The 57,671-nt window shown below is 39.5% G+C and carries 55 protein-coding genes and 1 pseudogene (1 of these 56 running past the window's edge); 16 read left to right on the top strand and 40 right to left on the bottom strand.

Annotation, left to right across the window (positions count from 1 at the left end; translation table 11 throughout):
* Positions 1-107 precede the first annotated feature (107 nt).
* Positions 108-623: a VanZ family protein gene (locus tag J416_RS11240; RefSeq protein WP_003471903.1), complete on the bottom strand. Its 516-nt coding sequence runs from the start codon at positions 621-623 to the stop codon at positions 108-110.
* A 262-nt stretch (positions 624-885) separates the two neighbouring features.
* Complete coding sequence (locus tag J416_RS11245) at positions 886-1,851, bottom strand: alpha/beta fold hydrolase (RefSeq protein WP_003471905.1); 966 nt, start codon at positions 1,849-1,851, stop codon at positions 886-888.
* 670 nt (positions 1,852-2,521) lie between these two features.
* On the opposite strand from J416_RS11245, the gene J416_RS16735 reads away from it, so the two are divergent.
* From J416_RS16735 to trhA, 4 genes are all read left to right on the top strand, one after another.
* The gene (locus J416_RS16735) at positions 2,522-2,815 is read left to right on the top strand and encodes an ATP-binding cassette domain-containing protein (protein WP_420805443.1); all 294 of its coding nucleotides are present in this window, start codon (positions 2,522-2,524) and stop codon (positions 2,813-2,815) included.
* Positions 2,816-2,949: 134 nt separating this feature from the next.
* The gene (locus tag J416_RS11250; protein WP_003471908.1) at positions 2,950-3,363 is read left to right on the top strand and encodes a hypothetical protein; all 414 of its coding nucleotides are present in this window, start codon (positions 2,950-2,952) and stop codon (positions 3,361-3,363) included.
* 163 nt (positions 3,364-3,526) lie between these two features.
* The gene (locus J416_RS11255; protein WP_003471915.1) at positions 3,527-5,209 is read left to right on the top strand and encodes a MutS-related protein; all 1,683 of its coding nucleotides are present in this window, start codon (positions 3,527-3,529) and stop codon (positions 5,207-5,209) included.
* Between the two features lie 89 nt (positions 5,210-5,298).
* Positions 5,299-5,934, top strand: a complete 636-nt coding sequence (gene trhA / locus J416_RS11260; RefSeq protein ID WP_003471918.1) for a PAQR family membrane homeostasis protein TrhA — start codon at positions 5,299-5,301, stop codon at positions 5,932-5,934.
* Positions 5,935-5,961: 27 nt separating this feature from the next.
* Here the strand turns inward: trhA and J416_RS11265 are convergent, their stop codons facing one another.
* From J416_RS11265 to J416_RS11295, 8 genes are all read right to left on the bottom strand, one after another.
* Complete coding sequence (locus J416_RS11265) at positions 5,962-6,696, bottom strand: NAD-dependent protein deacylase (protein ID WP_003471935.1); 735 nt, start codon at positions 6,694-6,696, stop codon at positions 5,962-5,964.
* A gap of 375 nt (positions 6,697-7,071) precedes the next feature.
* On the bottom strand, positions 7,072-7,443 hold the full coding sequence (locus J416_RS11270) for a hypothetical protein (RefSeq protein WP_003471938.1): 372 nt from the start codon (positions 7,441-7,443) through the stop codon (positions 7,072-7,074).
* A 286-nt stretch (positions 7,444-7,729) separates the two neighbouring features.
* Positions 7,730-7,879 (bottom strand): hypothetical protein, encoded by a 150-nt coding sequence (locus J416_RS15810; protein WP_156809582.1) that lies wholly within the window; start codon positions 7,877-7,879, stop codon positions 7,730-7,732.
* 108 nt (positions 7,880-7,987) lie between these two features.
* The gene (locus tag J416_RS11275) at positions 7,988-8,830 is read right to left on the bottom strand and encodes an ABC transporter ATP-binding protein (protein ID WP_003471940.1); all 843 of its coding nucleotides are present in this window, start codon (positions 8,828-8,830) and stop codon (positions 7,988-7,990) included.
* A complete protein-coding gene (locus tag J416_RS11280) occupies positions 8,827-9,861 on the bottom strand; it encodes a FecCD family ABC transporter permease (protein WP_003471942.1) in 1,035 nt (344 codons plus the stop codon). Before J416_RS11280 ends, J416_RS11275 begins: the two co-directional genes overlap by 4 nt.
* Complete coding sequence (locus tag J416_RS11285) at positions 9,858-10,898, bottom strand: FecCD family ABC transporter permease (protein ID WP_003471943.1); 1,041 nt, start codon at positions 10,896-10,898, stop codon at positions 9,858-9,860. The genes J416_RS11280 and J416_RS11285 overlap by 4 nt, the downstream gene beginning before the upstream one ends.
* Positions 10,891-11,967 carry an iron-siderophore ABC transporter substrate-binding protein gene (locus J416_RS11290; RefSeq protein WP_003471945.1) on the bottom strand — a complete coding sequence of 359 codons (1,077 nt, stop codon included), beginning with the start codon at positions 11,965-11,967 and terminating at the stop codon, positions 10,891-10,893. The genes J416_RS11285 and J416_RS11290 overlap by 8 nt, the downstream gene beginning before the upstream one ends.
* Before the next feature lie 325 nt (positions 11,968-12,292).
* Positions 12,293-13,654 (bottom strand): ABC transporter substrate-binding protein, encoded by a 1,362-nt coding sequence (locus tag J416_RS11295; protein WP_003471948.1) that lies wholly within the window; start codon positions 13,652-13,654, stop codon positions 12,293-12,295.
* Between the two features lie 113 nt (positions 13,655-13,767).
* On the opposite strand from J416_RS11295, the gene J416_RS16460 reads away from it, so the two are divergent.
* Together J416_RS16460 and J416_RS11300 are read left to right on the top strand one after the other, a co-directional pair.
* Positions 13,768-13,896 (top strand): hypothetical protein, encoded by a 129-nt coding sequence (locus J416_RS16460; protein ID WP_276116602.1) that lies wholly within the window; start codon positions 13,768-13,770, stop codon positions 13,894-13,896.
* Between the two features lie 17 nt (positions 13,897-13,913).
* Positions 13,914-14,339, top strand: a complete 426-nt coding sequence (locus tag J416_RS11300) for a DUF2512 family protein (protein ID WP_003471950.1) — start codon at positions 13,914-13,916, stop codon at positions 14,337-14,339.
* 14 nt (positions 14,340-14,353) lie between these two features.
* Here the strand turns inward: J416_RS11300 and dat are convergent, their stop codons facing one another.
* Positions 14,354-15,226: a D-amino-acid transaminase gene (gene dat / locus J416_RS11305; protein ID WP_040513470.1), complete on the bottom strand. Its 873-nt coding sequence runs from the start codon at positions 15,224-15,226 to the stop codon at positions 14,354-14,356.
* Positions 15,210-16,205 carry an NAD(P)H-quinone oxidoreductase gene (locus J416_RS11310; RefSeq protein ID WP_040513490.1) on the bottom strand — a complete coding sequence of 332 codons (996 nt, stop codon included), beginning with the start codon at positions 16,203-16,205 and terminating at the stop codon, positions 15,210-15,212. Before J416_RS11310 ends, dat begins: the two co-directional genes overlap by 17 nt.
* Positions 16,206-16,555: 350 nt before the next feature.
* Here J416_RS11310 and J416_RS11315 point away from each other — a divergent pair, with 350 nt between their 5' ends.
* The gene (locus tag J416_RS11315) at positions 16,556-16,867 is read left to right on the top strand and encodes a hypothetical protein (RefSeq protein ID WP_003471957.1); all 312 of its coding nucleotides are present in this window, start codon (positions 16,556-16,558) and stop codon (positions 16,865-16,867) included.
* A gap of 80 nt (positions 16,868-16,947) precedes the next feature.
* On the opposite strand, the gene J416_RS15960 is transcribed toward J416_RS11315, so the two are convergent.
* From J416_RS15960 to J416_RS11340, 7 genes are all read right to left on the bottom strand, one after another.
* Positions 16,948-17,109 (bottom strand): hypothetical protein, encoded by a 162-nt coding sequence (locus J416_RS15960; RefSeq protein WP_003471960.1) that lies wholly within the window; start codon positions 17,107-17,109, stop codon positions 16,948-16,950.
* A 70-nt stretch (positions 17,110-17,179) separates the two neighbouring features.
* Entirely contained in the window at positions 17,180-17,968 is a 789-nt protein-coding gene (cysQ, locus tag J416_RS11320; protein WP_003471962.1) for a 3'(2'),5'-bisphosphate nucleotidase CysQ, read from the bottom strand.
* Positions 17,969-17,992: 24 nt separating this feature from the next.
* A complete protein-coding gene (locus J416_RS11325) occupies positions 17,993-19,771 on the bottom strand; it encodes an SLC13 family permease (protein WP_003471964.1) in 1,779 nt (592 codons plus the stop codon).
* A 232-nt stretch (positions 19,772-20,003) separates the two neighbouring features.
* Positions 20,004-21,533: an adenylyl-sulfate kinase gene (cysC, locus tag J416_RS16465; RefSeq protein WP_003471966.1), complete on the bottom strand. Its 1,530-nt coding sequence runs from the start codon at positions 21,531-21,533 to the stop codon at positions 20,004-20,006.
* Positions 21,503-21,829: a GTP-binding protein gene (locus J416_RS16470; RefSeq protein ID WP_003471969.1), complete on the bottom strand. Its 327-nt coding sequence runs from the start codon at positions 21,827-21,829 to the stop codon at positions 21,503-21,505. Before J416_RS16470 ends, cysC begins: the two co-directional genes overlap by 31 nt.
* 1 nt (position 21,830) lies before the next feature.
* Entirely contained in the window at positions 21,831-22,730 is a 900-nt protein-coding gene (gene cysD / locus J416_RS11335; protein WP_003471972.1) for a sulfate adenylyltransferase subunit CysD, read from the bottom strand.
* Between the two features lie 246 nt (positions 22,731-22,976).
* A complete protein-coding gene (locus J416_RS11340; RefSeq protein ID WP_003471974.1) occupies positions 22,977-23,345 on the bottom strand; it encodes a PilZ domain-containing protein in 369 nt (122 codons plus the stop codon).
* 339 nt (positions 23,346-23,684) lie between these two features.
* Here J416_RS11340 and J416_RS11345 point away from each other — a divergent pair, with 339 nt between their 5' ends.
* From J416_RS11345 to J416_RS11355, 3 genes are read left to right on the top strand one after another with little or no spacing between them, the layout of a single operon-like run.
* Entirely contained in the window at positions 23,685-24,554 is an 870-nt protein-coding gene (locus tag J416_RS11345; RefSeq protein WP_040513472.1) for a glycoside hydrolase family 16 protein, read from the top strand.
* Complete coding sequence (locus J416_RS11350; protein WP_003471979.1) at positions 24,554-25,930, top strand: glycosyltransferase family 2 protein; 1,377 nt, start codon at positions 24,554-24,556, stop codon at positions 25,928-25,930. Before J416_RS11345 ends, J416_RS11350 begins: the two co-directional genes overlap by 1 nt.
* Positions 25,931-25,942: 12 nt before the next feature.
* A complete protein-coding gene (locus tag J416_RS11355; protein ID WP_003471982.1) occupies positions 25,943-26,884 on the top strand; it encodes a polysaccharide deacetylase family protein in 942 nt (313 codons plus the stop codon).
* 8 nt (positions 26,885-26,892) lie between these two features.
* Here the strand turns inward: J416_RS11355 and J416_RS11360 are convergent, their stop codons facing one another.
* The 5 genes from J416_RS11360 to J416_RS11380 form a co-directional block, all read right to left on the bottom strand.
* Positions 26,893-28,140: a purine/pyrimidine permease gene (locus tag J416_RS11360; protein WP_003471983.1), complete on the bottom strand. Its 1,248-nt coding sequence runs from the start codon at positions 28,138-28,140 to the stop codon at positions 26,893-26,895.
* Between the two features lie 69 nt (positions 28,141-28,209).
* Complete coding sequence (locus tag J416_RS11365; RefSeq protein ID WP_003471985.1) at positions 28,210-28,860, bottom strand: ABC transporter ATP-binding protein; 651 nt, start codon at positions 28,858-28,860, stop codon at positions 28,210-28,212.
* Positions 28,847-29,950, bottom strand: coding sequence for an ABC transporter permease (locus J416_RS11370; protein ID WP_003471988.1), 1,104 nt, complete (start codon positions 29,948-29,950; stop codon positions 28,847-28,849). The genes J416_RS11365 and J416_RS11370 overlap by 14 nt, the downstream gene beginning before the upstream one ends.
* Complete coding sequence (locus J416_RS11375; RefSeq protein ID WP_040513476.1) at positions 29,947-31,167, bottom strand: ABC transporter permease; 1,221 nt, start codon at positions 31,165-31,167, stop codon at positions 29,947-29,949. The genes J416_RS11370 and J416_RS11375 overlap by 4 nt, the downstream gene beginning before the upstream one ends.
* A 15-nt stretch (positions 31,168-31,182) precedes the next feature.
* Positions 31,183-32,778, bottom strand: coding sequence for a DUF6583 family protein (locus tag J416_RS11380; RefSeq protein WP_003471994.1), 1,596 nt, complete (start codon positions 32,776-32,778; stop codon positions 31,183-31,185).
* Positions 32,779-33,002: 224 nt separating this feature from the next.
* On the opposite strand from J416_RS11380, the pseudogene J416_RS11385 reads away from it, so the two are divergent.
* A pseudogene (locus J416_RS11385) lies at positions 33,003-34,513 on the top strand (BCCT family transporter).
* 127 nt (positions 34,514-34,640) lie between these two features.
* On the opposite strand, the gene J416_RS11390 reads toward J416_RS11385, so the two are convergent.
* Positions 34,641-34,964 (bottom strand): YbjQ family protein, encoded by a 324-nt coding sequence (locus tag J416_RS11390; RefSeq protein ID WP_003471999.1) that lies wholly within the window; start codon positions 34,962-34,964, stop codon positions 34,641-34,643.
* Positions 34,945-35,154: a hypothetical protein gene (locus J416_RS11395; protein WP_003472001.1), complete on the bottom strand. Its 210-nt coding sequence runs from the start codon at positions 35,152-35,154 to the stop codon at positions 34,945-34,947. Before J416_RS11395 ends, J416_RS11390 begins: the two co-directional genes overlap by 20 nt.
* A 159-nt stretch (positions 35,155-35,313) precedes the next feature.
* On the opposite strand from J416_RS11395, the gene J416_RS11400 reads away from it, so the two are divergent.
* The 3 genes from J416_RS11400 to J416_RS11410 all read left to right on the top strand — a co-directional run bounded on the left by J416_RS11400 (position 35,314) and on the right by J416_RS11410 (position 38,480).
* Positions 35,314-36,210, top strand: a complete 897-nt coding sequence (locus J416_RS11400; protein ID WP_003472003.1) for a 3-hydroxyacyl-CoA dehydrogenase — start codon at positions 35,314-35,316, stop codon at positions 36,208-36,210.
* Between the two features lie 120 nt (positions 36,211-36,330).
* Entirely contained in the window at positions 36,331-36,606 is a 276-nt protein-coding gene (locus J416_RS11405) for a hypothetical protein (protein WP_003472005.1), read from the top strand.
* 158 nt (positions 36,607-36,764) lie between these two features.
* Positions 36,765-38,480 (top strand): methyl-accepting chemotaxis protein, encoded by a 1,716-nt coding sequence (locus tag J416_RS11410; RefSeq protein ID WP_003472008.1) that lies wholly within the window; start codon positions 36,765-36,767, stop codon positions 38,478-38,480.
* Positions 38,481-38,540: 60 nt separating this feature from the next.
* Here J416_RS11410 and J416_RS15140 read toward each other — a convergent pair whose 3' ends face one another.
* The 11 genes from J416_RS15140 to J416_RS11465 all read right to left on the bottom strand — a co-directional run bounded on the left by J416_RS15140 (position 38,541) and on the right by J416_RS11465 (position 50,266).
* A complete protein-coding gene (locus J416_RS15140) occupies positions 38,541-39,929 on the bottom strand; it encodes a glycerophosphodiester phosphodiesterase family protein (protein WP_003472010.1) in 1,389 nt (462 codons plus the stop codon).
* A gap of 159 nt (positions 39,930-40,088) precedes the next feature.
* Positions 40,089-41,006, bottom strand: coding sequence for a nucleoside hydrolase (locus tag J416_RS11420; protein WP_003472013.1), 918 nt, complete (start codon positions 41,004-41,006; stop codon positions 40,089-40,091).
* Positions 41,007-41,094: 88 nt separating this feature from the next.
* Positions 41,095-42,045 (bottom strand): LCP family glycopolymer transferase, encoded by a 951-nt coding sequence (locus J416_RS11425; RefSeq protein ID WP_003472016.1) that lies wholly within the window; start codon positions 42,043-42,045, stop codon positions 41,095-41,097.
* Between the two features lie 89 nt (positions 42,046-42,134).
* A complete protein-coding gene (locus J416_RS11430; RefSeq protein WP_003472024.1) occupies positions 42,135-43,322 on the bottom strand; it encodes a NupC/NupG family nucleoside CNT transporter in 1,188 nt (395 codons plus the stop codon).
* 408 nt (positions 43,323-43,730) lie between these two features.
* Positions 43,731-44,450 carry a GntR family transcriptional regulator gene (locus J416_RS11435; protein WP_003472026.1) on the bottom strand — a complete coding sequence of 240 codons (720 nt, stop codon included), beginning with the start codon at positions 44,448-44,450 and terminating at the stop codon, positions 43,731-43,733.
* Between the two features lie 15 nt (positions 44,451-44,465).
* Positions 44,466-45,761: an NCS2 family permease gene (locus J416_RS11440; protein WP_003472028.1), complete on the bottom strand. Its 1,296-nt coding sequence runs from the start codon at positions 45,759-45,761 to the stop codon at positions 44,466-44,468.
* Between the two features lie 73 nt (positions 45,762-45,834).
* Positions 45,835-46,506 (bottom strand): deoxyribose-phosphate aldolase, encoded by a 672-nt coding sequence (deoC, locus tag J416_RS11445; protein ID WP_003472030.1) that lies wholly within the window; start codon positions 46,504-46,506, stop codon positions 45,835-45,837.
* 20 nt (positions 46,507-46,526) lie between these two features.
* Positions 46,527-46,922: a cytidine deaminase gene (locus J416_RS11450; protein WP_003472031.1), complete on the bottom strand. Its 396-nt coding sequence runs from the start codon at positions 46,920-46,922 to the stop codon at positions 46,527-46,529.
* A gap of 18 nt (positions 46,923-46,940) precedes the next feature.
* Positions 46,941-47,762, bottom strand: a complete 822-nt coding sequence (locus J416_RS11455) for a purine-nucleoside phosphorylase (RefSeq protein WP_003472033.1) — start codon at positions 47,760-47,762, stop codon at positions 46,941-46,943.
* Between the two features lie 9 nt (positions 47,763-47,771).
* Positions 47,772-48,947, bottom strand: a complete 1,176-nt coding sequence (gene deoB / locus J416_RS11460) for a phosphopentomutase (RefSeq protein ID WP_003472034.1) — start codon at positions 48,945-48,947, stop codon at positions 47,772-47,774.
* Positions 48,948-48,961: 14 nt separating this feature from the next.
* Positions 48,962-50,266, bottom strand: coding sequence for a pyrimidine-nucleoside phosphorylase (locus J416_RS11465; protein WP_003472036.1), 1,305 nt, complete (start codon positions 50,264-50,266; stop codon positions 48,962-48,964).
* Between the two features lie 176 nt (positions 50,267-50,442).
* Here J416_RS11465 and J416_RS11470 point away from each other — a divergent pair, with 176 nt between their 5' ends.
* The gene (locus tag J416_RS11470; protein ID WP_003472045.1) at positions 50,443-51,021 is read left to right on the top strand and encodes a thioredoxin family protein; all 579 of its coding nucleotides are present in this window, start codon (positions 50,443-50,445) and stop codon (positions 51,019-51,021) included.
* Between the two features lie 152 nt (positions 51,022-51,173).
* Here J416_RS11470 and J416_RS11475 read toward each other — a convergent pair whose 3' ends face one another.
* Together J416_RS11475 and J416_RS11480 are read right to left on the bottom strand one after the other, a co-directional pair.
* The gene (locus J416_RS11475; protein WP_040513479.1) at positions 51,174-51,947 is read right to left on the bottom strand and encodes a zinc ribbon domain-containing protein; all 774 of its coding nucleotides are present in this window, start codon (positions 51,945-51,947) and stop codon (positions 51,174-51,176) included.
* A gap of 13 nt (positions 51,948-51,960) precedes the next feature.
* The gene (locus J416_RS11480) at positions 51,961-53,358 is read right to left on the bottom strand and encodes a zinc ribbon domain-containing protein (RefSeq protein WP_003472049.1); all 1,398 of its coding nucleotides are present in this window, start codon (positions 53,356-53,358) and stop codon (positions 51,961-51,963) included.
* 316 nt (positions 53,359-53,674) lie between these two features.
* Here J416_RS11480 and J416_RS11485 point away from each other — a divergent pair, with 316 nt between their 5' ends.
* Positions 53,675-54,817, top strand: coding sequence for a response regulator (locus tag J416_RS11485; protein ID WP_003472050.1), 1,143 nt, complete (start codon positions 53,675-53,677; stop codon positions 54,815-54,817).
* Positions 54,818-54,844: 27 nt separating this feature from the next.
* Here the strand turns inward: J416_RS11485 and J416_RS11490 are convergent, their stop codons facing one another.
* Positions 54,845-57,671, bottom strand: the 3' portion of a protein-coding gene (locus tag J416_RS11490) for a hybrid sensor histidine kinase/response regulator (RefSeq protein WP_040513481.1). Its footprint extends 197 nt past the window's final position; the window shows 2,827 of its 3,024 coding nt (coding positions 198-3,024); its start codon lies off the right edge, out of view — the gene reads right to left on this strand; the stop codon is at positions 54,845-54,847.

Consider the following 57,671-nt stretch of genomic DNA (forward strand, 5'->3'; position numbering starts at 1 on the left):
AAAAAATAAATCCATAGTGCACAAGAAGAATTAATTTATGAGGAATGATTTTTTCCCTTTTCGTTCTAAGAATATAGGTGTGAGATTAAGTAAGATAGAAACAATTGTCAAAAATCATAATGCCTTTCTGGTCTTACAGCTACAAAAATAAGATAACCAATCATCCCCCCAAATGTGTTTGTAATCAAGTCAGTCACATCAAAAGTTCGCTGATTCAGTCCACCCCACCACACAGTTAATAATTGAGAGCACTCAATGGCTAAACTAAAAAGAAAGGCGAGAGCAACTGTACGAAAAATACTTTTCTTTCCCTTTTTTATGATTGGATATAAAAAACCAAAAGGCACCATCATTATGATATTTAAAAATATCCCTTTAAGTGCGCCATCATAATGCAACAATAAATCTCTAAAAGGAATGAAGTTAGCCGTTTCCATAAACAGATGATTTGTTGCTCCAAGCGGTATAGTAAATGGCATTAGCGTAACAAATAAAACCATTACAATATAAATATACATAATGGTATTCATTAACAATTCCCTTTTCGGCTCTTTTTTCCATTTTCTATAAAAGAAAAAGACATAAATCAATGCTAATAAAATAAAATCAATAAGATAGTCCAATGTAAATTCTCCTCATTTCTTTCTATGGACAAGTGCACTCACGTATCGTGATGCTTACCTTCTTTTCCTTGTACAACCATTTACATTTTAACATAAATATCCAAAAGAGTTGAGAACAATTACCTTATGTGAACGTATTTTCCAAAAGTACATAACGTCGCTTCAAATAGTATTTATGCTAGAGAGACCACAATCATTCATTTTTTCTAGTAACCTTTGACCCTCATTGGTGATGTTAAAATAATAACTTGTTTATCTTTTTTCAACTGTTCGAACATAAAACCTCAGTTTTTAAAATCTTCATGAATGTATCTTGATCTTCTAAAAAAGGAGAATGTGCACAATTATCAAAAGTAAATATTTTTTTAGAAGGGGCTTCTATTTTTTCATAAAAACGTTTTGCTTCTTTGTAACTCGTTGAATAGTCATTCATTCCATGTATGATAAAAACTGGCACTTCAAATCTTGGTGCTAATAAAACAGAATCTGACTTGGCCATTGTTTCAGAAAGAGCATCGTAACTTGTGAAAATCCCCTTTGGTATATTCAGTCGTTCTTTCCAGGTATAGCGATGACAAGTGAATAAATCTTTGACACCTTGCCAGTTTGAATATCCTGCTTTCTTCGTACCTCCGCCGAATTTATTTAAATATCGACCTAATATTCTTCGATACCCTTTATTTTTGTAAAATTCCTTATCAAATGTCACAGAACGTATATCTTTTTCAGCTTTTTTATCCCCTCTTTTTATCGCTGTTTCCAACAAGAACTCATAGGTGTCTCTATTTGATTCCGTATGCCTTCCCATTTGTCCTATACCAATGTAAGCGTGATAATTTTGTGGCTGTCGATGTGCGATGATGCTCCCCAAGAGAGTTCCCCAGGAGTGTCCGCATAAGTAAATTTTTTCTTTATGAAACTTTTTCTTTAAATATTCAGTTATCATAAATACATCGGAAATCAGTCTTTCTAAGGTAATCTCTCCTTGCGTTATAGAGTTGTAAGACATCCCTGTACCTCTTTGCTCCCAATAACAAACTGTAAAATGTTCCTCCCATTTGAGTTCCGATTGTTTAATAATAGGATATTGTGGGAATCCAGGTCCTCCATGCAAAAATAAGAGAATAGGATTTGCAAAATCGACTGTTTCAATAAAAATTCCATTTTTATGACCATCAATCTCTATAAACTCTTTCAAGAAGTGAACGTTTCTTTCTTCTACACTCACATGAATCCCCCTTTTTCTCAGAACTGAGGTGGCATGCTAATTCGGAAACCTTCCCCGTTCGTTTACATACATTTCCGCAAAACTTATTTATATGTTAACATAAATATCCAATAGGTAGTATGTGATTATTTTACAATGCGGACAAAAAACAATCCATATCAATCAAGGATCTTTGTTAGAATTTTTTATGCTTTGTCTTCAAAGGAATTGTCTCTCTTACTAAGATTAAAACAGCACTCCGAAACATAGTTCAAAAAAGCAAATCATCTAGCTCCCTGGCTATAAAGGGAGGCTAGATGATTACCTAATCTGGACGAACTTCAAGTAAAATATTTTCATTTGCCGTTTGGGACACTAACTCTTTCCCTTTTGATGAAGAAGCCCCTCTAGTTGCCAATTCATATGATACTGGTTCGGTGTACACAATATCTTTAATTACACCTGACCTTAAAAGATTGCATTTTTCATTAGAAAAACTAAATGCATTTTAATGTGTTATGTAACGAATTCAGGTTTTGAATAAATTGGAAAAATTACCTAAAAGATGATAGTATAGACTACAAGATTAAAGACATTTTAAATACTGTTATTGTTTTTCAAGACTATATTTTAATTGAAAATGCATCAGCGTTTGATAATATAGTAGTACCCTTGTATTACTCGAGTAAATATAAACGAAGTGAACGAAAAAAAACGTATAAAAGAAATTTCAGATGAATTAAGCATTACAAATATATTAGATAAGAAAGTTAGCATTTTATCAGGTGGCCAAAGACAGCGGGTAGCAATCGCAAGGTCTATAATTAATGATCCGCATATTATACTAATGGACGAGATGGTATCCTCGTTGAATCCAAGTCTAGCAAAAGATATAATAAATTTTATTGTAGAATTTGCTCGAGAAAGGACTAAGACAATTGTCTTAGTCACCCATAACACACAAAACTTATCAAACACCTTTTAATAAGAAATATGAATTGAAAAATCAAAAACTAATCTTACAAGATTAATTGTTGTAGTGTCCTTATTTGAATTTCACACTACTCTAATTCTTGTGATTCCACTGACTAGTTTGGTGGATTTTGGGGGAGAGAGACAATGTATAAATTTGTTGCAAGCATGTTAGGAATTTATGACTTATTTTTGGCAACAGGGGCAATTGTGCTCGGAGTCCAGATGGTCACATTGAAAAATGGAACGATTTTTTCCGGGCCGTTCCCCGATAGTTGGTCGGCTAATCTTCCTTTTGATGGATGGATTATACCAGGGGTTTGGGCAATTGCCATTTTTGGATTTGGTAATATTAGTGCTGCGATATTAAGCTTTAGAGGGAAACACAATAGTTCTTGGTATGCATCTAGTCTTATGGGCGCAGTTTTCCTTTTTGGTTTGGCTTATCAGTATATTGCTGTAGGTGAATGGTATATAGTAACCAGTCCATTTATAATTCTTGGTGTTATTCAGCTGTGTCTTAGTGGGTTTGTTTTACTGCTTAAATATAAAAGAAAATAATTAATGATCATTCAAGGATAACGCGAAATGACAAAAATATAATCGTTTGCAGCTTCCAAAAATATAGTAGTTCATCAGCAGCTAAACTGTTCGGTATAATAGAAGTATTGCAATCGTATTCTCTTTGATATTAACCATTTGCTGAAAAACAGGGGATGTTTAAATGAACTTACAATTAGTTTTTATGTTGATTATTTTAGTTCTGAGTCTTTATTTGATATACAGAAGTATAAAAAAACAAAAGAATAAAATACTGTTACAAATAAAAAAAGAATGGACTAAAAAAAGTTTTAGTAGGAAATTCGAGCCCCTAAATTCTGTTAAAAGTTATTGGAATCAACAAAGTAAAAAAAACACTTTTGTTATTGATGACATAACTTGGAATGATTTATCAATGGACCAACTATTCACCGAAATAAACTTTACGCATACAAGTCCTGGAGCTGAGAAATTATATAGTTTATTAAGAAACATTCAATTTCAGAATAACAATGTGAAAAATGAAGAAGAGTTTATACAATTGCTAAAGAATGACAATACTTTAAGAGAAAATATTCAATTATGTCTAGGTCAAATGGGTAAAAAAAATTATTCTGAGACTTTTAGATTTTTTTATAGTGTTAACGATAAATATATGAAACACACCTATCTTTATGTATTCTTAAGTTTATTGCCGATACTTTCCTCTTTTCTTTTTTTAATTTCTTCTAAATTAGCTATTATTATTTTTGTACTTTGCATGATGTTAAACGGATTTATATATCATATACATAAGAGAGAATATGAGTATAATTTTGATGCATTATCATACGTTACTACCTTAATAAATTGTTCTAAAAAACTAATGAAAATAGAACACCCTTCGTTCGTTACGAAAAGAAAAATTATAAAAAGGAACTTAAGAAAACTTGGTAATATATCTTTACTAGGAAGTTTTATTTCTTCAAATAGTGGTAATAATTCTGAATTAATCATGGATTATATTAGAATTTTCTTTTTAATAGATTTTATAGCCTATAATCGAATATTAAAAAAAATTGAAAATAACCGTAAAGAATACAGTTGTTTATGGCATGTAGTTAGTGATATAGACTCATTTCTAGCCATTGCCTATTTCAGACATAAATATAATAATTATTGTATTCCAGAATTTGTAGAGGATATGGTATTTATTGCAGAAGACCTTTATCACCCATTAGTTGAGAAACCCGTGCCAAATAATATAACCATACGTAATAATGTACTTATTACAGGTTCAAATGCATCTGGTAAATCAACATTCATAAAATCTGTTGCTATTAATAGCATATTAGCACAGACTATGAATACAGCATTAGCGACGAAGTTAACTCTCAAGCCTTCTAATGTTCTTACGTCGATGGCAATTAACGATGATATTATATCGGGCGATAGTTACTTTATTGCAGAAATAAAGTCTCTGAAAAGAATAATAGATGCTATAAATGAAGGAGAGGCATGTTTAACTTTTATTGATGAAATATTAAGAGGTACTAATACAATTGAGCGTATATCTGCTTCTTCATCAATTTTAAAATGGATATTTTACAAAAAAAATAATTTAAGTATTGTTGCATCACATGATATAGAACTTACTGAAATTATAGACAATTTCTTTGATAGTTACCATTTTTCTGAAAGTGTTAATAGTAATTCTATTTGGTTTGATTATAAAATAAAGAGTGGCCCATCTTATACAAAGAATGCGATAAAATTACTTAGAAACGTAAATTTTCCTGATGATATTGTTAGAACTTCAGCAGATTTAGCAGAATCATTTGTACAAAATAGGGATTGGCCTACTTTTAAACAATTAGACATTTTCTAAACGATAAATAAAAACTTGCATTCGATGTAGACTGGGTACATAATAGTGAGAGAGATGATAATTATCGGAAAGGAAGTTTTTTTACCGACATGGGAACGACTCATGAATTTTCTAAAAAAGAAGAAATTGCCAATTCAGTTACACATGGCATCGGAATGGCATTAAGTATAGCAGCTCTTGTGATCTTAATTGTTGCTGCTTCGCTACAAGGTTCCGTCTGGCATATTGTTAGTTTTACGTTATTTGGCACAACCATGGTGTTACTTTATACCTCATCAACATTACTGCATAGTCTACCAAAAGGAAAAGCGAAAGACGTCTTTGAAATACTCGATCATTCATCGATTTATTTTTTTATCGCGGGTTCATATACACCCTTTTTATTCGTGATTATTCGTGGTTGGGAAGGCTGGACATTATTCGGGATTGTTTGGGCACTAGCAATTGGCGGAACGATATTCAAAGCCTTTTTCGTCAAAAGATTTCTATTTGTCTCCACACTTCTCTATGTCCTGATGGGTTGGCTCATCGTGTTTAGCTGGGGGCCGCTCGTCAACAACTTACACACAAATGGTGTCATCTTACTCGTCGTTGGTGGCATTTTATATACAGTCGGTGCGGTCTTTTATGTATGGCGGGGATTCAACTATCATCACGCGCTATGGCACGTGTTTGTTTTAGCCGGTAGTATTTCACATTTTTTCTGTATTTTACTTTATGTATAAACAAGAAGAAGTCCCGCTCCTTCTTGTTTATCCAGATGAACCATTCATTACATCTCGCACCACTCGAACTAAATCATCATGAATCACATCATCAAATACATCATCTTTTTCCGTTGGCTCTTTATTTATCATCACTTTTGGCACCGATCTATTTTCAACGAGCAAGCTGAACGGCATGACTTGTAATGACGTACCCATCACAATCAACAAATCACTTTCGGCCACCGCTTGTTCTGCTTCCGTATGTTTTGTAATCGGATCACCAAATAAAACAATATCCGGTTTTAAAATGTCCCCACACCCTGACTCCGAACAATACGGTACATCATGATTCATGACATATTCCAAGTCATACTGCGTGCCACAAGAAGGGCAACTTGACGTCGCTAAATTCCCATGATATTCAATGACATGCTGGCTTCCAGCTTGTTGATGCAATCCGTCTACATTTTGCGTGACAACAGTAACCTCTTTTCCGTCATCTTCTAAACTTTTTATAAATTGATGAACGTCATTCGGTTCATACTGCTGTAATAATTTAATTTGAAAAATATCTTTGTATTTCTTCCAAAAATCTTCCGGATCTTGATGAAAATAGTGGCGAGACATATAATACTCCCTGCTATGATCATACGTCCAAACTCCTTGCGATGAGCGAAAGTCAGGAATTCCACTAGCAGTAGATACGCCTGCACCCGTCAATACAGTTATCGTTTGTGCTTGTTCAATCATTTGTTTCCACACCGTTTTTTGATCACCCACTTGATCACCACCTATTATCCTTTTAACTACATATTACCATACCGATGATGCTTATGAATATTACTGGAAAATCTCATGCTTGATCTACATAGATTTCCGGGTAAATCGCATATTACTGGGAAATCTCATGCTCGATCTACTTAGATTTCCGGGTAATCGAAAAATTACTGGGAACTCTCATGCTCGATCTACTTAGATTTCCCGGTAAATCGCATATTACTAGGAAATCTCATGCTTGATCTACATAGATTTCCGGGTAATCGAAAAATTACTGGGAAATCTCTTGCTTGATCTACTTAGATTTCCGGCTAATCGAAAAATTACTGGGAACTCTCCTACAATGATCATGAGATTTCCCAGTAATATATCATTAATCTATGCTTCTTTTTTCAATACACCCATTCCCACTAGTACGACTTTTGCGTCATTGGTAAGATTTTGAGCAGCTTCTGGTTTCATAAATAAATTTGGTTTTTGTTTTACAATCATTTTCACGCCACGTACATCGAATTGTTCTGCATACATATTTACCGCTTGTACACTCGCTAATTCTTGTTTGTCCAATGGTTGATGACCGGCTTCTAATCGTTTCACCATAAATTCTAATAATTCACGCGCATTTTGATTGAGCAAATGCTTTTTTTCTTTAAGCAATTCCATATTTTCTTCAATGTATTTTCTCGCGGTCACAAAATCCAAATCATCTGTCGCTTGATTAATATTTTTCAATAACTCCTTAAAACGCATTGAGATCCCTCCTGATGAATAATAGGTAATAAATACTAATTAATTCGACATTATATAAAACTATTATACTACAAAATAGATAATTTTCACACAACTTACGTCGAATTAAATCATATATTTGATAAATTTCGACATAACGATTAGTTCTTAGGTAACGAACTGACCATTATAAAAAATATCAGCCCTTCTGAAAGGCATGACTGATATGTAACATTTTGGATTTTATTGAGACAATTCTATATAAAAGGAAATGAATGCGAGGATTTCTAAGAAAATGCGCAACCCTTTATTTTTCTATGCAAACAGCTGCTTCTCTTTTCTCTGTTTGACGCATATCTGCTTTTTCGAGGCTAATAGCTACTTCCACTTCCTCTGTTCGACCCATATCCACTTTTTCGAGGCTAATAGCTACTTCCACTTCCTCCGTTTGACGCATATCTGCTTTTTCGAGGCTAACAACTGCCTACACTTCCTCTGTTCGACGCATATCCTACCCAATAAAACGAAAAAGAGCTACTATTCACTAACAGTAGCTCTTTCACAATTAAGAGGTGACAGACTTCCCTTTATTCAAAGAAAAGATGTCGTCATATACATGATGTCGACCGATAGGCACAATAGAAGGCGAGCCTGAAATCGGATCTTTAATTACGGTACAGTCAAGCCCGAAAATTTCTTTGATCAGTGCGCTTGTCATCACTTTTGACGGTTCTCCCTCTGCCAAAAGCTGGCCTTGTTTAAGTGCAAAGATATGATCGGCATAACGTGCTGACAAATTAATATCGTGTAGAACCATAACGATTGTCGTACCGTATTTCTGATTTAAATCGGTCAACAAATCAAGAATCTCGACCTGGTATGTGATATCTAAAAAAGTGGTTGGCTCATCTAAAAATAAAATATCAGTCTGTTGTGCCAATGCCATCGCAATCCAAACACGCTGTCTTTGCCCACCAGAAAGTTCATCAATGTGATTATCACTAAGCGCAGTAACATTCATAATATCCATTGCTTCTGCCACCGCTTCATAATCCTTTTTCGACCAGCCACCGAAAAACGATTGGTGAGGAAATCTTCCTCTTCCCACCAAATCCGATACAGTGATTCCTTCTGGGACGATAGGAGATTGAGGCAACATCCCTAGCACACGAGCCAGTTGTTTGGCTGGAATCTTATCAATCGATTGTCCATCGAGTGTGATTTGCCCGGACGACGGTTTGATGAGTCTTGCCATTGTTTTCAAAAGCGTTGATTTGCCACATGCATTGGCGCCTATCATCACACTGATTTTATTACTTGGAATCGATAAATTGACGCCATGAATAATTGTTTCGTTATCATAGCCTGCAACGGTCTCTTCTGCTTCAAACACATGTGCCGATTTCATGATACATTCCCCTTTCGATTCATTCGAGTGAGCAAAAAGATCAAATACGGTGCGCCAAGAATCCCCGTAATCACACCGACTGGATATCGAACTTCAAAAGCAAATTGACCGATCAGATCTGCTCCTAGCACTAAATTCACACCAACAAGGCCAGCTGGAATCGCATTCGATAAGCCCACACCGACTAACCTTTTGGCGATCGGTCCGGAAAGAAATGCGACAAAAGCAATCGGGCCCGTTGTCGCCGTCGCAAGCGCCAGCAAACTGACTGCACCTACAATCAGCATCATTCTCGTTCGATCTGTATGTAAACCGAGCGTTGTAGCCGCTTCTTCCCCAAGCTCTAAGATACTGACATGTTTTCCTAATGCGATAACGATCGGGGCAACGAAAAGCACCGTGATCATAAGCGGTGGCAGCTCATCCATTTGCGAACCATTTAAACTGCCATTCAACCACCGGAGTGCAGAAGGAATATCTTGTTGTGCACCGACTAATAATAGATAAGACACCAAGGCGTTAAGCATCGCCTGCATGCCAATACCGACTAAAATTAATCGACCGATCGAAAATGTCTTCCCCTTGGAAAAAATATATATCAGTAAAACGGTAATTAATCCACTAATGACCGATGCGATCGACACGACGGTTCCACTTGCATGAAGAATCAGAATACAAAAGACTGCTGCTGCACTCGAACCAGCGGTAATACCAATCACATCTGGACTTGCAAGGGGATTTCGTAACATCGTCTGAAACGTATGTCCACTAATGCCAAAAGCAAACCCTGCAAAAAGCCCTGCCAGCATTCTCGGTAGACGTATCGTTTCAACGGCAAACGATACACCGCTGATGTCCTCTCCCATAAGTACATGAAATACATCTTGCGCTGGATACATCGTACTTCCTAACAAAAGCATGCCACAGCTTAAGAGACACGCCAGCGCCAAAAGCAATCCAGTCACAAGAATCCATCGATAGCGTCTTTGCCGTCTTCCTTTTACAATATAAGTAACTGATTGATTCATCATAATGATCGCACTCTCAATTTCATCGCTAATAAAATAAGTATGGGTGCACCGGTGAATGCGGTCACGACACCAACTTCAAGTTCTCCTGTACCGCCCAAAAGCCTCCCGATACAATCTGAAATCGTCAAAATAATCGCTCCTGATAGCGCAGATAACGGAATAATATAACGGAGATTGGGACCAAGGATCAGTCGAATAACGTGAGCCGATAATAGTCCGACAAAACCAATCGGACCTGCTAAAGCAGTCGTGGCACCACACAAAAGTACAGCTGCAACAGCGGCCATCAGACGTAATATCCCTGTTCGAATCCCCATAACAGAAGCCACCTCATCACCAAGCGCCAAAGCATTTAAGGCAGGAGCCGTAAGAAAACCAATGAGAATCCCGACGATCAGAAACGGAATAAAGAGCATAATCCCATCCCAGTTTGCTGACCCAACACTCCCCACTTGCCAAAAACGAAATTGATCCATCACATAAGAACGCGGAAGCATAATGGCGGTAACTAAGGATGAAAGGGCAGCACTGGTCGCCGCCCCAGCTAATACAAGTTTTAGCGGGGTCGCACCACCACGCCCCATCGAACCAATCGAAAATACGAAAACCGCTGTAATCATCGCACCGACTAATGCTAGCCAGATATATTGATTAGCCGTCGTTATTTGTAAAAACGTGATGCCACATACGACAAATAATGAAGCGCCCATGTTTACACCTAATATACTCGGATCGGCTATCGGATTGCGGGTGACGGCTTGCATAAGTGCGCCAGAAACACCAAGCGCCGCACCGCAAAACAAACTAAACACCGTTCGTGGCACTCTTTTGCGAACGACATTTCCCCCGTAGGAGTCTGTGTTCTGATAAAATAAACCTTCCATCAGTTCATGGACGCTCACCCAACGCGAACCAAAGGCGAGTGATGCCACCACGCTGATGCCAAGCAAAACAAGACCAATAAATAAAACGACCTTAAAGTTCTTCGGAATGGTTGAAAGCTTTTGGTGTTCCTGACGATCTGACAAACTACTCATTGACCTTTTCTGCTGCTCCTCCGATGATTTCTAATAGTTCATCAATTGTATAAGGAATGGAAAGCGGCGTAGGGTTGACAGATGCCGCCAACGGTGTAGCATCGCCAACAAATGCCACAGAACCCCTTTCGATTGCTGAAATTTCACCAAGGACAGGGTCTGCTTTTACCTCTTCATATAAACTCTCATCACCATATCCAACGATGATGTCCACGTCATTCAAAATATCTGCATTTTCAGCACTTAATTGTAAAGCAAATTTATTGGGATCATCGATTTCATTCATAATACTTTCAGGATACGCCATGCCCAATTCTTCTAAGTATGCACCGCGAGGATCAGCAGGTGTGTAAATATGCAATTCAGACAGATCATTGGCTGAAAAATTCACCCAAGCCACTGTTTTTCCTTCGATTTCAGGATATTCGCTCAGTTTTTCCTCAATTAGATTCTCAGTATCTTCAATCAGTTGCTCTCCTTCTTCTTGCATGCCCATACCTTTTGCATTTAACCTCACTTGTTCACGCCATGTCGTTAGCCACGCACCTTCTTTGAAAGCGACGACTGGTGCGATTTCACTGAGCAACTCATAATCTTCTTGTGTAATGCCCGAATAGGCAGCAAGAATCACATCTGGATTTGATGCAGATATCGCTTCAAAATCAAGTCCGTCTGTATCTTGGTATACATTCGGTTCTTCTACACCTAGTTCCTCAAGTTTTTCAGCTGTCCAAGGCAAAATCCCGCTTTCATCTTGCACACCGTAATTGGCAGCTGAAAATCCAACTGGCGTAACACCTAGTGCGAGCGCTACATCATGATTTCCCCATTGTATCGTAGCCACACGCTCAGGTTTACTTTCGATCACAGTTTCCCCGAAAGCGTGCTCAATAGTGATAGGGAATTCAGCATTCTCTTCATCAGAAGCAGATGATTCCTCCTCTGAATTTTGCGAACCCTCCTCATCTGAAGACGATTCCGCTTGTGTATCTGATGATTGCGAAGCACAACCGAATAATAGAACTACGCTAAACAACATGAATAACATCAATAGTAATGTTTTCTTCATTAGATTTATCATTCCTTCCATTAAGTTTTCAAATGAAAATGATTCTCAATATCATTATATACTTTTTCTTCTATCTGTCAACCAAAACTTGTTTATTCCGTTGTGATCGGTTTGAAATTCTATGTGAATGATGGGAAAAATGGAGATGGTAGGATGGAATTTTCAAGGGGAAAAAGGTGAATGAGCATATAGAGTTAACTTATCCTGCAAACAGCTTGATCGAAGCCAATGATTTGCAGGATAACTGAAGTTTTGATGCAAACAGATTCTCGCTTATGCCGTGTTTGACGCATTTAGCCATTTTTAATGCAAACAGCAATTTCCACTACTCCTGTTTGACGCATATATCCATTTTCGATGCAAATAGGCGGTCGCTCATGCCGTGTTTGACGCATACTAATTCATTTGAAGAACGATCAGTGGTGGTGTTTAGATGTTTTAATTGTTCCGCTAATTGATGTAACGCTTTTTCCGCCGTCAATTGACCTGTTAATGCTTGATGAATATAGTATTGCGTTTGATCAGATAACAAGGAATATTTTGGATGAACAGGACGAACCGCTGCGTGTTCAAAGGCTTTAAGATATTCTTCTAACTGCGGATTTTGTTCTACAATTTTTTGATCCTTATATAAAACAAGGCGTGTCCCCACTGGCCCATTATTTAAAATCATCTGTTTTTGCGTCTCAAATGAAGTAAACCATTTAATCACTTGCCAAGCAGCATCCTTATGTTCTGAATCCGATACAATGGCAAAGTTCCAACCACCGACAGTATTCGTTTTCTTACCATGTTTCATCGCAGGATTGCTAGCTACCCACGTCTGATCTTGCACCAATGAGTCATTTGATTGATTGGCCATATAGGTATAGCTCCAATTCGGATGGAACAAAGTCTCATTTTTAGCAAAAGGTTGGCGCGCATCTTCTGGTATCTGATTCTCAAGCGAAGCTCGCGTCACAACATTGTATTCATTTTTCATATCGATCATGAACTGTAAGGCTTCAATCGCCTGAGGTCGATCAATCGTCACATGACCATCGTCATCAAAAAATGCGCCACCATTCGCATGTAAAAATTCGGTGAAGCTAACCATTAGTTGTTCCGATTGTCCCCAGTTCATGCTAAAGCCTTTCATCTCTTCATTTTCTTGGATGAATCTCGCTACATGCACCGCTTCTTCATACGTAGTTGGTACTTCCAGCCCATATTTATCGAGTAAATCACGTCTATACCACATCGTATGTAAATCATTCAACCAAGGAACTGCCCAAACTTCGCCATCATAAGTCACCGCATCGACTTGCCTACCGACAAATTTCGCTTGCATGTCATCGTTAAAACGCATGGCTAATGGCTCAATCCAACCGGCTTCAGCAAATTCGGCCGTCCAAATCACATCTAGATTGACAATATCTAAATCAGATTCACCTGATTGTAATTGTGAAGCGGTTTGATCGTGCATATGAGTGGCGTCATTCGACATTTTGATAAATTCGACTTGAATCGTATCATGTTGCTGATTAAAGCGTTGACGGGCTTCTTCCAACGTGCCATTTGGATCAAACTCAAATATCGACATATGAATCGTGGTCACATTTTCCTTATCTTGATTCTCCCCACTACACGATGTCAAAAGAATAATGCACAATATCATAAATAAAATCTTATTCATTTTCACTAGCATAACGAACCTCCCCTCACTATATACCATCCCTCCATGTACAAAACATGGCCAGAATTACCAGAATAATCGCTCTCACATTGTTTCACACTATTCTTAGAAAAGGAGGAAAGGCAATGTCAAAACGCACGTTTAAATTAAAAAACCGAAATGTTCGAGATAATACGGAACAAAACTTTCAACCGACAGATGAAACAAAAGCAGCTGACCGAGCAAAAATGCAAACCAATCGAAGAAAACAATAATTGCGGAGGGACAAACCATGAAGCATGTAAAGGCATTTAGTCTCAAATTATTAATCGCGACCATTGCGATTAGTCAAATTTTTGGAACCATTTATGGTGCAAGCCTTGGTGACTTAATCATCATTATCGGAATCACAACCGTCGCCTCATACCTAATTGGCGATCTCATCATTTTACGATTCACGAGCAACAGCATCGCGAGCATATTGGATTTCGGATTATCCATGTTTTTATTATGGATACTCGGCATCTCCTTTTTTGGCGGTGATATTCCGATCGTTCGACTCTCTGCCTTTACTGCTTTTTTCATCGCATTAACGGAGCCATTGATTCATCGGATTTTGATTATGTATGATAACCCAAATGATAAAATTCGGCCGGGAGCAGAACTCACAACCGAATTATCAGAAGAAATTAAACCTAATCAAGAGAATAAAAAATAATATGACTCGAAGCGTTATACCGAAAATAAATCTTCAGGAATTTTTTCTTGATAATATCGAAATAATTTCTTTGTTATCGGCCCGAACGCCCCACCATTCATCTTCTTCTCGTCAATTTGGGTGATAGGAACAATTTCTAATGGTGTCGCTGTTAAAAAGCATTCATGCGCTTTCTCTAATTCATTAAGGTCGATTTCTCGTTCGTAAACCGGAATCCCTAATTCTTTCGCTAATCGAATGACTTGTTTTCTCGTAATACCACCTAAAATATGATGATCCGTTGGGTGAGTCACGAGCGCTTGATCCTTCACGAGAAAAAAGTTCGAGGCGCCACATTCACGCACGATGCCATCCCGATAAAACAATGGTTCATCATACCCATTTTTCTGAGCAGTCGTTCGCGCCATCACGTTCGGCAATAAGTTTAACGATTTAATATCACAACGCAACCAACGAATATCTTCTTGGAGCATGACTGTCACGCCGTTTTCCCACATGTCAACTGGCTTTTCAAATGGGGTCACGATCGCATAATAGACCGCTTGTAAATTCGGCTCATACAAGTGATCTCGCGGCTGCTCACCTCTCGTCACTTGAATATACAGTTTACCATCCGCTTGAAACTGATTCGCTTTAATGACATCCCTCAATTGTTCAATCAGTTGTTCTCTCGTAAATGGAGGTACGATATCAATTTCTTTCATCGAATAAAACAATCGGTCCAAATGCCAATCCAATAAATGAATCGCACCTTGATAAATACGAATGACTTCATACACACCATCGCCAAATTGATAGCCTCGGTCCTCGTAAGAAACACTCACTTCTTTGTCATCTTGATCAAGTATCTTACCATTCCACAGTACATACTTATTCATCCGTTCCATCCCCTTTCACACGCAAAACAATTTTGCCGATGTTTTGATTCGCTTCCATATGTTCATGCGCTTGTTGCACCTCTTCAATCGGAAAAACGGTATCTATAATTGGATGAATTTGTGCTGCTTCAATGAAAGGACCTACCTGTTCCATAAATTCTTTGGACAAGGCTGCTTTATAGGCATCACTTCGAGGCGTAAGCAATGTCCCCGTTACTTGCACACGTTTCATCATCAGCTGCATCAAATTCACATGTTTTACAGTACTACCGCCAAGTACACCAATCACAACCCAACGTCCATCTGTAGTGATGCTTGCTAGGTTCTTTTCCCAATAACTAGCACCGACAAAGTCCAAAATAACGTCTGCACCTTGGTCGTCAGTCGCTTGTAATACTTCTTCGTCAAATGCTTGCTCTTTATAATTGATCGTGACATCAGCTCCCAATTCGCGACAAAAATCTAACTTCCGTTCCGATCCCGCAGTTGCGATTACTGTTGCCTGACTGAATTGCTTTGCTAACTGAATCGCTGCTGTGCCAACACCACTTGCACCAGCATGAATAAGAATCGTTTCATGTTCAGCTAAATGCCCGATCCAATACATGGTTTGATACGCTGTTAAAAAAACTTCAGGAATCGCTGTAGCTTGCTCAAAAGTGACCTGCTGTGGAATGCGCATCGCTCGATCTTCGGGCAACGCTACATACTCGGCATAAGCGCCTCCATTGACTAATCCCATCACTCTGTCTCCGATTTGAAAATCCGCATGTTGATTGGCATCCACTACAACGCCAGCGACTTCAACGCCAATAATTGGATTTTCCACATATCCCATTTTTCCTTCTCGATTCAAAATATCCGTTCGATTCACCGCCGCAGCATGCACTTCAATCAGTAAATCGTCAGCCGTTAGTTGCGGTTTCGGCATCTCTGTATACGTTAACTGTTCAGCACTTCCAGGATTTTTCGCAATGACACCTTTCATTTTTGTGTACATAATATCAATTTTCATCTCCTTATTATTTATAGATCATACATCTACTTTAATCCTAGTTCTATATATTACTGAAAGAATATCATAATTATGAAAATGAGAAAAAAGAACAACTTTGAGAGCGTAGCTACGATGATTTTATTCATTCTGAAATCTGCTTGTGGATTGGCACTAATTACAACACTATCACACATTCCCCCAATAAAAGTCCTTTCATTATTAATGGTATTTTATTACTGGATAAAATGACCTATAAATTATAAAATTTTGCTGACAGTATATAAGAAAAATGATATAATGCAACTTGCATGTTAAGTATATTTTAAAAGGGGGTTAAATAAATGTCACCATCACGAATTTTAAAATGGGTAACAGGCGGGCTAGAAGCATTATTAGGCATCCCAGTATTAGGGGGATCAATAATTATTGGGCTTCTATGGACTCCATTAGCAGTTATGTTGATTTTACATATCGTTACTTTGGTACTAACTAAAAAGGATGGCGGTACAACAACCGGCAGTATTTTAGGGATTGTCACCTCATGCGTTGGTATGATCCCATTTGTTGGAATGATACTACACATTTTATCAGCTATTTTCTTAATGATAAATGCTTCACAACCAGATAACCAAGAAACAATAGTAACTGAATAACTTCTATTGAATCATTCATTTTATATCTGTGTAATAAAAAAAGCTGGATCTGTTTTAACAGCATCCAGCTTTTTTATGCTTTATACTTTTCGAAAGGCACGTCTTTCTGCATAAGTGACGCATGTAAAGCAAACAGGTACTTTTTCTCCATTATCGTTATAATAATAAGTTGGATCAACGGGCTTATTGTTACATACGGCACATTTTTGCGTCGTAAACAATCGCTTGATAAAGTCTAGCATGACAGCTCCTCCTTATGCACGATGACTACTTCTATGATAACATGCTCGTTCAGCCGCGAGAAATGCCAGTTTATCTTTTCGCTAAAAACCAGCCGTTTAATAAATCCTCTCGATTATAATCGAAGCGCTCATCATCTTCATAACGTGTCACTTGTCCGCCAGCTGCTTCTACTATCGCTTGTCCAGCTCCCGTATCCCATTCCATCGTTGGTGCATAACGCGGGTAATAATCCGCCTTCCCTTCTGCAACGAGACAGAATTTTAACGAACTACCTGAAGAGACAACATCGACGGGACCTTCTAACGATTGAATAAAATCTTCCGTTTCCTCTGACATATGTGACCGACTAGCAACGACATGTGTGACGTCCGGATTGTCGACAAATGGAAGCTGTGTACTTTGCGCAATCAAGTCGTCAACATCTTGAATCGATCGTTCAGAAGCTTTTTCGAGTTTATATGCCCCTTGATCTTTACTGCCGAAATAAAAAGTGTCCAGTGCTGGTGCATAAATGACACCACTAACTGGATAATGGCCCTCAATTAAGGCGATATTCACGGTAAACTCGCCATTCTTTTTAATAAACTCTTTCGTCCCATCTAATGGATCAACCAGCCAAAATTGCTCCCATTGTTTGCGTGTGTCATAATCTTTTTCCTTACCCTCTTCACTTAAAACAGGAATCGAGGAATCGAATCTTTGTAGGCCACGAACAATCGTGTCATGAGCACGTTGGTCTGCGATCGTTAACGGTGAATCATCCGATTTATATTCGACGTCAATTTCTTCATGATAAACCTTTAAAATCTCCTCCCCTGCTTCCAAACAAATACGATACAACTGATACATTGCTTCCATAACCAACCACCTTTTTATAAAAAATTAAAACCATACCATATGAACGACTGTGACCGTGACGAACATAACTAAGATGCTTAGCGGCGTACCTACCTTAATATAGTCACGAAACTTATATCCGCCTGGACCATAAACAATTAAATTCGTCTGATAACCAATCGGTGTAATGAAACTCGCTGAAGCTGCAATCGCAATAATGACAGCAATCCCCATATAGTGAACGTCAAGACCTGTTGCAATTTCTAGACCAATGGGAAGCATCAGTACAGCCGCTGCACTATTGGTAATTAATTCAGTAAATATATTTGTTAATAGATAAACAATCACTAAAATCGCGAGCATGCCGAGGGGTTCGACGACGGCCAATAATTGTTCGGCTATCCAGCGAGCGAGCCCTGTTTTCGTCATCGCCGCCCCCACACCAATCGCACTAGCAATTAACAACAATACATGAAATTGCAAATAATTTTTTGCTTCATCTACGCGTATGACCTTTGTCAGTAAGAAAATAAAGACAGCGAGTAACATCGCTTTAAACATGCTAAATACACCAGCCGTAACGAGTGTAATCAATGAAATCAATGTACCTAGCGCAAACCAGCCTTTTCGTCGGTTATCCTTGAGATTTGAAGGTGCATCTAAGGACGAAACGACGTAAAAGTCACTCGATTGTTGATACTTGCGAATGAAATCAGTCCCCGTAAGCAACAGCAAAATATCTCCAGGTCGTAACACAATGTCACCGACCTTACTCTGAATTCGCTCATTGTCGCGATGAACCGCCAAGACGCCCGCATCAAAACGAGAACGAAATTGTGATTCTTTGATCGACTTCGATAGTAACGATGATTGATGTGATACAACAGCCTCAACTAATTGCGTATCACCATTTTTTAAATCTTCTAATGCCAAGTGTGAACCTGTTTCTAGCGTTAATCCTTTCATGTTTTGTAAATCGGCAATAGTAGAAATGAGTCCTGTGAAAATTAATCGATCGCCTTCTTGGATGACAGTAGTTGAGCGTACCGGCGACACTCGTTCCTCTTGACGAATAATTTCCACTAAGTATAGTCCTGTTAACTCACGTAAACCTGCTTTTTGTACCGATTGATCAACGTAAGGAAAATCGGATTGAACCGTCATCTCGGCAATATATTCCCGTGAATCCGCTTGAACCTTCTCGGTAAAACCTAAATGGTTCGGTAACATTTTCAAACCGACGGTAAATAGGTAAATAAAACCAATGATTGTGATAGGGAAACCGACAACCGCTAATTGAAATAAATGAAATCCTTCTAACTCACGATCCAGCAACATACCATGGATCACTAAGTTCGTAGACGTCCCCATTAACGTAATCGTTCCACCCAAAATCGTGACATAAGATAACGGAAGAAGAAATTTCGACGGAGCAATGCCTCGATCCTCACACCATTTTTTAATCATTGGGGTGAAAGTCACGACAATGGGGGTATTATTCAAAAAAGCAGAGGAAATGGATGTCGGCATAAAAAAGCGTATCATAGAACTTTTAACACTCTTGCTTTTATCAAGCCACTTTGTCATCATTTCTTCGATTAATCCATGTTTTTGCACCGCACCAGCAACGATAAATAATAGAGCGATCGTTAACATCCCTTGATTAGAAAATCCACTCAACGCCTCTTCTGGTGTTAAAATACCCGTCAGTAAAAATACGACCAATGCCGAAAATACAATTAAATCAGGTCGCGCTATTTCAAGCACAAGTGCAACAAACATGGCAATAATGACAATAAGAACAAAAATCATATGAAATGTCATGGGGAAAAATACCTCCAATATGTATGAAACTTCGATAACCTCAAAATACTTCCTCCCCATCTATCACGCTAGAAAAATCTCACTCACGCCAGAATTCCATTCGTCACGCTAGAAAAACCTCGCCCACGCTAGAATTCCATTCGTCACGCCAGAAAAATCTCACTCAAATATATATTTGCAAAAAAAGCTACTACCTAAGCTGACAGATAGTAGCTTTTTTCTCATGTATCGATTAATCAAGATATTTCATGACTTGTTTCACAACATAATCTGTTGCTTCTTCTAGCGAGTATTGACTCGTATCGATCTCGATATCAGGATTTTCTGGTGCTTCATAAGGGCTAGAAACACCCGTAAAGTTAGGAATTTCACCGTTACGCGCTTTTTCATAAAGTCCTTTCACATCACGTTTTTCACATTCTTCTAGCGGTGTGCTTACGTAAATTTCAACAAAATCGTCACCGATAATCTCACGTGCTTGCTGACGATCATTTTCATACGGTGAAATAAAGGATGTCATCGTAAGTAAACCGGCATCATTCATCAGTTTCGCCACTTCAGCAATACGACGAATGTTTTCGATACGATCTTGTTCTTTAAAACCAAGATTTTTATTCAATCCATGGCGAACGTTATCTCCATCAAGTAACATCGTATGATGCCCTGTAGACACGAGACGTTTTTCTACTTCATTCGCCAATGTCGATTTCCCAGAGCCAGATAAACCTGTAAACCATAGTGTGACAGGTTTTTGTCCTTTTTGTTGGGCACGAATTTCCCGGGAAATATCGGTGTCTTGCCATACCACATTTGTCGAACGACGAAGTTCATGCTCAACGACACCACTACCAGAGGTCATATTGGTGACACGGTCAATTAAGATGAATCCGCCAAGTCCTTCGTTATGATCAAACTTATCGAATACCATATCTTCCGCTAGTGAAATATCACACTTCACTAGTTCATTTTTATAGACTTTATCTGCAGGGACTTCTTGTCCCGTGTTAATATCAATTTTATGTTTAATGTTCATAACTGTTCCTGGAAGCATTTGGGTTCCCAGTTTCACAAGATAGTTACGACCTTCAACTAGTTCTGTATCGTCCATCCATAACAATGTCGCATTAAACATGTCCGTGACACTAATGCTTTCAGATGTTGTTAATACACAACCACGAGAAACGTCGACTTCTCGATCCAATTGTACGGTGACCGGTTGACCGACAAAAACTTCATCTTCTTCTTGATCCGTAACGAGCAAGCTTTTGACGGTAGCCTTTTCTTTACTAGGCAATGTTATGACTTCGTCGCCTACTTTTAACGCGCCAGCTTCCACTTGACCTTGGAATCCGCGGAACGTATGATTCGGACGACTGACACGTTGAACAGGCATTACGAAATGCTCCATATCAACATCATCGGTTACAACAATGTTCTCTAAATATGGTAACAACGCAGATTCTTGATACCACGGTGTATTGTCGGAGTTTTTCGTAATATTATCTCCTTCTGTTGCTGATACCGGAATCACCTGTACACTGTCAAGATTAAAACTATCCGTCAGTTGTAAGAATTCTTGTTTAATGTCTTCATATTTCTGTTGGTCATAGTCTACTAAGTCCATTTTGTTTACTGCGAGCACGAGATGTTTGATCCCCATTAATGCACAAATACGCGCATGACGTTTCGTTTGAGTCACAACACCTTGGGTCGCATCAACTAAGATGACAGCTAAGTCGGCAAAAGATGCACCGACGGCCATGTTACGCGTATATTCCTCATGGCCTGGCGTGTCAGCACGATAAACGAACGATGGTCAGTATTAAAATAACGATAAGCCACATCAATCGTAATCCCTTGTTCACGTTCAGCCATTAAACCATCAAGTAATAGCGAATAATCGATTTCGCCGCCACGGCTTCCAACTTTACTATCAAGCTCTAATGCTTTTTCTTGGTCAGCGAATAAAAGTTTCGCATCATACAACATGTGACCAATTAACGTTGATTTCCCATCATCGACACTTCCGCATGTAATAAACTTTAATAAACCCTTCATTTTAGAAATACCCCTCTCTCTTACGACGTTCCATACTACCAGCAGCTTCTTGGTCGATCACACGGCTGGTTCGTTCAGATGATACAGCACCTAATGTTTCTTCAATGATTTCATCTAACGTATCCGCATCTGACTCAATACCACCAGTAAGAGGGTAACAACCCAGTGTTCGGAAGCGGACTTTCTTATGTTGCACTTCCTCACCCGGTTCTAGCTTCATTCGGTCATCATCTACCATAATGATGTTGTCATCACGGTAAATCACGGGACGCTCTTTTGCATAATACAATGGAACAATTTCAATGTCCTCTTTTTTAATATACTGCCAAATATCTTTTTCCGTCCAATTGGAAAGTGGGAAAACACGCATACTTTCGCCTTTATTAATGCGCGTATTATAAAGCTTCCACATTTCTGGCTTTTGGTTTTTTGGATCCCAGGCATGATTTTGATTACGGAAAGAAAAGACTCTTTCTTTGGCACGTGATTTTTCTTCATCACGACGACCACCACCAAAGGCCGCGTCAAAGCCATGCTTGTCCAAACCTTGCTTTAATGCCTGTGTTTTCATAATATCCGTATAGTTGGCACCATGATCAAACGGATTAATCCCTTGTTTGGCGGCTTCTTCGTTTGTCTGTACAAGCATTTCAATACCAAGTTCTTTTGCTTTACGATCACGGAATTCAATCATTTCGCGGAACTTCCACGTCGTGTCCACGTGCATGAACGGGAACGGTGGCTTTTCCGGATAAAATGCTTTGAGTGCAAGATGCAACATGACCGAGCTATCTTTTCCGATCGAATATAACATCACTGGGTTTTCACATTCTGCGGCTACTTCGCGAATGATATAAATCGCCTCAGCCTCTAATTGATCGAGGTGCGATAAAGTTTTCATTATGTATCCCCCTTAAAATAAAACTATGAAACTAGCACATTAGTAGATCAAATAAATCCAATCGTCATTATACCACCATTTTCTACTACATTCCACCCTCTTTTTAACCATTATATGCTATTTTTCCTATAATTCCAATTAGTTTGATCGGAATTTAGTTATTTTAATAAATATTATACAATCTTTTCTTTTCAAGAACAACCATTTAGCTAAAAAAAGCCAAGCATTCACTTCGCTTGACTGAAGTTACATCGTATTTCCTTTTTCTCGCAACTGTTTAATCGCCTCAATAATTTGCTTTTGTTCGTGTTCATCATGATCGAACGAAACGCCATAGTAATATTGATCAGCAAAATGTTTTTTCCAAACGATTTCACCTTGCAAATAATGTTCTTGATCATTTAACAAAAAACGAAATGTAGAGAACACTGGCTGATCACTGATGAGCGTAATTTCAAGCGACGTGCGAAATTGTAAACCGTTAGGACTCAAGTTGACGATTTCTCCTTCCCCTTCAGGTATACTGACCATTTGTTCTCCTACTTGTTTTATCGCAAAAGATGTCGATATCGGTTCGTCGAATGCAAAACGAAAAGCTTCATCTCTTTTATACATAGCTTTTCCTACTCCTTTTCTTTGGTACTTCCTTCACATCAAATAAATACCCGAGCAATGACATATATAAACTGAGAACATCGAAGATTCTTTCAACAGAATTATTAGTTTAAATGCACTACAAAGTAATGATTTATAAAGATAATCGAAGAAATGATTACATATTATAAGCAAAAGCATATCATATTTGTTAAATAACTGTATACGATATCTGAAAGCAATATTTGTTACTTTACACCGATTGTTCTTTATATAAAACAAACGTATAATTTCACTTAGTTCATTATATAGAACAAATAATAATTATATATAGAACAAAACTTATTGGATGTGAATATCATGCGCTTCACCTTTTTTGTTGTTTGTGCATTTTTGTTGATTTCATTACCTAGACTCGAATCTTATAGCGAGGAGCAGAAAATTATGCAAATTCATACGGCACAATCGTTCGTTAAAACGAATAAAGATGTACAAGCGAGTTTACATATGATCAAGCAACGAAAGATTCAAACAGCCTATCAAGAAGAAGATTGGTCACTCGTTTGGCATGATGAATTTAGTCAAGATGCCCTCAATCCGAATCATTGGAACACAGAACAGTGGGCTTCCGAAAAAAATCAAGAGCTACAATACTACCATCCCAAAAATGTAGCAGTCACTGACGGCAAGTTACAAATCATCAGTAAGAAAGAAAATGACAATGGCCGAAAATACACTTCTGGTGCGATTCATTCCAAAGATCTCGTTCATTTTCAATACGGGAAAGTGGAAATGCGCGCAAAATTGCCAACTGGAAAAGGGGTATTTCCCGCCTTTTGGATGATGCCTAATAAAGAGGATACGTGGTTACCCGAAATCGATATCGTTGAAATGTTAGGCGATGAACCGGAAAAAGTCTGGATGACACAACACTGGTTAGATGAAGAGGAAACGTTACGGAGTCGTTCTGACACTTACGTTGGCGACAACTTTTCAAAAGACTATCACACGTTCGGCATCGAGTGGACACCCCATGAAATCAAATGGTTCATCGACGGTGAAGAACAATTTTACAGCCATACATCGGTTCCGTCTGAATCGATGTATCTCTATATCAACACAGCGATTGGCGGCGAATGGCCAGGACGTCCTGATGCAACGACCCGTTTTCCACAAACTTTTTCCGTCGACTATGTCCGCATATATCAGAAAACAGAGGTGAATCCATAATGCTAGAAGTCACGATCTTTTTATTTTGTTTTTATGTTGTCATCCAACTCATGTATATCTTTTATCCATTATACACCGCAACGAAATCCAACCCAGCCAACTCAGAGAAAAAAGAAAAAGGGATTAGCGTCGTCATCCCTGCTTATAATGAAGAGAAAATTATCTTAAATTGTCTCAAAGGCATTGAAAACTTAAACTATAAAAACTATGAAATTATCTTTGTCAACGACGGCTCGACCGATCATACACTCAATCTATTAATCAATCAGCTCGATTTTCGGCCTGATTGGTATAAGCTCCCAGCACTGAAAATTCCTCATGAAGACGTTATCGAAGTGTATCGATCGAGGCGATTTCCGAAACTATACTTAATTGATAAGAAAAACGGTGGCAAAGCTGATGCCTTAAATGCTGGCGCTGAATATGCAGCCAAAGAAATTGTTGTCACATTAGATGCCGATAGTATTCTCGATCCAGCGTCACTCCAAGCGATGAATCACGCGTTTGACGACCCTGCACTGATCGCAGGTGGTGGTATGGTTCAAATTAAACAAGGATTCGACAATCATATTGGTACACCTAAAAAACCAAATCCGATGTTTCAACTGCCTGGCATTGTTCGTTATCAAATCTTACAATACATGACCGCTTTTTATTTACACAAATTCACACAGTCCAGACTGCAATCCATCTTTGTCATTGCCGGTGCATTCGGTGCCTTTCGTAAACAAGCATTGTATGATGCCAATGGCTACCGACGTACAGTGGGCGAAGATATGGACGTCACGTTGAAAATTCATAAATTAATTAAAACCAATCCGAAATATAAACACAAGAAATTGACATTCATTCCTGAAGCCTTATGTTATACCGAATGCCCAGAAACATTTTCCGACTTATTAAAACAACGCATTCGCTGGCAAAAAGGATTCGTTGACTGTGTGTTATTTTTTAAAAAAGCATTTTTCTCACAGCTCGGTTTTCGACTGTCATTTTTGTTTTTGTTTGAATTTTTATTACTTGGAACGATTAATGCATTCCCGACTGCGCTCATTCCAGTCTTTCTATTATTTAACCTGGATAACTATATGGTGGCTGTGGCATTATTCTCGACGAATTGCTTTCTAGCCATCACGCAAAGTTTGACAACTGTATTTGTTAGTGAACGATTCGGTTTGATCTATCCAAATCGACATTTTCGCAAGTTTTTGTTCTTTATACCGATCGAAACCATTACTTACCGTTTACTAGGTCTTGTGTTCGTCATTACAGGAACCATTTCTTATTTTAAAAATAAAGACGGTTGGTATGTATCCAAACGTATCGGGAACGCACAAGATCGAGCACCACTTGAGGAACAGAAAGAAGCAGCATAAGGAGGACAAACCATGTCTCGCAAACATGTATTTAATATAGGGTTCACTCTCGTTTTTCTCGTTTGTTTTGCATGTATTATTATGTTTTTTAAAGATGATATTTTACATGCATTATTTCGAGATGGCTTGTTCCCGATTGATGAAACGATTGAGATGGAAGCTTGTCAAAACTGGACCGATGACGTGCGTGATTTTGAACTAACTGATCGGGAAAAGGCAGAGAGCGTATCTGTACTCATGTATCACAGAGTCGTAGAAGAAAAGCACCTCAATCAATATCTAACAGAAGACGACGGTTCCATTGTCTCTACCGTTATCTTGAAATCCAATTTTATTAAGCAAATGGACCTATTACGCGACGAAGGATATACGACACTAACGTTAAAAGAATTGGAATTATTCATTAAAGGAGAGATCGACGTCCCGAAGAAAAGCATTGTCCTAACCTTTGATGATGGATTTAAAGATAATGCAAAAGAAGTATATCCAATTTTAAAAGAACGCGGACTAAAAGGAGTGAGTTTCGTCATCACTGGTGCTATCAGTAAATTCGATGCCAAGTATCAACCGGGTGAGTATCAATATTTCAGCGCGTCAGACATCATAAGCAGTTGTGATGTATTTGACTTTCAAAGCCATACGTATAATTACCATCAACGAATGGAAGACGATACACCTTTTTTGATTGGGAAAGAAGATGAACAGGTGACACAAGACCTCGAGCGGAGTCTCGTAAACTTAAATGGACGCAACCAAGCCTTCGCTTCCCCTTATGGCGGATACGATGAAGGAAACATCGAAACCTTTCAAGAACTCGGATTTGATATGGCCTTCACCGTCATACCGAATGATGTCACAAGAGAAACATCCGTGTATGAAATCCCGAGAAAGGAAGTCTTCCCTGACGATTCCCTTGAAGACTTTAAAGAAAAAATCGGGTTGAATGTGCCATAAGCATCTTCTTACGATTCGCTTTTCCATAATTGTTCAATCACAATCACTAGTCCTGTACCTACTAATAACCCATTACTTAATAAATTTTGTAAAAATGATGGGAACTCGGCAAACACTTCCGCAGGCAAAAACATCGTTCCCATCCCGATTAAATAAGCGACACCAACAATAGTGACTTTTCTCGAATCCAGTTCTGTCATCGTTACATTTCGGATAGCGAGCCCAACCAGTTGGACAAACGTCGCCATGAGTGCAGCATTCGCAATCGGTGCTGGAATAGCAGAAATAAAGGTAACAACAGGTGGAAAAAAAGCGACCGCCATTAAAATGATCGACGCATAAACAAACGGCCATTTCTGTTTTTGCCCGGTTAGCCCGATGAAACCAGCTGATGTAGCTAGTGGAACATTGGCAATTGAAGAAAATACACCGGCTAATCCGTGATTCACACCTGACGTGAATGTCCCGCGATTCACTTGCGTTCCGCTGCCGCCATTAGTATCGCCAACTGTTTGACTCACCGCAATCACCGAAGCCACAACATTTGAAATTAAAATAATCGCTGTCACAAACGCGATCGGTACGACACTCCAGTCAAGTACTGGCATGCCAAATGCAAATACGTCAGGAACAGCAAACAAACGCAAATCCTCTCCAACTGGTTGTCCCCCGGCAATCGGCGCATACATCAGCCAGCCTAGCATAATACCGATAAACACGCCATAACTTTTCAGCCACCCTTTGGCAAACGTCGATAACCCTAACACAATCGCAAACGTGACAAACGCAATCGACGCATCAGCTAACTGAATCGTCGATGAACCTTGCAAGCCCAGCATGCCCTCTAAAAATGTACCGCTCAATTGAACCGTTAATAAGAAGAAAAAAGTCCCCGTGACAAGCGGTGTAAAGATCGGCAAAATCTTTGACGAAATTTTAAAGACTCCAATCAGCATTAAAAATATGCCCGTTAGGATCATCGTCGTTTCCAGTTGCATGAGAGATCCGCCTGTTGCAGCCATCACAGTAAAAATACTGACCCAAATACCAGCCGGCCCTTCCATAATCGGCAGTCGATGACCAAATACCGCCTGCAGCATTGAAGCCAGTCCGACAACAAAGAAAGTTCGCTGCATTAAGCCAGACACTTCTGCAAAATTCATCTCATAGACAGAACCAATGACGATCGGCATAGCAACCGCACTCGCCAATAAAAAGATAAACCACTGAATGGTTTCCATTGTTGTTCGTTGCATGAAAAAACACCTTTTTTGATTCATTATATAATATCTCATTTTGCTCACGCCAGAATCTCACGCGTCACGCTAGAAAAACTTCACGCTATCTCGATAAAACGGATCATTACCGATCAGCAACACTCGATCACATAGTCTCTGAATTTCATCCAAATCATGTGACGTATAAAGAATCATCGTCTGTTCTTCTTTAGCCCGTCGTCGTAAATACTGACCAATTTCAATACGCGATTTTAAATCAATGCCAACGGTTGGCTCATCCAATAGCAATAAATTGGGCTGATGAATCAAACTAATAGCAAGGTTTAACTTTCGTTTCATCCCACCTGACAATGTTGACACACGTTGCTTCCATTGAAAAAGATTCATATCCTGACAAAGGTTATGTAGCTCTTCTTTTGAACGATGATTCCACGCTAATTTTTCAAAAAAGATCATATTTTCTTCGACAGTGAATGTGTCCCAAACCGCAATATCCTGTGGTACAAACCCGATCTGCTTGCGAACTTTCTTCAAATCGTTTTGATAAGATAAGCCGTGCAACGCAATCGACCCAGACGTTGGCTTAGAAATCGTAGCTAATAATTGAAGTAATGTGGACTTTCCTGCCCCATTTTCACCAACGAGCCCAACGATTTCGCCTGGTTCGATGGAAAACGACAACTGATCAATAATATTCGTTTGGCCAAAATGTTTGGTGAGATGTTCAACTTGCAGCATTCTCTCGCCTCCTTCTGCCATACCAAAACAAGATCACGCCCGCACTACATAACAACCAGCCAATAGTGATTTGATTGTCCAAAAATGCTGCCATCGGATGTAGCCAGTTGATCACATGCATGTCACGAACCGGCAGTAATAAACCGCACATGCAAGCCATCAAAAAACTGACCGCATAAAACACGTACAGCCGCTTCCATACGAGCGCAACACAAAAGGACAAAAGCGTCAGCATGCATCGGTAACTAAGCAATGTTACAACACCCATCGTCTCATCAAATCCAACGCTAAAAATAACATACGTGACAAGATCAATCACGAGCCAAATCACAAAATAAAGGAAACCATTTAATAATAAATAATCATGCCAACTTAGTTTGGTAAAATAAAACCTTTGCGTCACGAATGATTGTTTTTCTTTTATTAGCCAATCCATCGTCAATAAACTACTTAAAATTGCTAGAAGCGCCCAAATGTGCCATATCTCCCATCGAGACCCTTCATCATCCTTTTTCTCCGCTTGCGAGGCATATTGAAAGCTCGCATGTATTAACTGTTCTTCCGCTTGAATCTGTTTACTCGTTTGAATAACGTCTTCAGCCGACCATAATGATTCCCCGCGATACCTTTCTGATAGCTGATTTATCACTTGAACTGCCTGATAACGTCCGCCCTGTTCTTGTATATGGGAGACAATCATTTCTTTCACAGCTGTATAAGCATACGACCGATTCGTCTGATAACTCGTGATCAAATTCGTTCGTTGTTGGGTTTGAATTCCCTCTTGATAGCCTTGATGGATGACAAACACACTGTCTAATTCATGTTGCTGAAGTTGACGAATCGCTTCATCATGTTCCGTTTCTCGAATCGCCACAAAATCAGATGTCTCCATTTCTTGATACAAATCATTGGCCAATTCCGTCTCTTCCTCAACAATAACACCAATCGGAACATAACTATCATCTTCAACCACATCGACAAATGCAAAAAGCAATAATGCGCCAACCAAAGGCAACAACAGCCAAAAGAAGAACGATAACATACTTCGTTTGATGAATAACCAACGTGTTATGATAACAGCTTTCATGATGCCGCACGCCCTTTCCATATCGCAAGCACCCATACAACGACGCCACCAATCGCGCTCATACCAATCAGCGGGATATAATCTGCATAATATCTTTGATTTAAGACGAGCTCCTCACACCATACAAATACATGATAAGAAAAGATCAAATTCAATAGATCTTGTATATATGATGGGAAATAGATGGTGGGGATTACCGCACCACTGGCTACAAACAATACAGCCATCATGACAAACTGCAGGAACAATCGCAGTTTCGTTGAGCGCACAACGAGTTCAATCAATAGAAGGAATTGAATCAGTAAGATGACATAAAAACCAATAAGAATCATCACTCGTCGGATATTCTCCCCTGCTAAATCCCATGCCCACCACTCGTGAAAACCGAAGAACGATCCAATCGCGAGTAACATCATGATGAAAAACATCATCATGAATCGAGCGATGAATTGCTGTAGCGGTGTTACACCATACAGCATCATCCGTTGTTGAATAGCAGGTGAATATTCCTTATAAAAGAAATGGTACATCAAAAACAACCAAACCGTAACCAGTCCAAACCATGCAGAAAGCCCGTAATAATTGACAGGAGAAGCTGTCGCTTGATTTTTGATGTCTTCTTGTGTCAGCACTTGATCTTTGCCGAGCGTTTCCATTAAGTAAGACTGAAATTGTTCCATCATGAAATCATCTCGCGCTTGTTCACTCATCCCCAATTGCTTGGCATATTGCTGAATCGTTAAAATATTCGCTTGTGACACGCTAATATGTCGAACCGCACTATTGGCGAGCTCATGAACCAGTTGGCTAGACACGGATTGTTTGCGGTTCCCCACTACGGACAATTCAACCGATTCCCCTCGGTATAAATCATCTATAAACGCATCAGGAAAAAGCAAATAAGCCGCTAATTCATTCTCAGCGATCGCTTGCTTTGCTTCTGTCTCATCCATTCTTTCGATATCCAGCACGGACGAAATCGAGGATGATTCCTCCAATAATTGCATAATAAAACGAGTTTCCTCAGATTGGTCACGATCCACTAAGCCGACAGCCACCACATCATCTTTATTTCCCATCGAGAAAAATGAAGCGATCAATACCATCATGACGCCTATGATAAAAATTGGAAAAAGCAAAAGAAGAGGAAGTGACCACCACTTCCTCTTGATCTGTAGCAAATGATTTTGTAAAAACAACCCTACATGTTTGATCATGATTCAATCGTTCCTTTAATACATGGGTCCGAGCAGTTGTGAGGCCCACTGTTGAAATTGTGGGATTACGTCGTTTTCCATATATTGTATAAAACCCTCTTGACTCATACTTCCTAAGTCAATCACTTGCTCACCAGTCGGCTCCTCTACTTGATCAATAGTGCTTGCATCTTTGTTGATATTGAGCGCAACATTTCCTTGATTCACTTGGGGAGCATCTACAGATAATTGATGTGATGAACTCATTTGATCCGCTTCATAAGATGCCTCACCTGACCAAATTACAGTTGTGCTTGCCATCGTAGGATCTTCAAATGATAACGTCCGTTCAAAGGTTTTACCATCTTCTTCAATGGTTTCATTTGTTTCAAGTGTCATAGTGGCTTGATCCGCTGTTATTGTGATGACATCATTCGCCGTTTCCCCATCAAAAGACAAATCACCATTCACTTGTAACACAGCTTCTTCATCCGCTAATACTTGGTATTGGAACACAGATTCATCCTCTTTTGGCAGCCAAGTGCCTTCAACAGCCAAACTAGTTACGGCGTCTTCATGGGGACCACCTTCAAACTGGAAATCTCGTTTTACTATCATATCTTCATTCACCCAAATGGTTGACGTCATACCATTTGGACTTGATAATTGCTTGACATTTTCACTAGCTTCTTGCATCGCTGTCTGAAACTCTTCAATGATTTGATCCGCTTCTTCAGCAATAGCTGGTGATTGTGTGCCACTCATCCCGCCGAAGGTTTGAAGTTGATACTGCTCTTTGATGATTTCTTTCAATCTTTCATCTTCAGCCATCGTGGCAAATAAGTCAGAAAAAATCGTTTGCAGTTGTTCTTCGGTTAAATGAAATTCAAATTTTTCAGCGTTGATCGTTTCTCCTTCGACATCAACGTCTTCACTAGAAGTACTGAATCCATCCTCTGGCAATGCATCGTATAATTGCTTCCCGTATTCTTCCTTGATATAATTTACATCTTCTTCAGGTAACGTTGAGTTTTCAAAAAACATGCCAAAATCAATTTCTTCTTCACCAGTAAATGTGGCTGGGTCCAAATGATTCAGTATAGTCCCAATATTTGCGCCCTTCACTTGCCACATATCTTCGATGAATGGTAAACCTAGGATCGCTTTCTCTTCATCGATATACGCTTCTACACCTGTTAATTGAATATCTGCAACGCCAGCTTCTATTGCTGTATGCGCTTGTTTGTTTTGTTTATCTTGCGCAGTTGTAATCGTTAAAGATGCGTTATTGACGATTTGTGGAACATCCATACCTGCACTCATGCCCGTACTCATACCTGCTGGTTCATTCATGTCAGCAGATAATTCAATCACTGATTCAATCGCATGTTCCTCCGTATACGCCAACCAATCAAGCTCATTTTGATAACGATCTTCTACTTCCGTCATCACTTGTTCGAAGCTGTTTTTCTCAGCTAAAAAATATTGTTCTTTCGGCGATTTGTTTAACACAAATGCAAAAGTCGTTACAACGCCAACTACGGCAATAACAGCTATCGTTAGAATGACTACTTTCCAACCGCCAAACTTCTTTCGTTGTTGCTGTCCCCCATTTTGAACTTGATCTTCCATTGATTTTCTCCTCTCTAAATTCCTATAAGTTAAAGATTTTTCTATTTTTGAAAAAACATACAGTAAAATATTAACAGAGTTGGTTTTGATATTCAATAAGTATTTTAATAATGAGACTAAAGAACGATCAACGATAAACACTCGCACTGAACATATAGAGGAATAACTTATTAGTGATGATGGAAAGATAGAGATAATCGCCAAGATTTGTAGGAGGTCATCAAATGAAACAGCGTTATATCGTTTTATACATTTCTATCTTTTTGCTTTCGATACTCGTTCTAACAGGTGTTATCATTCCTGAATTATTAGAAAAAGTTACCGCAAATATTAAGTCACTCTTTGCGAATGCATTTGGATGGTATTATCTCATCCTAGTCGCCGTGGTTGTCATTAGCTGCTTGTATTTACTGATGTCACCTGTTGGACGAATTAAACTCGGAAAACAGGATGAAGGACCTGAATTTTCTCGGCCGACGTGGATTGCGATGCTATTTAGTGCGGGAATGGGGATTGGACTTGTCTTTTATGGAACTTCAGAACCAATTAGTCATTATGCCATTAGCTCTCCCACAGGTGAAATAGGGACCGATCAAGCGATAAAAGATGCGCTTCGATTTACATTTTTTCATTGGGGGATTCACGCTTGGAGTATCTATTCGATCGTGGCTCTTGCGATTGCGTATTTTCACTTTCGACATGATCATTTAAATTTAATTAGCGCAACGTTACAACCACTTTTTGGTGATAGGGTCACCGGCATGACAGGTAAAGCGATTGATACCTTTTCTGTATTGGCAACCGTTTTAGGTGTTGCGACATCACTCGGATTTGGCGCTGTGCAAATTAACGGTGCTTCGCCTATTTAATGGAGCTCCCTACAACGTTCTGGGTCCAATTTTTGATCATCGTATGTGTTACGGTTCTATTTTTAATCTCTACATGGACAGGATTGGGAAAAGGCATCCGCATCTTAAGTAACACAAATATGGTTTTAGCAGCTGCTTTATTGGTACTCATGTTTGTATTCGGCCCGACCTTGTATATTTTAAACTTATTAACCAATACGATCGGCTCTTACTTTCAAACCTTACCACAAATGAGTTTTCGTATCGCACCACTGAACGAAGATATCCGCGGCTGGATTAATGGATGGACGATTTTTTATTGGGCATGGTGGATTGCCTGGTCACCGTTTGTTGGCATCTTTATCGCCCGCGTGTCAAAAGGACGCAGTATCCGCGAGTTTGTGTTCTTTGTTTTATTGATTCCTTCACTCGTTGTGTTTATTTGGTTTACCACATTTGGAGGCTCAGCCATCTCATTAGAACATAATGGTGTGAGTGAAATCTCCCGTCTATCGGCAGAAGAAGCATTATTTGGCGTTTTTTCCAATTACCCTTTATCATTAGTCACATCGATTACAGCGATGGTTTTGATCGGTTCATTTTTTATTACATCAGCAGACTCAGGGACTTATGTATTAGGGATGATGACAACCAATGGGTCGCATTCTCCAGGTAACAAAGTAAAATTTACGTGGGGGCTTTTACTATCAGCCGTTGCTATCGTATTGCTGTATACAGGCGGTCTGCAAGCATTAGAAAATATGATGATCATCGCCGCTTTACCTTTTTCTATCATTATCGGTTTAATGGCGATCAGCTTAGTGAAAGCTTTGCGCGAAGAGGCTAACCAACTCGGAATCGGTCGGGTAAAAAAGAAAAAAACGTAATAAGAAACAAAAAAACAAAACGTAACTGAAAACATATACTCACTTATCAAGTGCTCGATTGCGCTACCACTCTGGTGGCTTGTATATTTTTCAGTTACGCTTTTCTAAAAAATTCTTGCTGGAAATATTACGATTGTTTCGCTAGTTTTACAGCGGTCCCATAAACGAGTAGTTCTGCTGCCCCGTTAGCGACTTGCGAAGTAACGAAACGGCAATTAACCACAGCGTCTGCTCCTAACTTTTCTGCTTCTTCTACCATACGATGCGTAGCTTTTTGCCTCGATTCCGTAAGTAATTCTGTATATTCCGTCATTTCTCCACCTACGACATTACGCAAACTAGACACTAAATCTTTTCCGATATTTTTCGCTTGGACAATATTGCCTCGCACCATTCCTTCTACTTCTGTAATTTCATGACCGGGAACTGTTTCAGTATTGACTAAGATCATGTGTATCCTCCTCCTTCTTTTGTTTGATTCGATCACGCACAACACCTATAAAAATGAGCGCTATGCCGACACCTTCCATGACAACGCCTAGTACAATCATAACGAGGCTGTATGCAAAATCAATAGGGATGATCGCCAAAATCAACATCACCGTAGCAATCGGTATGAGTACTTTTCCTGCTCGAATCATCACGATCCCTCACTTTGCATCTATCATCTCATTCATACGGTTTACGATCAAGGTACGATAAAAGTTTCAAAAATGGTTATAGGCATTTTGCTTCATTTTTTCCAAAAGTTGCGTCATACTATAAGTAGAAAATACAAATGGAAGAAAAGGGGATAAACCATGAATTTCAAACAGATTACAGTTGCCGGAAGTGGCGTACTTGGCAGTCAAATTGCCTTTCAAACCGCTTATAAAGGATTTGATGTAACGGTTTATGATATTACCGAAGACGCATTAGATGAAGCACGAAATCGCTTCAACAAACTAAAAGAACATTATAAAGAAGATTTCCAAACATCCGATGACATCTTATCGCAAACCGAACACCGCATCACGCTAGAAACCGACTTAGCAACTGCCGCAAAAAATGCCGATTTAGTCATCGAAGCCATCCCAGAAGTCGTCGAGATCAAGCAGGAATTTTATCAAAAATTAGGGAAATTAGCCCCAGACCATACGATATTTGCCACCAACACCTCGACTTTATTACCAAGTCAATTTGCCGAGGCTACGGGGCGACCTGAAAAGTTTATCGCCTTACATTTTGCTAACGAAATTTGGCGCAATAACACGGCAGAAATTATGAAACACGAAGCAACAGACGATCAGGTATTTAATGATTTGGTTTCTTTCGCCGAAGCCATTGGCATGGTCGCACTACCTTTGCATAAAGAACAACCGGGCTATATCTTAAATTCGTTACTCGTGCCACTTTTAGATGCCGCGCAAATGCTTTTTGCCAAAGGCGTCGCGGATCACGAAACCATTGATAAAACCTGGATGATCGCTACTGGTGCGCCAAAAGGACCTTTCGCTATACTGGATGTAGTAGGCATTAATACCGCTTATAACATTGTCAAAGGCAAAGCGGAAAAAAGTGGCGATCCCGCCATTCAACAATTAGCCGATTATTTAAAAACAGAATATATCGACCAAAATAAGCTTGGCACATCCACTGGAGAAGGATTTTATCAATATCCAAATCCTCGTTACGAACAAGCTGATTTTCTTAAATAAAATTTTAAAAAACATCCATCCATAACAACATATGGGTGGATGTTTTCTTTTTTAGCAAGGTATATTGCCCGTTTTGATGTAAATCCTAAGAGCAGACTTCGGAATAAAGGAGATGAATACATGAAAAAGGGCAATAACATTTCCAGTTTGCAAGATCAGAATCAATTGGCACAGGCGCAACAATCGATATACCATTTACAAAACGCCATACACCAAGCACAATCTCATACAGATGAAAACATTCTCGCACAAATTGAACATTCCTTAGAAAGAGCTGAGCATTCGGTAGCGCAAGCGGAACAAGTGACGGATGATCAGCGTGCATTAGCACTCGTTCAACAGGAATTCACACAACAAAAGCAAGTTTATGAAAAACTCAAACAATCAAATATGTAATTATTTCTGGGCATGGTTTTATAACCATGCTTTTTTCATACTTGGGCATAAATTGATCTAATTCGACAAAATTGTGCAAAATTTCTGTTATTTATCGACAATATTCACGGTTGATGTTATTATATACCTAATTATATGATAGGAGGAATTACCTAATAATGTTGCAAAAATTTCGTTGGAAAAATATGAAAATTGGTTGGAAATACGGCTCAGTCATTAGTTTTATTATTATTTTGTTTGCAGCTACAACAGTTCTTATCTCTACCTTATTAGCTCTACTAGATGATGACATCAGTGCTATGGAAAGAAGAGCCCAACGTTCAGTTGACATAACTGACATGACATCACAATTCCGTTCCAAAGAAACACGTATTCCTGATTATATATTGTCTCAAGGACAAGAACAATCAATTTTGGATGAATTTGAAGCAAAAAGAGAACAATTCAATAACCTGCAAGAAAAAATCAAACCAAAAATGGATACTGAAGAACAAATGAACTTGTTTCAACAAATTCAAGCAAACGACAGTCAAGTGAATGATATCTTCCTAGAAGAAATTGTTCCAGCTGTCGATAATGGCAACATAGAGAAAGCCATTCAACTTCGCGCTGAAACGTCTACTTTACGAACAGAAACAGACAATTTGTTAGATGAACTGCGATCACTCGTCGATGAAAAAAGAAATGCGGCAGCTAAAAGTGCAAATCAGTTGTCGACTCAAACTTTATACATACTTATTGGGGCAATTATCGTTTCTATTTTAATTAGTGGTATTATTGTTACAATATTAAACCGAAATATTCAACGCAAGCTTAGTGATGTTGTTAATGTAAGTAATCAAGTGACTAACAGCAATTTATCTATTGAAAAAATTGACGATTCAAGTAATGATGAAATTGGACAGTTAGCTTCATCAATGAATACGATGATCGATCAACTGCGAAGTATGATAAAACAAATTCAAGATATTTCTGAAACCGTTTATTCACAAAGTGAAGAACTCTCTCAATCATCAAATGAAGTCAGTTCTGGTAGTGAACAAATCGCTTCAACAATGGAACAATTATCATCGGGTGCGGAAGAACAAGCTAGTGCATCAAGCGAAATTTCGAACGTTATGAGCGAACTAAATCAGCAAATTCGTGAATCAAATCAAGAAGGGCGTGAATTAGAAGATAGTTCCAATCAAGTTCACAATCTTTCAAATGACGGAAAACAGCTAATTAATCAATCCGTCGATGAAATGAGTGAAATCACGAATATGGTCACTGAATCAGTTCAAAAAGTTCAAAGTTTAGATCAAAAGTCACAAGAGATTTCTAAATTAGTAGATGTGATTCAGGATATCTCTGAACAAACAAACTTATTGGCATTAAATGCAGCGATTGAAGCGGCACGTGCTGGCGAATCTGGTAAAGGTTTTGCAGTCGTAGCAGACGAGGTAAGAAAGCTAGCTGAACAAGTCAGCAATTCTGTCACTGAAATCACTAGTATTATTGAAGGTGTGCAACAAGAAACTCAATCCGTATCCAAAACTTTAGAAGCTGGTTCCGAAAAAGTCGAAACAGGAAACCGACAAATACAAACAAGTCGCGAGCAATTTGAAACAATTAATCAATCTATCGAAGGGATGTTAACTAAAATTCAAAATATATCAACCAACTTAGGTGATATAGCAACAAATAGTGAAAAAGTAAATCAATCTGTTGAAGAAATTGCATCCTCAGCTGAAGAAGCATCTGCCGGAATTGAGCAGAGTTCATCAACAGCCGAACAACAGAACAGCTCGCTGAGAGAAATTACCGACAGTACAAACTCATTAGCCAAATTATCTGAACAGTTAAATGGATTAGTAAAAGAGTTTAAATTATAAGATTTCATTATGAGTTCAATAAAAATATGCAATAGGGCCTTATGTTTCAATCATAGGCCCTTATTTTTTACGTTGAACGACTACATCTAATAATCTTGCTGGATGATCCGTATACATCCCATCCACGCCCATTTGCATGATTCGTTTCATTTCATCTTCTTCATTAATCGTCCAAACAAACAGCGTCACACCACGTTGATGGGCATATTTAATAAAAGAAGGAGTTAATACTCTGATACCGTCCATTTCTTCAGGAACTTGTGCATAACGAGCGGGCGGTTGATCATAAGCACCTAAACCGATTTGGTGCATGAGCATCATTTTCTTCATTTCAGATGTCGTTAAAGTTGTTGCAACATTTGGCATCGCGCGGCGGAACGTCTTTGTCGGAGCATCATGGAACGAGCCAACAATCACTCGATGCGATGCTTGATGCTCTTGAATGACTTCCGCCACTAAATTTCCAGCGAAAGACGAATCATCTTTTATTTCAATCGTAAAAGGAGCGTTCGGAAAGGCTTCAAGTAATTCGCGAAGTGTTTGCAACTGAATCCCTTGACCACGAAACGGATAAGACTGGCCATCATCTGTAGTCATCTCATAGCCAGCATCAAGCTGTTTTAATTCTGATACTGTCATTTCACTCGCTTTTCCCGTACCATTCGTCGTTCGATCAACGGTGTCATCATGTAAAGCGATCAATTGATGATCTTTTGTCACATGAACATCGACGTCAAGAAAATCCACTTGCATATCTTTCGCGGACTTAAGCGCAGGTAGTGTTTCTTCAGGGTAGGATGAGCTATTTCCACGATGGGCGATGACAGCAAACTTTTTTCCATCTGACGTTTGATGATGAATGGGGAATCCTCCTTTATGTAATCCATCAGACGCATAGGCTGGTACGTTGTCATCCATTTTCACTGATCCAAAAGATGCAGTGATAAGCAAAATGACACCCACAAGATACATTCGAGATAAGCGCTTTTTATGCATCGAACGTAACGAAACCCAACTACCAAGCAATGCAAACCCGGTGAATGTAGGGAGACCCTCTGGTACCCAAAAATGAATCGGAACATAAAGAAGACATAGGCTTGCAAAACCTATCATCAGTTTGGAGCGCGGGAGGTCGGGCTGAACATTCTTGTCACTTATTATTAGGCCCGTCATTACCCCTAGCATCTGGTACATCGTATTGGATGTTGTGAGCACTGTTAAAAGAAATAGAATCGTCAGTGATAATAACATTTGTACTTTGCTAGACTTCGTTCGGACGTAACCGATAAAAAGTATACCAATCACGACTTGCATGGTATTGACGATGCCTTCATGGAATAGATGCGTGCCGAAGCTAAGTGATAGGGTAACAACAATCGTTACGATGCCCATGAGCCAATGAGTCGTGCGCCAATAGATCGCAGCAAACGCCAAAAGTAAAAAAAACATAACAAGCATTCATCCTTTGAATACAGAGTTTTTCATATTGTGCGATTTAGCTTTTTCTGGCGTGACATTCAGAATTCTGGCGTGAGTATCATAATTCTAGCCTGACATTCAGAATTCTAGCGTGAGTATCATTTTTCTGGCGTGACACACATTCAGCATTTACACGATTCGTTGGATAAAGTGTTCGACGAAGCGGTGAGCATCCACTTCGAGACAAGTATGTACATTCCCTTGGTTCGTTTCAATGCCGACGGTTCTTCCTTTTTCTTCGCCTTCTAAAACGACATCTATATGCATCGCTTTCGTTGTTACAAAGGTTGAATCAATCGCGACACCTACTGCGAGCGGATCATGTAATGCACAGCCGCGCGCTTCATTATTATGCTCCTTGTATGCATTGATATAAAACTCTGTCATGTCGGCTAACGCATTCGCATATAATGTATCAACTTCACGCCAATTTTCAACGGTTTCTTGATTCAAAAGTGTTTGCATCGTAACATCAAGTCCCACGAGAGTGACAGGTACCTTTGATTGAAACACATAATGAGCTGCTTCTGGATCATGATAAATATTGGCTTCAGCATATGGGGTAATATTGCCATCTGTTTTGACAGCACCTCCCATAATAATGACTTCATCCACTTTTTCAACGATGGAAGGATCTTTTTGAATCGCACGTGCAAGATTCGATTGATTTGCTGTCGCAATAATCGTAACGTTATTTGGATGGTCATGGATAGCCTTTATTAAATAATCATGAGCCTGCATCGATTGTGGCGATTGCTTTGGCTGAGGGAGCTGGGCTTCACCAATGCCATTCTGTCCATGAATCCAAGTCGTTTTTTCTAACGGTTCATGGCCTGCAAATGTTTCTTCCACTCCTGGATAAACAGGGACACTTGACTCGCCAAGAGCATCTAAGAGTTGGATCGTATTTCTTGTCGCTTCTTCAACGGACGTATTGCCGAAAGTCGTCGTAATTCCTAGCACGTGAATTTCCGGCGAATGCATCGCGTATCCAATCGCTAACGCATCATCAATTCCTGTATCGACATCAAATATGATATTTTTCATTGTTGACACCTCTATTTTTCCTTTTTGGTTTATTGTAACAGATTTGCGACGATTTTAGCCGAATGGGATCCCCATCCGGCATTCCTTCCTATGATTCAGTTTTTTCAATCATTTTATGCACTTTCTCAACTTCATCATCACCTACGAGCAAGTAATATGTGCCATCAATTCTTGTACCGTTCCCTTGCATCATATAGCTTGTAAAGTTGTTTCTCGTTTTACGATAATTCATGAAAAGGTCTCTCATATCTTTAAATTCCATATTCGTTACCACATTTTGTCCGACAACGTCTAACATTTCATTAATTTTACCGACTGAATTAAAACTTGCCCCTTTATCAATCACCGCTTTAATCACTTGGCGTTGGCGCTGTGTTCGACCAAAGTCACCATTTGGATCTTGATAACGCATGCGAACGTATCCCATCGTTTTCGGACCATTCAGCTCAATTTCTCCTTCTTCATAATGGTAACCTTGTTTGTAATAGCCTTTATCAACCCAATCCAGTTGATTATTCACGGTGATGCCACCGATTGCGTCAACCATATCCGTAAGTCCTTCCATATTCATTCGGACAAAGTAATCCAATTCAACATCAAGAAAGTTTTCCACTGTATTGATCGACATATCGACACCGCCAAAAGCATAGGCGTGATTAATTTTATCTTGCGTGCCACGACCGACAAGCTCAGTCCGTGTATCTCTTGGGATACTGACGAGTTGCATCGCATCATTCGCAGGATTCAATGATAGAACCATAAGTGCATCCGAACGTCCACTATCACCTTCTCGCTCATCTACACCGAGCAAAAGAATGTTGAGTGGTTCTTGATTTTCGACTTTTTCTTTTGTTTTTTCTGTATCAATGTTTTCAACTTCTTCATGCACTTCCATATCTACTGTGTTTTGAACGTCCCGATACACAGAATACATGTATGCTATGACTGATAAAATGAGAACGCCAATAACAGAAGATCCAATAACGACTGCCCACCATAGTTTTGATCGCTTCTTTTTTTGATCTTTACGTTTTTCCATTCTGTTTCTCCTCTTTACCTCTAATGTATATAATCATTCAATATACACATTCTACCATAATATTCAATCAAAACAAAGTGAACCTCTCATTATAAGAATAATCCCGCGACAGTTGCCGATAAGATCGACGTTAAGATAGCTCCAATTAATAGTTTCATACCAAAGCTTGAAACGGCGCTTGACTTTTCACTGTCAATACCTTTTACAGTTCCGGCAATAATGCCAATCGAGGAGAAGTTGGCGAAACTCGTTAAGAATACCGTTACAATACCAACTGTCTTTTCTGACATGTCCTGTAGCATCGGTTCAAATTCAAGCATGGCCACAAATTCGTTCGTCACAATTTTCGTTCCCATAATCGAACCTGCTTCCACTACTTCACTTGGCGCGATTCCCATTAATAAGCCGAGTGGAGCGAGAATGTAGCCTAAAATCGTTTGTAACGATAAGCCAGCAAAGACTAACTGAATCAACCAATTCACAAGCGCTAGTGCTGCGATAAACGCGATTAAGTTAGCGGCAACGATTAAGGCAATTTTTCCACCTTCGAGCGCGCCATTGCCCATCGCTTCGAATACACTTCGGTCATTGGAAACATCACTTACGTCAACTGTATCTTCTTCAGCTGGAACATTAACAGGTGCAATCACCGCTGAAATAATGAGCGCACTCAACATATTTAATGGCAATGCAACTAAAATATATTCAGCAGGCAAGATTTGAATATATGCCCCAATAATTGAAGCGGATACAGAACTCATCGCCGAAGCACTGACAATATACAAACGGTTATTTGTTAAATGGTGAAATTGCGAACGAATGGCGATTAATGCTTCAGATTGACCAAAAAAGATACTGTTCACACCATTAAATGATTCAATTTTTGGTAGACCAGTTATTTTTGATAATAAACCACCAATCCATTTAATAATCGTTGGTAATATTTTTAAATAGTTTAAAACCGATAGAATCGTGGCGAAAAAGATAATGAGTAATAGCACATCGAAGAAAAATACCCCATTGTCACCAACTTGGACGCCACCAACTACAAAATTAATGCCTTCTGTACCAAATTCAATTAATTTATTAAAACCAGCTGCAATCCCGTTAATAATAGCCTGACCGATCTCAGTTGTAAACATAAACCATGTAATCAGCAATTGCATGACTAGCATGATACTGATGCCTTTAACATTAATTCCTTTTTTGTCATTTGACATCAAATACGAAATACCTAACACAACAATAATCGCTATAAGTCCAAAAATAATTTCCATGATAATCCTCCTCTAAATTTTGTAAACGTTTTTATTTCTATCCATAAAAATCATAGGTTTAACTTTTGGTAGGATGTCCAACTTCTTCATTATATATGCAACCCCTTTCATCAATTTCACCACCTATTTTAACGTCAGACGTCCAACCTGTCAATCATAACAACTATGCAGAGTGAACATATATAAAAGTCAAAATGTTTTGTGATTAACTCTCCTATCTAAGAATCTCATCAATGTTAATTAAAACTCATAGTTAAGATTGTAGTGGAAGACGGCGACGCCTGCGGGAACAGCACGAGACGAAAATCACTCTGAACGAGTTTTACGAGTTCAGAGAAGTTGAGTCCGTGCCCGCGGCAAGCGTCCGTCTGAAGCGAAAATAGATAGATCCACTTTATTGCATAATATTCACAGCCGCTTCCGCAAGACATTGAACGTGATTTGATCCGACCGAAAGTAGTTGATCGAATACAGAATCGGACGATCAGACGCATCATAATGTACTTGACGCAAAATAAGTAACGGCGTATCTTTCTCACATTGCATAATGTCAGATATTTCCTCATGATAACCAATCGTCTTAATTTGCGCATCCGCATAGCTAACCGTCAGCCCTGTTTTTTCAAGCGATTGCAAGATTGATTCCTCGTGCAATTTATACCCTTTTGACAGAAGACTGGCAGGAATTTTATCAATACAATACACAAGCGGTACATCATCAGCCGTCCGCACACGCTTTAACAAGAAGACTTGTTCATCATCAGCCATATCCAATTCATGAATATCATCACTATGCGGCTCGACAATACCTGTAAAGTGTACTTTTGTTCCAGGCTGTTTTCCTTCTCTTTCAATCATATCCGTAATACTAAATAATTCCTCAATCCCATTGGAAAACGTCGGCTTCTTATGAATAAATGTGCCGATACCGTGCTTACGAATGATAATATTTTCTTCTTCCAAAATGCGTAAGGCTTCCCTGAGCGTATTCCGAGATACCCCTAATTCTTTGGCAAACGACATTTCAGAAGGCAATCGCTCACCCGGTTCCAACTCGTTATTGTTAATCTTCTCCTTAATTTGTTCAATGACCACCACATACCGTGGCGTCTGAAAATCGATATCCAACCTCGATCCCCCCAATTAAATGGCTTGTATCAGAAAATGTACCATAAATAATCCAGCAATGAAATATAAAGGGATGGATACTTGTTTGGCTTTTCCCGTAGCGATTTTCGCGATCGGATACGCGATAAATCCAAAGGCGATCCCGTCAGCTATACTATACGAATACGGAATCATAATGATAATGAAAAACGCTGGAAAAGCTTCCGTCAAATCAGAAAAAGGGATTTGCTTTATATTTTGCAACATTAATCCACCAATCATAATTAAAATCGGTGAGATCGCACTATTTGGTATCAAATGAATCACCGGGATAAAGAAAAACGACAGCAAAAACAAAAGGCCTGCGACAATACTCGTGATTCCCGTTCGTCCACCTGCTGCAATCCCCGCTGACCCTTCAACCGTCGACACTGTGGGACTTGAGCCTGCAATCCCGCTAAACATAGAAGCCACCGACACCGATCGAAGGGCGGCGTTATATTTTTCTGATTGATTCGCATCAGCAACTTGACTATGAACCAAGCCAATATTTTCAAAGATGAGGACCATTGTTAATGAAAAAACAGCTAACCAAAATGTGACGGTACTTACTGCGTCAAACGACAGCGCTCCAAACACTTCTGTATAATCAGCGACTGATAACGGTGATGATTGCGCTTGGCTCGTATCAATTAAGCCAAACAGCCAAGCAATCATCGTTCCGGTGATTAATGTAATCAAAAAATTTCCCGGTACATTGCGTAAAAACAACCCGATTCCGATCGTCAATGTTAAAAAGAAGGTTAATCCTTCTACATTACCGATATCGCCTAAAGTGATTAACGAATGTTCACCTTTTACAATAATATGGCTTTTTTCTAAACCAATCAATGCTAAAAATAAGCCTAAGCCTACCGTAATCGCATCCTTTAAAGAACTAGGAATCGCTCGTGTCACGATTTTTGCTAAAGGGGTGAATGCGATCACGATAAACAAAATACCCGCAACAAAAACAACGGCCAGCGCTTCTTGCCACGAGAGCCCCATCACATCAACGAACGTGTAGGTGAACATCGCATTAACGCCCATACCAGGCACGAGGATCAGTGGGACATTGGCACCAAACCCAACAATAAAACAACCAATCACCGAAATCACGATGGTTGCCCATAACGCACCTTCTAGCGGAATACCTGCATCCGAAAGAATCGTGGCATTGACAACAATAATATAAACGATCGCAAAGAAAGAAATCATGCCAGCTAGCATTTCGCGCTTAATGGTCGATCCTTTCTCATATACACCTGTTTTGTTCCTTATAAAATCTTTCATTCTTCTTTCGTTCCTTTATGAAATCCCTCGCCCACCCAGTCGTAAAGACCAAGAATAATTATTTGATGAACCTTTAATAATCACTACTTCCTTGTTCACCTTGTACGATTGCTACACTTGAGCTAGCACCGATTCGACTGGCTCCTGCTTCAATCATCGCTTCTGCCGTTTGCCGATCGCGAACACCACCAGAAGCTTTCACACCCATATTGGGTCCCACCGTTTCGCGCATCAGACGAATGTCTGCTGCTGTGGCTCCGCCTTTAGAAAAACCAGTCGACGTTTTCACATAATCAGCTCCTGCTTGCACCGCGAGTTGACATGCTTTCTCCTTTTCTTCATCTGTTAATAAACATGTTTCAATAATCACTTTCACAAGTGCTTTTCCGTTGGCTGCCTCAACGACCGCACGAATATCTTGTTCCACTTGATCGGTGAATCCAGATTTCAACTGGCCAATATTGATCACCATATCCACTTCAGTGGCGCCTTTTTGAATCACATCTTTCGTTTCGTCAGCTTTCGCTTGTGACGTTGTCGCCCCGAGCGGAAATCCAATCACTGTGCAAACAGCTACCGTTGATTCTTTCAGCAACTCGTTCGCTGTCTCGACCCACGTCGGATGGATACATACCGAATAAAAACCATGCTCGGCCGCTTCTGTACAAATCGTTTTCACCTGTTCGAGTGTTGCTTCTGGCTTCAACAACGTATGATCAATTTTTTTCGCTAATGATGGACTCAATTCGATCACTCCTTTTGAGATTACGTTAAATCTTCTGGTGTAAATGCACCAGGCAATAGTTCTTGAACGGTTGTTTCTTTTTTCTCACCGTGTAGATTGGTCAAAATCACTTTCATATCGGCCGGGCATAGCTCACTCATCACTTGGCGACATGCACCACAAGGAGGAACCGGACGATCAGTATCCGCAGCGACGATCATCGTCACAAACTCCTTGTCTCCTTCAGAAATCGCTTTGAATAGAGCTGTTCGCTCCGCACAATTTGTCACTGGATAAGCTGAATTTTCGATATTACAGCCATGATATACGTCTCCCTTATCTGTGAGCAGTGCAGCGCCGACCGGAAACTTTGAATAAGGTACATACGCTTTTTCCCTTGCCTCTAACGCCTCTTGAATTAACACTTGTTCTTCCATCCCACTCACTCCCCTATTTTATTCATTCATACGCTGGATCATTTTTTTGACAAAGTTCAGAAAGTCTTCTCTGACACGTTCTGTCGTCTCGATCACTTCTTCGTGTGACAACGGTTGATCTAAAATCCCCGCAGCCATATTGGTAATACAACTAATGCCAATCACTCTCATCTCACTGTGACGAGCGACGATCACTTCAGGCACGGTCGACATCCCCACGGCGTCACCACCGATCGTTTGCAACATGCGCACTTCAGCAGGCGTTTCATAACTCGGTCCACTATTCCAAACATACACACCTTCTTGAAGCGATAACCCGATATCCGACGCCACCGTTCTCGCAAGATGTTGCAACGACTTGTCATACGCTTGTGACATATCCGGAAAACGCACACCAAACGCAGCATCATTCGGCCCGATTAACGGATGATCGCCAACATTATTAATATGATCCGTAATTAACATTAAATCCCCAGCTTGAAAGGATTCATTCAGTCCACCAGCTGCATTGGTCACAAGTAACGAATCAATCTGCAAGGCTTTCATTACACGTACAGGAAACGTCACAGCATCCAACCCGTACCCTTCATAATAATGAAAACGCCCTTGCATCGCGAGCACGGGTTGACCTTTTAACTGACCGATCACTAATTGTCCCGCATGCCCTTCAACCGTCGAAACCGGGAAACCAGGAATATCTTCATAACGAATCTTTACCGGGTCCTCGATTTCATCAGCCAGCACACCTAATCCTGATCCAAGAATTAATCCGATTTGTGGGGATATATTCACTTTTTCTTTAATAAAATCAACGGCTTGTTGAATGGTTGCTTGATTCATCATATCGCCTCACTTTACTTCATGTAAAAAACTTGTGCCGTTTTTCGGGCTGTTTACATGGAAATTTTCTGCCACAGTTTCACCAATATCTGCAAACGTTTCTCTCAACGATAAGTGCGATCCTTCTTTGATCCCTTGATGATATACGAGTAGCGGCACATATTCACGTGTATGATCTGTCCCATGATGTACAGGGTCATTACCGTGATCCGCAGTAATCATGAGTAAATCGTCTGATCTTAGTTTATCAAAAACTTCTGGAAGCCGCGCATCAAACGCTTCGAGCGCTTCACCATAGCCAATCGGATCGCGACGATGACCATATTTCGCATCAAAATCGACAAGGTTGAGAAAACTTAACCCCGTAAAATCCATGTCCATCGTCGTAAGCAGCTTATCCATGCCATCCATATTGGACGTTGTGCGAAAAGCTTGCGTAATGCCTTCCCCATCATAAATATCAGCAATTTTGCCGATCGAGATCACATCATATCCCTCATCTTCTAATTCATTCATCACCGTTCGACCAAAAGGTTTCAAGGCATAATCATGGCGATTCGACGTCCGCTCGAAATGGCCGGGTTCCCCTACAAATGGACGCGCAATCACACGTCCGGCCATATATTCTGGAGCGTTCATTAATTCGCGCGCATATTCGCAAATGTCGTATAACTCATTTAGTGGGACAATTTCTTCATGCGCAGCAATTTGCAACACCGAATCAGCTGACGTGTACACAATTAAGCTGCCATCACGCATATGCTGTTCGCCTAGTTCATCGATAATCGCTGTTCCTGATGCAGGCTTATTGGCAATGACTTTTCGTCCTGTTTTTTGTTCGAGCTTTTGAATGACTTCATCGGGAAACCCCTTCGGAAACGTGCGAAACGGTGTATCGATGTGTAACCCCATAATTTCCCAATGACCAGTCATTGTATCCTTGCCACTTGAGGCTTCCTGCATTTTCGTATAATGCGCCAACGGGGTTTCTGACGACGCGATGCCTGGAATGTGCTGAATATTACTTAAGCCGAGTTTCCCCATATTCGGCATATGAAGCCCGTTCATCTCCGCGGCAATATGACCTAATGTATCTGCATCCTTATCATCATATTGCGCCGCATCTGGTGAGGCGCCTATGCCCACCGAATCCATGACAATCAAAAACACACGTTGAAAATCCATGACTTCCTACCTCCCTATTCAGTAATCACGTGATAAATCAGTGATGGTGCTTGTGTTTCATTTTTCGTAAGTTGAATCGATTGTCTCATTTTCTCGCTCACTTCTGAGACGTCTTGTTGATTACTATGAATCGTCACTAAAGATTCACCTTTTTTCACTTTGTCACCGATTTTCTTATTTAAGACGACACCAACGGCTAAATCAATATCCGATTCTTTCGTTAAACGGCCGGCTCCTAACATGCTAGCCGCGATTCCGATCTCATCAGCCACAATTTCTGACACGTAGCCATCCATTGTCGCCTCTACCTCAAACGTATAAGCAGTTGTTGGTAATTTCGACGGATCATCCACAACCGATGCATCACCGCCTTGTGCCGCAAGAAATGTTTTCATCGTTTCAACAGCTTTTCCGGATTCAATCGCTTCCTTTAATTTCTCTCGCGCTTCTTCAATGGAATCCGCCTGTTGACTCAAATAAACCATGTGACTACCTAATGTGAGACACAGTTCTTCAATATCTTTTGGTCCATTGCCTTTTAACGTGTCGATTGCTTCTCTCATTTCAAGCGCATTGCCAACAGCAAAACCTAACGGCTGATTCATATCTGAAATGACAGCGACCGTTTCTCGACCGGCACCATTGCCGATTTGAACCATGGCTTGTGCTAACTCCTTCGCACCTTCTACATCTTTCATAAAAGCGCCAGACCCTGTTTTCACGTCTAGCACGATCGCATCAGCTCCAGAAGCCATTTTCTTACTCATGATCGAACTCGCAATTAACGGAATCGAATCGACGGTCGCCGTCACATCGCGTAAGCCATATAACTTTTTATCAGCAGGCGTCAAGTTACCACTTTGGCCCACAACGGCAATGTTATTTTGATTAACGAGCTTGTTAAACGTATCACCATCAAGCTCTACTTGAAACCCTTCGACTGATTCCAGCTTATCAATGGTACCACCCGTATGACCTAATCCGCGTCCTGACATTTTAGCAATCGGCACACCCACTGATGCGACAAGCGGTGCCAAAATTAATGTCGTCGTATCTCCGACTCCGCCTGTACTATGCTTATCGACCTTGATGCCTGCTACATCGGATAAATCGACTTGATCACCAGACGCTACCATTGCTTGTGTTAAATAAACGCTCTCATCTTTTGTCATATCTTGAAAATATATCGCCATCGCCAGTGCTGATACTTGATAATCCGGAATCTCTCCATTGGTATAACCAGCAACGAAAAAATCGATCTCTTCTTTCGTTAATTCTTCACCATTTCGCTTCTTCTCAATCACATCTATCATCCGCATCCATCATCACCCTTTCATTTTTGCAAGCATTTTCATTTCGTTTAATTTGATTATAATTGTTAGACGTCCAACAAGTCAAGTGAAAATCATACCGCTCCATCCCTAGTAGAATCATTGAAATGGTGGTCATTTTCTGATATCGTTTTCGTAGAATAGCAGATAAGGAGGAGTGTTCCATGGCTTTTACATTGCAAATCGGTGAACAGGCACCAGATTTTTCGCTACCTGCTACAGACGGAAAGACCTATCGTTTAGCAGATTTTAATGCCAACGTATTAGTTGTCTTTTTTACATGTAATCATTGCCCATATGTGATCGGTTCTGACGAAGTCACGCGCGCCACCGCTGAAAAATTCGCCGACCAAGGCGTTCAATTCGTCGGTATTAATTCCAATAGTGTGAACACAAAAGCAGGAGATTCATTCGAAAAAATGGTGGAACGAATGGATGAGCATCAATTCCCGTGGACCTATTTACGTGATGAATCACAAGACGTCGCAGAAGCTTACGGGGCATTACGCACACCGCATTTTTATGTATTTGATCAAAATCGCAAGCTGATCTATACAGGACGTGCGATCGACAACCCGCGCGAATCAGAGAAAGCAACCGTGAATGATTTAGAACATGCACTTTCTGAACATTTAGCAGGGAATGACATCTCAACACCTGTCACCAACCCACTTGGCTGTAACGTGAAATGGGAAGGTAAAGATAAACACTGGATGCCACCAGAAGCATGTGATCTTGTATAAAGTTAGAAAAAGGACGCAGGGGGTTCCCGCGTCCTTTTTTTACACTGATACCACTTTTTCTTATCCCATCGCACCTGACAGAGCGTATCTCATCGCTCATCAACATGTCTGGACTCGTAAAATGAGACGCAGGGGATTCCTGCGCCTCAAAACTACCACATGAACATTTGCTCTAAAGATCGTAGCATGCCGTCCAATAATACAAATGTGAATATATAAAGAATCAATAGATTGATCACAAATGAAAGAATGGTCATATAATAAGCGTGTGGATGCTCTTCTTGTTTTACATGAGAATACGTCAAAATCACTGGGTGAATCACTGTTAAAATAACAAAAATTACATTTAATAGGACAAACATCGGTACATTATTACCAAAACTGTTTAGATTCAGCGAGAAAATCCCCGCTAACGCAAGTAGAGCTAATACCACATACACCATCGTATAAGGTACTTGCAAGCCACTAAAACGTGTGAATAACATTTGAAAACTTGTCCGATTTTTCGCTATTTTCAAAGAAATCGCAGACGCTATTAAGCCTGTAAAAAGTAAAATGACAAAGAAAATAAACAACCGACTTACAATTAAAAAGAAGGGTAAACTTCTTCCATCTGTAAACATACTCATCTGTTGCTGGACAACATTATTGGCTAGCGCATAAAGTAAAATAGATAGAAACAACGGCAACAGTATCGCTGTAATCACTGCATTTGCAAAAGATTCACTACCATCTTTCAAAGCAATAGTTGGATTTTTTATACGCTCCACCGCATATGCCCAATATTGACTTGATTGCTGTTTCACTTTTTCCAAGGTTTGATTGTCTGTTACGGTTCGCTCCGTCTGTGCTTCTAACGGGGCACCACACGACTCGCAAAAATTCCCTGGTGATTGTTCTTTACCACAATTCTCACAAGTAATCATCATGATCGCTCCTTTATTCATAGTTTATGATATCGTCTGTTTCAAAATCTGATAATTCTTCACTGTTCATAATAAACCAGTTTCCTGCTTCTTGATCATACTCGAATTCATATAGCCAATAATATGTGTCACGAGAACGTTCCAATTCATCATACTGACCTGATTCATAATATCCAGAATAAAACTCTAATTCCGCAATCACTGATGCGGTAGTGTTTTCAAAAGTAAAACTTCCGTCATCGATACGAATCCGCTCAATATCTCCTTCAAAATGACTATCATCGTTCTCCATACGTTCAAAATTCGCACGAGTACTTTCCAAATATTCTTCATTTTTCATTACCGTAAACTCACGAATCGACGTTTTATGATAGGCTTGTATCCATTCATTGGTATGTTGTGCAATTCGGCTATATATAGCTTCTTTCAGATCATCCTCCACCCATTCAAATTCCAACGCAACCTTTTGTTGGGATGGGCTTGTTATCGTCACTTCATTGGAATAATACGTCTCCCAAGGAAATTCAAGCAGCGCCGCAAGATAAGTTGTCCCGTCATAAGTGACAGGCCCATACGAAGACGTTTCTTCAATCGTCGTACCTTGCGCTTTTCCATTCACGATTAACTCCGCTTCTGGGTAATTCGATTCAATCTCGACGACATTCCCTTCAAACGCAACCGATGCTTCTAATTGATCTTGATTCGCTTGCCAAAAATCAAGTGTCACCGTTTGATCAAACGAACCATACTTTTCTCTATGTAAGAACGTGACGGTATACTTTCCTGGCAGCACATCAACCGGAATTTGCTCACCCGCCTGTTCCGTTTGAAACGCCTCATAACCAGGAATATGTACTTCTGTCTGTTCAAAATTCGCTGATGCCATAATCGTTACCGGTTCGACTTCAAAATGGTACTGCGGATACAGATAAAATGTCTTACCTTCTTCCACAGGATCAATCAATGCCGAAGCGTCACCTTCTTCATTCATTTCCTTCTCAAGATCAGATATCAAGTGATCTAATCGGTCGGGATGATCTTGAAAATAGCTTGCGAATTCATGGTAATAGGTGTCTTGCATACCATTTTCCGAGGTCAATAAGCTCTTTAATGCTTCCTCATCATTCGTTTCAATCGCTGTTCTAATATTTTCTAACTGGGACTGTTTCCCGAAAAGCGACTCGCCAAGAAAGTAACCACCAATAAATACACCAGCCAAAACTACGAATATAATCGGTAATATAATCCATAATTTCTTTTTATCCATTTTGGCTTTTTTTGGGGTTGAATTCTCTTGAACGGGTTCATGTTGCGTATGATTAGGTACAGAACTGTCAACAGGCGCACCACAAGACTTACAAAATTTCGCTTCTTCATTCAGCTCATGACCACAATTTTTACAAAACTTCAATGACACCATCCTTTCTTACTAAGACTTTATACTCAAAACCGAATCTATTATACCAACAATACTTCATAGAATAAAGTGCTCACACTCACACCTGAAAAATAATTGTCACACCAGAATTCCGCACGTCACACCAGAATTAATTCTGCCACGCTAGAATTCCGCGCGTCACGCCAGAATCCTAACCTCTCGCAACATCCACTCCATCTAACATCAAACACTTCCCCATGATCATTGAAATCACGTCTTTTATTATGTAAAATTATTCATGCATTAGGGAATTGTGGAATATCCCTTAACTAGAATGGGGGAAAATGAGATGGATATCATACTATTTGATGATGAGATACTCGCGTTAGATTACTTAGAGCATCAGCTGAACGCTCTAGAAAATACGACCATCATCGGCAAGTATACACACACAGATGTCGAAGCCATAAAGGAAACAATCAAGTTAGCAGATGTTGTGTTTCTCGATATAAAAATGCCTGACATCAACGGGCTCGAATTGGCAGAAAAAATACTTGAAATCAAACCAAGTATCCCCATTATATTCGTCACGGCTTACGACGAATATGCCATTCAAGCCTTCGAACTCAATGCACTCGATTATATATTAAAACCTGTCCAGTTTGATCGATTAAAGAAAACAATCGAACGAATTGAACACTCTATCAGACATAAAAATGATCAAATACAAGCTGACGCTCAACAATTAACCATTCATGTCTTAGGTGAACTTTCATTTCAAATGGACGATGAAGAGCCTGAAGTCATCTCTTGGCGTACTGCGAATGCCAAACAATTATTCTTATACTTACTTCATCATCATGATCAAAGTGTGTCAAAGTCGGAATTAATTGAACTTCTTCTTGATCATACAGAAATTGAAAAAGCTGATTCGTTACTGTATGTCACCATTTATCAAATCAGACAAGCTCTATCCAAATACTGTAACTATTTATCCATTGTAAATCGTAAAAACGCTTATGCGCTTATATTATATGAGCATACGACGATTGATAAAGAACGATGGGAAACTGCACTGACAAACATGCCAACAATAGATAGCGAAACCATTTATCAGCACGAACAAACCTTGCATTTATACAAAGGAGCTTATCTAAAAAATCTAGATTATGTATGGGCAGAAGCTGAACGTTTTCGAATCGAAAAACTTTGGATTGAACATGCGTTAAAAATCGCCGACTGTTATTATACCCATCAATTTTATGAAAAGGCTGCGAATTGGTATGTTCAAATTTCAGACATCGTTCCAGAACTCGAAAACGTTCATTTTGCTCTAATGAAAATCCATGACATAAACAATTATGGAATATTAGTCGAACATCAATACCATTTGTTGTCTACCGCTTTAGATGAATTTAACCTATCCATGAGTGACGAAGTAGAACAATGGTATCAAGAATGGAAGCAAACCAATAAACAAAAACTCACTTAAATAACCGAGCCACCCGAATGTTAACTGTTAGCATTCGGGTCGTTTATAAAGATTAAAAGCGACGATCGTTCCTACGCCGACTCGACTTTTCATTTGTAAACCTGTGCCAAAATACTTGACCAATCGTTTATGGGTATTGTCGAATCCTACTCCTTTTATACTCGATTGGATTGTCTCATCATCCATACCCACACCGTCATCTTTAATGATCACGCGCAAATAATCGTGTTTCTGAAATGCTTTAATTTCAATGGTTCCACCATCCGATTGCTTCATAACCCCATGTTTGACGGCATTTTCCACAATAGGCTGTATCGTTAAAGATGGAATGAAGAATGATTCATCAATCTCAACAGACCATTGAACATTTAATTTAGCCCCAAAGCGGATGTTCTCAATATAAAGAAATGATTCTACAATCGCTAGTTCTTCAGCAATCGGTATCAATTGTTGATAAGCATGAAAATCAAATTTCGTTCGTAAAAATTCACTAAACGTTTCCACCAATTCGCGCATCTGACGTGTGTCCATGGTACTTAGCGCATTAATCGAATTTAATGTATTAAAAATAAAATGTGGTTGAATTTGCGCTTGCAACCATTTCGTTTCCATTTCTAACTGTTGTTCGGTTAATTGTTTGGTATTGATTAAATTCGACACTCTGGCTCGTAGTTCTTTCGCATCAACCGGTTTCGTCACATAATCATTCGCCCCGACTTGAAAACCCGTCGCAATATCCTTAGGATGATTTCGTGCCGTCAGTAACAAAATCGGTAATGCTGTCTTATCAAACCGCTCACGCACTCTCTGTGTCAAATCGTATCCCGAAAACTGTGGCATCATCACATCTAATATGAGAAGGTCCCATCGCCTCGCATGAACTTGATCCAGAAAGTCATCACCTCGTTGCACAAAAGTAATCTCATATTCCTCGTCTGACAGCACAGATTCAATGACTTGTAAATTCAAAACATCATCATCAATCATTAAAATGTTCGCCTTTTCAATCGATTCATGCACCTGTTTTATTTGGAAAGCATCATTGGCAAAAAATCGCTGATCAAGCGTAAACGAAAACTCTTCATTTTCTGGGGCTTCGTGACTAATGGACAATGAAAAAGATACTTCTGTTCCTCGATGCAATTTCGATTTCACGTTCATCTTCTCACCATGCAACTCAATTAATTGCTTGCTTATGCTCATACCTAGACCAACACCTTCTGACGGATCCTCCTGCTCATATGGCTTAAGGACACGTTCTATAGTTTCAGCATCCATTCCATACCCAGGATCTATCACAGTACATATAACCTTATCTCGGTCTTTTGTCGCACGAATGACAATGTCACCTTCCTCAGTCACCTTCACCGCATTATGAATCAAGTTATATAAAATCTGAATCATCCGATTTTCATCCGCATAGATAGGCGGTAAATCGTCTGGTACTTCATTTTTGAGCTGGACTTTTTCTTGATCGATCGTAAACTGAAACAAATCGATCACACCAGTAATAATTGATTGAAAATAAAACGCGCGACAATCAATCGTCGGCTCTGTGATCTTTAAACGGGCCATATCAAGTAAGTCATCTACTAATAAAGATAATCTTCGTCCGACGGTATAGACCGTTTCTAATTCCCTCATGCTTCGTTGATCGATCACCATTTGATTTCTTTCTAACGTCGTTTGAGTTAAATTCAACATGCTATGTAACGGATTCCGTAATTCGTGGGATGTTTTCGCTAAAAATTCATCTTTTTCTTCAGCCACTTGCTGTAAACGGGTCGCTTGTTCTTTTGATTGAAGATACATGTCAAAATATTGCCTGAACCACATGACAGTAAAACTTCCGATTGTAATCAAAAGGTCAAACGGATAGAACATAATGTCTATTCCTTGCTCAATCCATATCCCCCACCAAATATAACTATGAAATAACGCGAGTAATGCAATGAATATCCAAATCGTATCTTTTTCTGAACGCGGCTTGTTTAAAAAAAGTGAAACAATAGCGAGAAGTAGCGCAACGATTAAAAACGTACTGAAAATTTGTTGTAATTGTTCTAAGGGTTGCATCGGGAGAAACAAGATCAAAGCAACCGACACCAACGTCATAGCGATCACAAATAGATGCACAATCCGCATATATTTGATAAAGAAATCTTTAAGAATCATCCATAACGAAAAAATAATGCCCGTAGATGCTAAGTTCGAAAGCTTCACATTCCATTCCAAATCCAATTGTAACCAAGAAGCTAATAGTTTTTCATCGCTCCCCAGTGAGTGAGTCGTAATCGCACATAAAATCAAAAAAGAAGTATAAATATACGTCCACTTACGGCCACTTACGAAAAATAACCCCAACGCATACAACGCATGGATCACAAACGCTACCATTAACACCAATTGAAATGAATAAGATAAGTGCTGTTCCCCTCGGACAACAGAATCTTTCCCAAACGTGAGCGACCGAACCATGCCCCCTTCGCTAGGATTCATCTGATTAGCAGCTTGAACCATGATCTCAATTACACCAGCGTCATTCGCCATCAACGGTGCTGTATATGGTAGATTTTTCGCTTCAAAATTCGCAACATTCTTCGTTACTTGACCAGAAGATTCAATCAATTGACCATTCACATATAATTCAGATGCATTTCGAACACTGGGAATGACCAGTCGAAATGTGTCGTTTGCATCGGGATCAACCAAGATACTAAGTTGATATGTACCATACCGATAGAGCGAGCGATCATCATTTGACCAACTACTAGGCACTTGCATCAACTGATGATCTGCCTCATTTCCTTGGTTATTACCCGTGATTAACTGATTAGGAAAAAACGTCCACTCC

Source organism: Gracilibacillus halophilus YIM-C55.5 (genome assembly GCF_000359605.1).
Taxonomy (GTDB): Bacteria; Bacillota; Bacilli; order Bacillales; family Amphibacillaceae; genus Gracilibacillus; species Gracilibacillus halophilus.

What these genes read in the sequence shown, in the direction of transcription:
- J416_RS11360 (WP_003471983.1), bottom strand. Translation starts at nt 28,140, where the DNA reads ATGCAACGAACAACAATGGAAACCATTCAGTGGTTTATCTTTTTATTG.
- J416_RS11400 (WP_003472003.1), top strand. Translation starts at nt 35,314, where the DNA reads ATGAATTTCAAACAGATTACAGTTGCCGGAAGTGGCGTACTTGGCAGT.
- cysQ (WP_003471962.1), bottom strand. Translation starts at nt 17,968, where the DNA reads ATGGAAGCAATGTATCAGTTGTATCGTATTTGTTTGGAAGCAGGGGAG.
- J416_RS11285 (WP_003471943.1), bottom strand. Translation starts at nt 10,898, where the DNA reads ATGAGTAGTTTGTCAGATCGTCAGGAACACCAAAAGCTTTCAACCATT.
- J416_RS15810 (WP_156809582.1), bottom strand. Translation starts at nt 7,879, where the DNA reads ATGCGTCAAACGGAGGAAGTGGAAGTAGCTATTAGCCTCGAAAAAGTG.
- J416_RS11395 (WP_003472001.1), bottom strand. Translation starts at nt 35,154, where the DNA reads ATGATTCGAGCAGGAAAAGTACTCATACCGATTGCTACGGTGATGTTG.
- J416_RS11340 (WP_003471974.1), bottom strand. Translation starts at nt 23,345, where the DNA reads ATGTATAAAAGAGATGAAGCTTTTCGTTTTGCATTCGACGAACCGATA.
- J416_RS15960 (WP_003471960.1), bottom strand. Translation starts at nt 17,109, where the DNA reads ATGCTAGACTTTATCAAGCGATTGTTTACGACGCAAAAATGTGCCGTA.
- J416_RS11470 (WP_003472045.1), top strand. Translation starts at nt 50,443, where the DNA reads ATGGCTTTTACATTGCAAATCGGTGAACAGGCACCAGATTTTTCGCTA.
- J416_RS11410 (WP_003472008.1), top strand. Translation starts at nt 36,765, where the DNA reads ATGTTGCAAAAATTTCGTTGGAAAAATATGAAAATTGGTTGGAAATAC.
- J416_RS16470 (WP_003471969.1), bottom strand. Translation starts at nt 21,829, where the DNA reads ATGAAGGGTTTATTAAAGTTTATTACATGCGGAAGTGTCGATGATGGG.
- trhA (WP_003471918.1), top strand. Translation starts at nt 5,299, where the DNA reads ATGGGAACGACTCATGAATTTTCTAAAAAAGAAGAAATTGCCAATTCA.
- J416_RS11450 (WP_003472031.1), bottom strand. Translation starts at nt 46,922, where the DNA reads ATGGAAGAACAAGTGTTAATTCAAGAGGCGTTAGAGGCAAGGGAAAAA.
- J416_RS11325 (WP_003471964.1), bottom strand. Translation starts at nt 19,771, where the DNA reads ATGACATTTCATATGATTTTTGTTCTTATTGTCATTATTGCCATGTTT.
- J416_RS11475 (WP_040513479.1), bottom strand. Translation starts at nt 51,947, where the DNA reads ATGATTACTTGTGAGAATTGTGGTAAAGAACAATCACCAGGGAATTTT.
- J416_RS11425 (WP_003472016.1), bottom strand. Translation starts at nt 42,045, where the DNA reads ATGGAAAAACGTAAAGATCAAAAAAAGAAGCGATCAAAACTATGGTGG.
- J416_RS11370 (WP_003471988.1), bottom strand. Translation starts at nt 29,950, where the DNA reads ATGAAAGCTGTTATCATAACACGTTGGTTATTCATCAAACGAAGTATG.
- J416_RS11310 (WP_040513490.1), bottom strand. Translation starts at nt 16,205, where the DNA reads ATGAAAGGTGTCATTGCGAAAAATCCTGGAAGTGCTGAACAGTTAACG.
- J416_RS11375 (WP_040513476.1), bottom strand. Translation starts at nt 31,167, where the DNA reads ATGATCAAACATGTAGGGTTGTTTTTACAAAATCATTTGCTACAGATC.
- deoB (WP_003472034.1), bottom strand. Translation starts at nt 48,947, where the DNA reads ATGGATTTTCAACGTGTGTTTTTGATTGTCATGGATTCGGTGGGCATA.
- cysC (WP_003471966.1), bottom strand. Translation starts at nt 21,533, where the DNA reads ATGGCCGTCGGTGCATCTTTTGCCGACTTAGCTGTCATCTTAGTTGAT.
- J416_RS16460 (WP_276116602.1), top strand. Translation starts at nt 13,768, where the DNA reads ATGTCAAAACGCACGTTTAAATTAAAAAACCGAAATGTTCGAGATAAT.
- cysD (WP_003471972.1), bottom strand. Translation starts at nt 22,730, where the DNA reads ATGAAAACTTTATCGCACCTCGATCAATTAGAGGCTGAGGCGATTTAT.
- J416_RS11365 (WP_003471985.1), bottom strand. Translation starts at nt 28,860, where the DNA reads ATGCTGCAAGTTGAACATCTCACCAAACATTTTGGCCAAACGAATATT.
- J416_RS11440 (WP_003472028.1), bottom strand. Translation starts at nt 45,761, where the DNA reads ATGAAAGATTTTATAAGGAACAAAACAGGTGTATATGAGAAAGGATCG.
- J416_RS11275 (WP_003471940.1), bottom strand. Translation starts at nt 8,830, where the DNA reads ATGAAATCGGCACATGTGTTTGAAGCAGAAGAGACCGTTGCAGGCTAT.
- J416_RS11430 (WP_003472024.1), bottom strand. Translation starts at nt 43,322, where the DNA reads ATGGAAATTATTTTTGGACTTATAGCGATTATTGTTGTGTTAGGTATT.
- J416_RS11295 (WP_003471948.1), bottom strand. Translation starts at nt 13,654, where the DNA reads ATGCTAGTGAAAATGAATAAGATTTTATTTATGATATTGTGCATTATT.
- J416_RS11420 (WP_003472013.1), bottom strand. Translation starts at nt 41,006, where the DNA reads ATGAAAAATATCATATTTGATGTCGATACAGGAATTGATGATGCGTTA.
- J416_RS11255 (WP_003471915.1), top strand. Translation starts at nt 3,527, where the DNA reads ATGAACTTACAATTAGTTTTTATGTTGATTATTTTAGTTCTGAGTCTT.
- J416_RS15140 (WP_003472010.1), bottom strand. Translation starts at nt 39,929, where the DNA reads ATGTTTTTTTTACTTTTGGCGTTTGCTGCGATCTATTGGCGCACGACT.
- J416_RS11315 (WP_003471957.1), top strand. Translation starts at nt 16,556, where the DNA reads ATGTCACCATCACGAATTTTAAAATGGGTAACAGGCGGGCTAGAAGCA.
- J416_RS11455 (WP_003472033.1), bottom strand. Translation starts at nt 47,762, where the DNA reads ATGAATCAAGCAACCATTCAACAAGCCGTTGATTTTATTAAAGAAAAA.
- J416_RS11280 (WP_003471942.1), bottom strand. Translation starts at nt 9,861, where the DNA reads ATGATGAATCAATCAGTTACTTATATTGTAAAAGGAAGACGGCAAAGA.
- J416_RS11345 (WP_040513472.1), top strand. Translation starts at nt 23,685, where the DNA reads ATGCGCTTCACCTTTTTTGTTGTTTGTGCATTTTTGTTGATTTCATTA.
- J416_RS11300 (WP_003471950.1), top strand. Translation starts at nt 13,914, where the DNA reads ATGAAGCATGTAAAGGCATTTAGTCTCAAATTATTAATCGCGACCATT.
- J416_RS11405 (WP_003472005.1), top strand. Translation starts at nt 36,331, where the DNA reads ATGAAAAAGGGCAATAACATTTCCAGTTTGCAAGATCAGAATCAATTG.
- J416_RS11390 (WP_003471999.1), bottom strand. Translation starts at nt 34,964, where the DNA reads ATGATCTTAGTCAATACTGAAACAGTTCCCGGTCATGAAATTACAGAA.
- J416_RS11465 (WP_003472036.1), bottom strand. Translation starts at nt 50,266, where the DNA reads ATGCGGATGATAGATGTGATTGAGAAGAAGCGAAATGGTGAAGAATTA.
- J416_RS11355 (WP_003471982.1), top strand. Translation starts at nt 25,943, where the DNA reads ATGTCTCGCAAACATGTATTTAATATAGGGTTCACTCTCGTTTTTCTC.
- J416_RS11380 (WP_003471994.1), bottom strand. Translation starts at nt 32,778, where the DNA reads ATGGAAGATCAAGTTCAAAATGGGGGACAGCAACAACGAAAGAAGTTT.
- J416_RS11290 (WP_003471945.1), bottom strand. Translation starts at nt 11,967, where the DNA reads ATGAAGAAAACATTACTATTGATGTTATTCATGTTGTTTAGCGTAGTT.
- J416_RS11250 (WP_003471908.1), top strand. Translation starts at nt 2,950, where the DNA reads ATGTATAAATTTGTTGCAAGCATGTTAGGAATTTATGACTTATTTTTG.
- J416_RS11485 (WP_003472050.1), top strand. Translation starts at nt 53,675, where the DNA reads ATGGATATCATACTATTTGATGATGAGATACTCGCGTTAGATTACTTA.
- J416_RS11270 (WP_003471938.1), bottom strand. Translation starts at nt 7,443, where the DNA reads ATGCGTTTTAAGGAGTTATTGAAAAATATTAATCAAGCGACAGATGAT.
- dat (WP_040513470.1), bottom strand. Translation starts at nt 15,226, where the DNA reads ATGGAACGGATGAATAAGTATGTACTGTGGAATGGTAAGATACTTGAT.
- J416_RS11350 (WP_003471979.1), top strand. Translation starts at nt 24,554, where the DNA reads ATGCTAGAAGTCACGATCTTTTTATTTTGTTTTTATGTTGTCATCCAA.